The following is a 55,572-nucleotide window of genomic DNA, read 5'->3' as shown; positions in this document are numbered from 1 at the left end:
CGGCCAGGCCCAGTGCCACGAGCAGCAGCGCTTCCAAGCCGATCCGGCGAATCAGCACCGGAACGGCGAACCCGGCGGCGGCGAAGGCTGCCGTGGGCAGCATGCCCAGCACACCGGTGGAGGCCGTGCCGAACGGCACATCCGCGGCAATATCCGCCAGCACCGGCGACACACCGGAGACGGCCAGCCGCAGGCTGAACGCGAGCAGCAGGACGCCGGCGAATACAGTCAGCCGGCCGGCAAACGGGGCGGGGCGCCGCTGGGCGGGGCGTGGCCCGGAGCGGGTCTCGGGACGCGGCGGGGAATCGGGGCTCGGTCGGGTATCGGCAGTCAGTCGTGCGGGCGAGGGCAAGGGTGGTCCATGGGTCGAAAGGCCGGGCGGGCGGCCGGGATCAAAACCGGCCGGGAATCACTTTATCCCGTCGCGGCCCGGCTGCCCGGCAGGCGGGCCAGGAACCTCCTGAGCCAGCCCTTCGGCGAGGATCCAGAATGTTTGCCGCAGCCGCTCCACTGCGGCCTCGGGCTGACCCCGCTGGAGATACTGCACGGTCTCGCACCAGCCGTCGGTCCAGAGAGGATAGGCGACGGCGTGTTGGACGAGGTGCAACCGGCCGAGCGAGCGGTCGAGCACATGCGTGTTCACGGCCCTCAGTTCCTGATGATCCGCCGCCCCCAGGATGACGGCCACCAGCCTGCCGATGGCGCGGTAGGAGGCCAGCATGTCCTCCCGGTTGATCGCCGCCCGCAGGTCCTCCGCCAGCGTGGCCATGGTGTCAATCTCGGCGGGCGACAACCGCGGGGCAGCCCGCTCGAACAGCGCGACCAGCACCACGCCCATCACATCCAGGAGCTGGATGGCCTGCTGTGGACCGGGATTGGCAATCCGGTGTTCGTGCCCGGTGGCCTCAACCAGGCCTTCTTCCGTGAGGACGCCGACGGCGTCCCGCACCAGGGCTTCCTCCGCATCGATGCGCCCGGCGAGCCCGGCAACGGTCACCCTGGAGCCTGGCTTCAGGCCGCCGGCCAGGATGTCCTCCCGCAGTTTCCGGACCGCCTCGTCGCGGCCCGCGCGCCCGGGCCCGCTGCCCCTCATCATGACCTCCTGCCGGATTATGACTGGCGTCACATACGAGTAATGTACGCGAAAAGGTAGATCGGGGTCACGGGGCTGGCTACTCTGATGGGACCTGCGGCACAGCGTCGTGCGGCAGGTTCTAAACGTGCAGTCAGGACGTGCGCAGCATGAACGCCACCTATACCGCCACCGCAACCGCGAACAGCAAGAACCACCAGGACTGGGGCCGGGCGATGGCCGCCGCCTTGGCCGATCTGGTGCAGCAGAGCGAAAGCGGCCCCGCAGGTCCCCGGGAACTCTATGGCGATGAGCTGCGCCTGGTCATCGAAGAGACGACGGACGGGGTCCTGATCCACCTGTCCTGGACACCCGGCGGTGGGGACGCCTCCGGCACCGTCGGCTGAATTCGTCCGGCCAATGGCCGGCCAGCCGGAGATTGTTCCGGGACTGCCGATGCTGCCAAGATTGAATCCATGGTCTACCGCGAGCCGTATCTGCACGATCTCACGGGGGTCTTTGCGGCACCCGTCCAAGCCTGGAGCGAGCCCCACGGGCAGATCAGGGGTACCGGAGCCCAGGGGGTCTACTGCGGGGACGACCGCGTGTTGGCCCGCTGCCTGCTGGCGGTGAACGGCCAGGAACCGGAGTGGATCTCCACCCAGTCGCGCTCGGCCGGACGCGCCGACTTCTTCGCCTTCATCCGGACCGCGGCGGACGGGACGGATCCGCTGGTGACGCTGAACCGCTCGCGTGCGGTGGAAGCCGGCCGGCTGGCCGAGGCGCTCACGTTTACGTCGGCCCTCGAGGAGGAGTTGGAGCTCCAGGTCCGCGTCGACCTGGTGGCCGACGCCATTCCGCTGGAACAGGTGCGCGCCGGGGCCGCGGGCGAGGCCGGCTCGGTGGCCCCCGGCGCAGCCGCCTGGAACTGGCGGGACAATACACGCGCCGCGCTGACGGCCGAAGGTGCCCGGATCAGTTTTGACGGCAGCCTGGTCCGGCTGGAGTGGACGGAGCTGCTCAAGCCGGGCGCCGTCGTCGTCCTCTCCTGGAGTCTTGAGCTTGACGACGACGATGCTCCCCTGACTGCCGCGGCCGCGCCCCCGCTGCGCACGCCGTCGCTGGCGGGGGATCCCCGGCTGCAGCGGCTGATGAGCCGATCCATGACCGACCTCAACAGCTTGCGGATGGCCGGGCGCCAGACCCCTGGCGATGTCTTCCTGGCGGCGGGTGCCCCGTGGTTCCTGACGCTGTACGGCCGGGAGGCGCTGGTTGCCGCCCGGCTGCTGCTGCCGGTCGACGCGGCGGTTGCGGAAGGGACGCTGCGGGCGGTGGCAGCGTGGCAGGGCACGGCCGAGTCGGCCGAATCGGGCGAACGGCCCGGCCTGATGGTCCAGGAGGTGCGGCAGCGCCGCCTGGCGATGCCCGCCGATGCCGTGGTCCGGCAGCTTCCCCCGGTCCTGTACGGGTCGCCCGACGCCACGCTGCTGTGGATCGTGCTGCTGCACGACGCCTGGCACTCGGGGATGCCCGAGGACGCCGTCCGGGACCTGCTGCCCCATCTGGAGGCTGCGCTGGACTGGCTGCGCTTTGACGGCGACCCCGACGGCGACGGCTTCCTGGAGACGCCGGTTCCCGCCCTTCAGGGGCCGGGGCACCAGGGGTCCGGCGACACGCGCGCCGCCTATCGCTATCTGGACGGCAGGCCGGCGACAGGTACGGTCGCGTCGGCCGAACTGCAGGCCTACGCCTACGAGGCGGCGCGTGCCGGAGCCGTGCTGCTGGACTACTTCGGCGAATCGAACGCCGGCGCCGAGTGGCGGGACTACGCGTCCCGGCTGGCGGAAAACTTCCGCAGCCGGTTCTGGTGCACCGACGACGCCGGCCCGTACCCGGCGATGGCCCTCGACGACCGGAAGCAGCGGGTGGACGGTGTCGGGTCCGGCATGGGACACCTGCTGGGCACGGGGCTGCTTAACCCCGAGGAAACCCGGACGGTGGTTGCGCGGCTGATGGACCGGACCTTGTTCTCCGGCTACGGCGTCCGGACCCTGTCCACCGCGAACCCCGGGTTCTGGCCCACCCGCCGCCGCTCAGGGGCGGTCTGGACGCAGGAGACCGCGTGGGTTGTGATGGGGCTGCTGCGCACCGGCTTCCAGGAACAGGCCGCACAGTTGGCGGCAGGGCTGCTCGACGCGGCCGAGGGATTCGACTACCGGTTGCCGGAGCTCTTCAGCGGGCAGGCCGCGGTGGAGGTCCGCCCGGCGCTGCCGTATCCGTCCGCCTGCCGGCCGCATGCCGGGGCGGCCGCGGCAGCGGTGCCCGTGGCGCTGGCACTGGGCGGTTTCAGCGCCACGGCCGTTTAGCCACCCGCCGCCGGGCAGGCGGTCCGTCCCGCCGGGCGTCAGGCGTTTGATCGCCGCGCGACGCCCGGGCGCTCCGGCACCCTCGGCACCCGGATTACCTTAGCCCCGCGGCACGTCGGGGCCCGTGGGCCAGCGGAGCAGCGCCGCTATGCTCTTCCCTCCCGGCAGGGCCCCTTCGGGGACCATGGTCACCCGGGCGTCGGTCAGCGCCGCGGCGCGGACCAGCGCCGCCGGGGCGGGAACCTTGGCCAGCAGGTCGCCGTTGACGGCTTGCTCGCCGGCCGTGGCGATCCACGGTTCGGCCGTCAGGGCATGCACCTGATGATCGGCGAGGGCGTCGTCGTTCATGAGCAGCGTGCCAACCTGCGCCTGCTGCAGCGCCCGGACGCACTCGCCCAGGCCCGCCGTCCACTCCGGATGGGCCTGCCCTGTTTGGTTGGCCAGGCGGTCCAGGATGGCCTTGCGCTGCTCGGTCCACACATGGGCCACCCGGGCGGCTATTTCCGCGCGGAGCGCGTCCTTGTCCGCTCCGCCGGTGCGGGTGTGCGAGTCGATGGTGGATTCGATCGCACGGCTGGCTTCGGAAAGCTGGTCGACCACCAGCTCCCGGGCCCGGATATCCCCCGCCACAATCAGCAGCCGCGCCTTGCTGGCCTGCACCACGCGATCGATCTCGGCGGCTATTTCATCGGCGTTCTTGCGCCAAATCTCCTCGGTGCGGTGCTGGTAGCGGCCCTGGGACCAACCGCCGCCGGGGACCTTCGTGAGGTTCTCCCGCTCGCCCTCCACCGTCCTCGTTTCCACCACGCCGTTCCGGCGCGCGTACTGCAGGTGGACCTCGCCGCCGTCCCGGCCCACTTCGGCCACCACGTACGGGAAGTCGTCGCCGCGGGCCTTCAACAGGGGCACCAGGTCCGGAATCGGGCCGGCCTGAACCACCTCCGGACCGGACAGCTCGCCCGGGAGCACCTCGTTGATCTCGGCCTCACCGCCGCGCACCAGTACGAAGCGGCCGACCGGAGACGGAACGCCGGTGGCCGGGGAAACGGCGTCGATCACGGCCTCTATGTCCGCCTTCGCGGCGCCCTGTTTCTCGAGCGATTCCCGCAGCCTGTCCGGCAGCACGTCGCCGGCCCGCAGGGAATTTACGGTGCCCGTACTGGCGTCCACGTAGACCGTGATCCAAGGTCCCGGCTTCTTGTACAGTTCGGCGTACTTCTTGTTGGCTGCGTGGGTCGTGTTGACCTGCTCGGTCATCGTGATCACCTTCCCTGCGATTGGAACTGCGGGTTTTCTTGATCAGTAGCCCTCACCGTAGCACCGGACGTTTTGCCCTTGAAGAGGCGTCCGGTCCTGTCCTGACCGGCCCGGAGAAGCAGTCCGCCAGGCCGGTTTGCCGCCGTCGCCCGCGGTCCGCTTGGGCGCGGGAACGGCGGTCCGGGCCTGCCGGCGCCCCCGGTGGGACGTCCTTTTGGGGTCCCGATTTCTGGGGCCCGGCCGGGCCGGGCCGCCTCTAGCTCTTCTGGTATTCCGCGTGCTGGCGGTGGGCCTCGGCCACCTGTTCGCGGATGATGTCCACGTCCTTGGCCTTGTTGCGGTACTTCGGTTCCATTTGCAGGATCTGGCGTTCTTCTTCCACGAGCAGCCGGTAAATCCGTTCGCGTTCTGCCGGGTCAGCGGTGTAGGAGAGATCCATGTAGTTGACCGCGTGCCGGCGTGCGTTGTTGATGGCGTTCTGTGCCTTGCCGGCCTTGCTCAGCAGCGAGCCGACGACGGTGACCACCAGGATGCCGATGATGACGGTAAGCGAGAGTCCGGTGGTGATCTCGACCACGGGAACCGGGTTGCCGTCGTTGACGAAGGGCAGGTTGTTCTCGTGCAGTGCGTGCAGGATCAGCTTCACGCCGATGAAGGCCAGGATCGCTGCCAGGCCGTAGGACAGGTAGATCAAGCGGTCCAGCAGCCCGTCGATCAGGAAGTACAGCTGGCGCAGGCCCATCAGCGAGAAGGCCGTGGCGGTGAAGACGATGAAGACGTTTTGCGTCAGGCCGAAGATCGCGGGAATGGAGTCGAGCGCGAACAGGATGTCCGTGCCGCCGATGGCCACCATGACCAGCAGCATCGGCGTCATCGCCTTCTTGCCGTCCTTGAGGGTGAACAGTTTGTCGCCGTCGTAGTAATCGGTGGTGTGGAAGAAGCGCTTGGCCAACCGGATGACGAAGTTGTCCGCCTCGCCGCCGTCGTGTCCGGGCTTGAGCAGGTTGCCTGCCGTGATAATCAGGATCAGTCCGAAGGCGTAGAACACCCAGGCGAAGGTGTTGATCAGCGCCGCGCCCAGGAAGATGAAACCTGTGCGGGCGATCAGCGAGAACACGATACCGAACAGCAGCACTTTCTGCTGGTCTTCGCGCGGCACCTTAAAACTGGCGATGATGATGAGGAAGACAAACAGGTTGTCCACCGAGAGCGCCTTCTCGGTGATGTAGCCGGCGAAGTACTCGGAGCCCATGTCCACGCCGCCGTAGATCAGCACCAGGATCCCGAAGACGATGGCGATGCCCACGTACAAGGCGGACCAGATGGCGGCTTCCTTCAGCGACGGCACGTGCGCCTTGCGGATGTGGAAGAAATAGTCGAAGGCGAGCAACGCGAGGATGACGGCGATCGTGATGCCCCAAATCAGGGGAGAAACGCTCATGTGTTTCCTTTCGTAAGCGGGTAGCGGTGAGCCCGCAAGTCTCTCCTCCGGCACGGCCGGCCACTGCAACCGGCCGGGCGTCGGTGCCCTACGTGTTGACGGCTGCAGCGCATCTGGATACTCCCTTACGCACCTGCCAGTCTAACGACGACGACGGTGCACGGCTAACGGGCCGCGGGCGGATCGGGGGCGGCCGGGGCCGGAACGCCCCAACGGAGGGGGCTGAACTCCTGCGGCCTATGCACCGCATTTCGGCTGTGACAGGCTGGGGGCCCGGGCCGCCGCCCTCGATCGACCGGCGGCCGACCAGCGCCGAAAGGAGCACCGCCATGTCCTATTACCTGGAGTACACCATCCCGGCCGGGCCGGACGAGGGAAGCTTCGAGTTCCCGATCAGCGAAGAACACCGCGGCTATACGGTCCCGCTGAGCGAAACGGATGCGGAAATCGTCCGCACGGACCAGTTGCCCGCCCGCAGCGAGGTGTTCGGGGCGTCGCTGGCGGAGGCCAAGGAAGCGGCGGAGTCCATCCTGTCCAACAGCAAGGCGGACACGGCGCAGCTCTACGACGACCCCGACGACTCGATGCAGCCCGGCGCGGGCACGCTGGTCGCCAGCTATACGGTCGGCGGCGGGTGGGAGGACGCCGGGCAGGTGGCTGGCGGGTGATTAATCCCGCAGCACGACGTCCGCGGCTTCGATGGAGCGATCGGTGACGGTGGTCGGCGATTCCAAGTGCACGGCACCGGAGGGCAGGATGCCGGCACCGCCGTAGCGTTCCATGACCCTTAGCTGCGCCACCACATCTTCGCCGGCGTGGGCTGGTGGCAGCTCCTCCCAGAACCCGAAGCCGCCGCAGTCCAGCAGCGCGCTCCTCCGGTACAGCACGCAGCCGCCGGCCCACGCGATCTTGTACAGCCGCCAGCCGCCGTCCGGAATTCCCAGCTCGGCGGCGATATGCGTCAGATTTGCCGCGTTGTGCAGCTGCCAGCGGCCGAACCGGTCGTCCGCACGGCGGATGCGCTCGGGGCGCACCGGACCGTCCCACAGTTCGAAGGGTTCCTGCTCCCCCGGCCTTACGTCGTCCAGGTAGGACATGCCCTGCACCGCGGCACCGATGAACCCGCAGCACGCCTCCCGAATGGCCGCTGTCATCCGGGCCAGCATGCCCGGTTCCAGCCACACGTCGTTGTCCAGAAACAGCACCAGTTCAGCCGTGGCAAGCCCGAGCAGGAAGTCGCGCTGCTCGGCCAGCCCGCGCCGGGGCAGATTCCGTTCCAGCCGGACCGGGCGCCCTTGCGCTTCCAACACCCTGATCATGGCGCCAACGGCCGGGTGCTCCCAGGCGGCGGCGCCGTCGGTCTGGTCGCTGATGATGACCGAGAACGCCGGACCGTCCTGTGCCGCCAGCCCGGCGAGCGTTACCGCCAGCTCCGCTTCCCGGCCGTAGCTGGGCACCAACACGTCCAGCTCAGGCCCTGATTCCGCTGAAGCCAGGGCCCAGCTGGCTGAACTCCTGCGGCTCACGCAGAATCGGCTCCCGAGGCGGGCGCCGGATCCGCTCCCGCCTCCGGCGCGGTACCTGTCTCGGCCGCGGGCGCGGAGCCGCGGATCCGGCGGACCACCGCCGTGGTGGAGTGGTCGGAGACATAGTCCAGGATGCAGACCTCGCCTCCGCAGGCCTCCACCACCGCCGCTTCCTCGAGCATCTCCGGGGAGTAGTCCCCGCCCTTGGCGTAGATGTCGGGGCGGATCGCTTCGATCAGCGGGATGGGCGTGTCCGTGTCGAAGACGGTCACGTAGTCCACGCAGCTGAGGGCTGCAATGATGCCGGCCCGGTCGGCGGCCGGGTTGATCGGCCGGTCCGGTCCCTTCAGCCGCCGGGCGGATGCGTCGCTGTTCAGCGCCACGACCAGCACGTCGCCCAGTTGCTTGGCCTGGTTCAGGTAGCGGGTGTGCCCGCGGTGCAGCACGTCGAAACACCCGTTCGTCAGCACGATGCGCTTGCCCGAGGCCCGCTCGGCGGCGACCGCTTGCCCGAGCGCCTCCGCATCCAGCGCGGCGTCGGAGAAGCTGCCCAGGTGCGCGGCGAGGTCCGTGGTGCCGCAGACCGACGTGCCGCGCCGGCGCACCACTACATCCGCGGCGGCCTGGGCCAGGTCCAGGCTCGTGCTGAGCTGCAGTCCCGCGGCCCGCGCCAGGGTCAGACAGGCCACGTACGTGTCGCCGGCGCCCGAAGCCTGCTTCTCGGTGACGGGGCTGGCCCAGGTGCGGTGGGTTCCGCCGTCGGGCGTCAGCAGGAAAGAACCGTCCTTGTCCAGCGTGACGACGGCGGCGCCCGCCCCGGTCGCCTGCAGCAGCTCCCCGGCATGGTCGGCTATGGCGGCGGCCCGGTCCGTGTCGGGATCCAGCGTCACGCCCAGCAGCGCGGCAGCTTCCGCGGCATTCGGAGTGACCAGGTCCGGCGCGATCGCCGACCAGGGCCGCGGGTCGTGGGCGTCGACCACCAGCAGCCGGCCGTCGCGGTGACGCGCCAGCACGCTGCGCAAGGCGTCGCCCAACGCGCCGGATCCGTAGTCGCAGACCACCACGGCGTCGCTGCCGGCGAGCGCGTCCGGCACTGCTGCGGCCAGCCGCTCCTGCGCCGCTTCCGGTACCCGCTCCGTGCGCTCGTCCAGCCGCAGCATGATCTGGTCGCCGCCGATAATGCGGTACTTCGTGGTGGTCAGGACGTCCTCGTGTTCCACCAGCCCCGAGATGTCCACCCCCGCACCCTGAAGGAGGGCACCCAGCCGGCGGCCGGCGTCGTCCCCGCCGATCAGGCCGACAATGCGCACCCGCGCCCCGAGGGCGGCGAGGTTCATGGCCGTGTTGGCGGCGCCGCCCGGGGCGTACTCCCGCTTGGTCATGTCCACTACCGGGGCGGGGGCTTCCCGGCAGAACCGTTCGATCCGGCCGCTGAACCAGCCGTCCAGCATCACGTCGCCCACCACGGTGACCTGCGGTGCGGCCTCAGCCAGCCGGGCCGGCAACCAGCCGGCCAGCCCCGAAACGTCCGACAGGGGCGTGCTCATGGCCGCACCCCACCGGGCAGGCCGACGTGGACCACCTTCACCGCGCTGAACTCGTCCAGCAGTTCGGGGCCGTAGCCGAACCCGTCGCCGCTGTCCCGGCGGGGCTGGGCGGAACCGCCCGGCGCGCCGCCGAAGACGGCGTTGATCTTAACCGTGCCGACCTGGAGCGCCGCTACGGCCCGGTGCGCATGCTCCAGGTCCGCGGTCAGCACCGTGGCGGCCAAACCGTACCGGCCCTCCGCCGCCAGCTGCAGCCCGTCGTCAAAGCTGTCCACCACCCGGACCGGGGCCACCGGGCCAAAGGTCTCCTCCTGCATCACGGTCATTCGGTCCGTGCAGTCCAGCAGCACGGTGGCCGGATAATGGGCACCCGGCCCCCCGGGCACCGAGCCGCCCTCGGCAGCCGTCGCACCGAGCGAAAGCGCCTCTGCCACCTGGGCGTTGACGCTATCCCGCAGCCTGCGGTCCACCAGCGGTGCCATCAGTCCGGCGTCGTTGCGGGTGCGGGCCTCGGCGACGAGCGCTTCACAGAACGGGCCGGCGACGTCGCGGTGCACGTAGATCCGCTCCACCGACGTGCAGATCTGCCCGCTGTTGGCGAACGCCCCGATGGCTGCCTGCTCCGCCGCCCACGCCGGATCGACGCCGGCGTCGACGATCAGCGGATCGTTTCCGCCGTTCTCGCGGATCACATGGGCGCCGGTGAGCGCCGCCGCCCGGGCAATCCGGGCGCCGGTGAGGCTCGATCCGACGTGCGCGATCACATCGACATCAGGATGGCCGGCCAGCGCCGCTCCGACGGCGGGCCCGCCGGTCAGCGTCGTGAAGACCTGCGGCGGCAGCACGTCCGCGAGAATCCGGCCGAGCAGCTCGCCCAGATGCGGGCAGCGTTCGCTTGGTTTGTGCAGGACGGTGTTTCCCGTGGCCAGGGCGGCACCCAGCAGCCCGGCTGCCACGGCCACCGGATCGTTCCAGGGCGTGAGCACAGCCGCCACGCCCCGCGGTTCGTTCACCGTGTAGTCGGCGGCGAGCGAACCGCCGCGCAGGCTGCGGCCGCGGTGCACGGGGCCCAGCTGGGCGTACTGCCGCAGGGTCCCGGCGCCGGCCAGCACGCCCTCCAGGGCTTCATGTTCCGGCCGGCCGGTTTCCCGCGCGTTCATCTCGGCCAGTTCCTGCGAGTGCTCCTGCAAGGCCGCCGCGGCCGCCTCCAGCAGTTCGCCGCGGGCGGCAGCGTCGGTGGCCGCCCAGCCGGGCTGGGCAGCCTTGGCGGCGGCGACGGCGTCCCGCACCTCGTCGGGGCTCGTTTCCTCAAGCCTGCCCACCAGGCTGCCGTCCCTCGGGTCGTGCACCTGAAACAAGGCAAAATCCCGGGCAGTATCGGAATCGGTGGTCATATTGCTCCTCCCCTCCACGGCGGCCTGGGCCCGCCCGTTGGTGTCTGGCCAAAGTCCACGGTCACGCAGCCGCAGTGCAGTGCCCGCCACGGGCACGCAACACCGGCAACAATGCGTGGTACTGGTTCCCTACCCCGCATCGCGCGGTTTCAGACACACCGCGCGGTTTCAGGCATCGGTGTGGAGCCGGTTCCTGCTGGCCGGTTTGTGCCTCCGGGCCCGATTCGGGCTCTGGCCAGCGGGTCGAAAGCACCCTAGGGTGAAGTTCACGAGGGGCTCGCGGGGGCGGGTTCGCAGGGTTGCGGCAGGCCTGAAACCCGCGCGCCGGGTGGATGCGCGGCGGCGCGGGACGTTGATTCAGGAGGTGGAGATGGCTGATTCCCCCACAGGCGGCGCCGCTTTCGGTGACCAAAGGCTCAGTACCGAGGCCAGGCATGGCCGGGGCATCGGACCAGTGTTGGAGCCCTTCGAGGGTGTGCGGAAGATTGCGGTGCTCCGGGGCGGAGGACTGGGCGACGTGCTTTTTTCGGTTCCGGCACTGGAGTCGCTGGCTGCCGCCTATCCGGAGGCCAGCCTGACCCTGCTGGGCACCGAGGCCCACGCCGCACTGTTTCGCGGCAGGCCCGGCCCGGTGCACCGGGTGGAACCGCTGCCGTTCGCCCACGGGGTTCGCCCGGGACCGGAGGAGCCGCAGGCCACCGCCCGGTTCCAGCAGCGGATGCGCGCCGAGCAGTTCGACCTGGCCGTGCAGTTGCACGGCGGCGGCCGGAACTCGAACCCGTTCCTGCTGGAACTGGCCGCGCGGCACACTGTGGGCACCCGGACCGACGACGCGGCCGCGCTCGAGCGGTCCATCCCGTATCTGTACTACCAGCACGAGGTGTTGCGCGCGTTGGAGGTGGTGGGCCTGGCCGGCGCTGCTCCGGCCGCGCTGCAGCCGGAACTGCAGCCCCTGGCCGACGAAGAGGCGTTGCTGGCCGGGCTGCTCGAAGAAGGCAGGCCATCGCTGGTGACCATCCACCCGGGCGCCACCGACCCGCGGCGTCGGTGGCCGGCGTCGGAGTTTGCCCAGGTGGCTGCATGGGCGGCCGACGACGGGTGCCAGGTCCTGGTCGTAGGCGACCAATCCGACGTGGCGCTGGCCGAGGAAGTGGTTCGCCTGGGCCGCGCGGCGGCCGGAACCGGCAGCGGCGGCAGCATCGACGCCGTGGCCGGCCGGCTGGAGCTGGATGAGTTGTCCGCCGTGCTGCGCGCCAGCGACGTGATGGTCGGCAATGACAGCGGGCCGCGGCACCTGGCGCAGGCGGTGGGAACGCCCACGGTGGGCATCTACTGGGCCGGCAACATGATCATGGCCGGGGCACTGGGCCGGACCATGCACCGGATCCACATGTCCTGGATGACGCAGTGCCCGGCCTGCGGCTCCGACCTGAGGCAAGTGGGCTGGACTGCCGAACGCTGCAGCCACGAATTCTCCCTGACGGATCAGGTCCGCGCAGAGGATGTCTACGCGGACCTGCGCCAGCTTAAGGCCACGAGTCTTCTTCTTCGTGGCAAATGACCATCTCGCGCACCTCGCAGCCCTTCGGCTGTGACAGGGCGAAGATGATGGCATCGGCCACCCGTTCCGGATCGTTAAGCCGGGAGTCGTCCTGCGGCTTGTACTGCTCGGTGCGGTCGTCGAAGAACCTGGTCTTCATGCCGGCCGGAATCATGGTGGTCACTCCGACCTGGCCGCGGGTTTCGGCCGCCAGCGCCCGGCTGAAACCGACCACACCGAACTTGGAGGCGCAGTAGGCGGTGGCGTCGGAGACGGCCTTGATCCCCAGCGACGAGGCGACCGTGATCACGCGCCCGTGGGAGGACATCAGGTGCGGCAGGGCCGCGCGCACCACGGAGACGGTGCCCATCAGGTTGACGCCGATGACCTTCTCCCATTCTTCGGCCGGTACATCTTCCAGGCGTCCGCAGCGGTCAATCCCGGCCGCCGTCACGACGGCGTCCAGCCCGCCGAGGGTATCGGCGGCCTGCTGCACTGCCGCTTCGACGGCGGCGCGGTCGGCGACGTCCACCTCGATGCTCTTCGCCTGGCCCACCCGGCTGACGTCACGGTCCAGCACGACCGGCGTGCCGCCGGCGGCAAGGACCGCCTCCACGACGGCGGCTCCCAGTCCGGACCCTCCGCCGGTGACCAGGACGCGCCCGGGGTTCGTTGGTGCAATGCTCATGTTTTTCCTCCTCAGGTTCGGGGATGGTTCTTTGGTCCGGCCCGCCCGCCGGGTGCGCGGAGCAGGGTCGCGTTTCAGCCGACTTTCGCCAGGGCGGCGGCCAGGCCGGTAGTGGAACGCGCCGGGTAGTAGGGCACGGTGACGGTTTGCCCGCCCCAGGACTGCAGCAGCCGCGCTTCGGGCAGTTGGTCCGCGGTGTAGTCGCCGCCCTTGACCCAGATGTCCGGGCGCAGCCGTTCCAGCGCCGCTTCGGGGGTGGCCTCGTCGAAGACCAGCACCGCATCCACGCACTCCAGCGCCAGCAGCAGCTCGGTCCGGTCCTCCTGGTTCATGATCGGACGCTCTTCGCCTTTGAGGCGGCGGACCGAATCGTCCGAGTTAAGGCAGACGATCAGGCAGTCGCCCAGCTTCCGGGCGGCGGCCAGGGTCCTGGCGTGGCCGGCGTGCAGCAAGTCGAAGCAGCCTCCGGTGGCTACCACCGTGCCACCGGCTTCGCGGGTCTGCGCGGCAACGCGCATGGCGCCTACCCCCGGCCCGCGCAGCGGGACCGGGGCGGTTTCCCGCCGAAGCGATGCCACCCCGCCCGCGGCGAGGAAAGCCGCCGCCTGTCCGACGGCCTCTTCCACCGCGGCGGTCAGCGGCTGCCCGGAGGCCAGCGCCACCGCCAGGGAGGCGGCGAACCGGTCCCCCGCGCCGCAGGTGTCGGCCGGCTCCAGCGTCGGGGCGGGAACGGCCTGCGGCAGGTCGCCGTCCGACTGGATCAGGGCTCCTTCCGCGCCGAGCGTGACGACGACGGCGCTGCTGTTCCACCGTGAACGCAGTTCCGCCGCGGCCAGTGCCGCTTCCCGGGTGCCGTTGTCCCGCTGGCCGGCGATGCGCAGGGCTTCGGGCAGGTTCGGCGTTGCGGCGGCCACGCCCTCGACCGGGGCCGGGCCTGCCGGGTGCGGATCCCACACCACGGGGATCCGGTGCACCAGCGAGGCCAGGGCGTCGCGCAGCGCGGGTGCGGCCGCCAAGCCGCGGCCGTAGTCCGCCACGATGATGGCGTCGGCCGTCCCGAGCGCGTCGAGCATGTCCGGTGTCGGTACCGGCACAGGTGCCGGGGCGCAGCCTTCGTCCACCCTGACCACCGACTGCCCGCCGGCCCGGATCCGGGTTTTCACCGGCGTTGGGGCGCCGGATGGTCCGGCGACCACGCGGACGCCGTCCAGGGCGTCGTGCAGCCGGGAGGAAGCGCCGTCGTCGGAGATCGCCGTGACCAGGAGGACGTCCCGGCCGTCGCGGGCCAACATCCGGGCCACGAGCCCGGCTCCCCCGGCGCGGTAGGTCGTTTCGGCGGCATCAACCACCGGCACCGGTCCGTCCGGACTCAGCCGGGTTGCCGCACCCTCCACATCGGCATCGAGCAGTACGTCGCCCACCACTACGATCCTCATGGCCGGCCTCCCTGCCCGCGCCCGCCGGCGGTGCCTGCCTCAAGGCGTGCCACCTCGGCGTCGAAGGCCCGGCAGAGGGCGTGGAGCGCCATGAGGTGGCCTTCCTGCACATTGGCCGGCGCAGCCTCCACGGCTACGTAGTCGTCGCACAGCAGGGTCAGCGGGTTCGGTGCCTGGCCGGTCAGCGCCCAACAGGTCACGCCGATGCTGCGGGCAGCTTCGGCCGCACGCAGCAGGTTCCCGCTCTTGCCGCTGGTAGTCAGCAGGAGCAGCACGTCGCCGGCCCGGCCGTGGCCCAGGACCTGCCGGGCAAACAGCTGGTCGAAGCCGTAGTCGTTGGAGATGGCCGTGACCGCCGATGTCTCCGCATGCAGCGAGATGGCGGAGAAGGCCCGGCGTTCGCCGTCGAACCGGCCCACCAGTTCGGCGGTGAGGTGCTGGGCTTCCGCCGCGGAGCCGCCGTTGCCGGCCGCCAGCAGGCGTGCGCCGTCCATCAGGCGCCGGGCCAGCTCGGTTCCCCAACCGGCCAGCTGGCCGGCCTGGGCGCGCAGCGACTCCACCGCCGGCGCCACCGCCTGCAGGTGCGCCAGGACCGCGTCCACCGCTTCGGTCCCGGCCTGCTTCGGGCCGGTCGCCGGCACCGGAACCAGGGCGGGTCCCGCGGGCCCCGGCCCGGGCGGCCGCACGTAAGCCTCCGTGCGGGCAGGGGCGGCGGGGGCGGCCGCGGCCAGCGCCGTGGTCCGTGCTGCCGTCTTGGCGATGCCGGTCGGGCGCTTCACAGTGCCTCCCCTTCCAGCTGCCGGACGCCGGCGGCGACCGCGCCCGAGCCCCTGCTGACCGCCAGGTGATAGGCCTTCTCGGTGTCGGCGGCCACCCGGTCCCAGGAGTAGCGGTTCCGCACGCGCTGCTGGCCGGCGCGGCCGAGCTCGCGGCGCAGCTGGGGATTCGCCAGCAGCTCGGCCACCGCTTCGGCCACCGCCGCCGGATCGCGCGGCGGTACGTGCAGGCCGGTCTTGCGGTCCACCACGGTATCGATCAGCCCGCCGACCGAGGCCGCGACCACCGGGACGCCGCAGGCCATCGCTTCCAGCGGGACAATCCCGAACGGTTCGTACCACGGCGCGCAGACGACGACGTCGGCGCTGCGCAGCACCGCCGGGATTTCTTCCCGCGGCAGCTGGCCGCGCAGCACCAGCTGGTCTTCCACGCCGAGCCCGCGGGCGAGGCCGCGCAGCCGTTGCGCTTCCGGATCGGACGCCAGCCCGGTGGCACCGGAGGCGCCGCCGACCACGATCAGTTCGACGTCGTCCAGTCCCTGGTCCTTGAGCAACCGCAGGGCCTGCACGGCCAGGTCGATGCCCTTGCGCGGAACCAACCGGCCCAGCGCGACGATGCGGTGGGCGCGGCCGCGCGGCTCGGCCTCGCCGTCGGCCTTGAAGAGTCCCAGGTCCACGCCGCAGGGGGCAATGGAGATATTGCCGCGCGGGATGTCCATGGCCGCCAACTCGAACACTTCGTCCGAACACGTCGCGATGACGCGGTCCACGCTGCGGCCGACGGACGGTTCCAGCCAGGCCCGCTCGGCCGGGCTGGTGTCCTGCGCGCCCTGGTGCCGCCGTTTCACGGTGCCGAGCGCGTGGAAGGTCTGCAGCACCGGCACCGGCGGGCTCCCCGGGCGGCGGGCGGCGTCGAGGGCCGCCACCCCTGACATCCAGAAGTGCGCGTGCACCAGATCCGGCGGTGTGTCCGCCCAGTCCGCGCTGATCCCGTCGGCCAACTGGCCCATGAAGGGCAGCAGTTCATCCTTGGCGACCGGCTCGGGCGGTCCGGCGTTGAGGTGGACCACTTCCACTCCCGGCCGCATGGTCACGCGGGCGGGAAGCATCGGGTCATCGCGGCGGGTGTAGACGCGCACGCTGTGCCCGCGCCGGGCCAGTGCGGCGGAGAGGGCCGCCACGTGCACGTTCTGGCCGCCGGCGTCCACACCACCCAGCGCGGCCAGCGGGCTGGCGTGTTCGGAAACCATCGATATCCTCACGGCTCTCTCCTCTCGTTGGCGGCAATGGCCCGTCCGGTGCGCGTCGTGGTCTCTGCCAGCAGGGCGTCCCAGTTGTCCAGGAAGGCCTGCAGCCCGTAGTTCCGCAGTGCCGCCTCGCGCGCCACGGCGCCGCGGGCTGCGGCCTCCTCCGGGTCCCGCAGCAGCCGGGCCGCCTCGCGGCGCAGCTGGTCCACATCCGTTGAGATGGCGCCGGCTTCCGGCGGCACGGCCCGGGCCGCTTCCGTGCTGGCCAGCACCAGAACCGGCATGCCCAGATGCATGGCTTCCAGCAGCGCCAGGCCCAGCGAGGTCCAGCGCAGCGGGTGCAGATAGAGGCGGCAACGGGCCAGTTCCGCGTGCAGCAGCGGGCCGGGCAGGTCGCCGTGCACCCGCAGCCGGTCCGGGCCCAGCCCGGTGGCGGCGCCCAGCTGGTCGGCGCCCATGCCGAAGACTTCCAGCGGTCCTGCCTCGGCGAAGGCCGGCAGCAGATCCGTTCCGGTCACGCGCCAGCGGCGGACCGGCTCGTTGACCACCACGCCCTGGCGTTCCAGTTCCCCGGTGTAGAGCGGGCCGGGATCCACGATGCCGTGTTCGATCACCGTGGTCCGCGCCGTTCCGCAGTCCCAGAACAACCGGTTGAAGTGGGTGACATGCACGACGGTCATGTCCTGCTGGTCGGCCAGCGGGTGCAGCGAGTTGGGCACGTCCCCCTTGGGAGTGTTGTGCTCCAGGAACACCGCCGGGATGTCCCGTCCCGGCCGGCGGCCGAGCAGCCGCTCGCATTCCTCGATCTCCTCAGGCCGCTGCAGGACCACGACGTCGGGGGCTTCGTCTCGCAGCCGGTCCGGGTGCACGTCCCGGACCGAGGACGGCCAGTCGCGACCGGCGCGGCCCAGGCCCCACGGCCCGCCCTCGGCGGTGGCGGGCAGCAGGTATTCGTGGCGGCCGCGCACAAAAGCGTCGGTCCAGCCGCCGTGGACATGCCAAAGCAGGATCTTCATGCGTTCCTCGTCTTTCTCCGGGCGGACAGGTACGTCACGCCGCGGGTCAGCCGCTGTACAGCCTCGAGCACTTCTTCGGGTGCCACCTGGGCCAGGCAGGGATGTCCGGGAACCGGGCAGGTGCGTGCCCGGCTGAGCCGGCAGGGCGCATTCTGGTCGCCGAGCAGCTCCAGCGGTACCTTGTACGGTGCCCAGCGGACCGCCGGAACCACCGGCGCGAACAGGGACACCACCGGGGTGCCCACGGCCGCCGCCAGGTGGGCCGGCCCGGTATTTCCGGTCACGACGGCGGACGCGCCGGCCAGGACCCCCGCCAGGTTCCGCAGGTCGGTCTTCCCGCCCAGGTCCAGCGCGCCGGGGACGGCGACGGTCGCCGTCAGCTCCTGTTCCTGCGGGCCGCCGGTGACCACCACGCGGTAGCCGGCGCCGATCAGCAGTTCGACGGCGGCGGCGTGGTGCAGCGGCGGCCACGCCCGCGCCGGAACGGAGGCGCCGGGGTGAACGACGATGTAAGGCTCGCCGCCGGTCAGGTCCGAGGTATCCGGAATACCGCGCACCTGCAGCCGGCCGTCGTCGGCGGCTGGAAGCCGGTACCCGGCGGCAGCGGCGATCTGCAGCGCCCGTTCGGCCTCCGGCTGGTCCTCCGGGAAGTCCTCGCCGGGCCGGAGCCGCTGATCCAGCAGCGACCCGGCGTAATCGACGGAAGCGCCGGTGATGCGGCCGACGCCGGCCAACCGCAGCAGCAGTGCCAGCGGCAACGGCGACTGGTGGAAGGACGTGAGGATGACGGCCTCGGAGATCTCCGAGGCCCGCACCCAGTCCGCCAGCGCGGCGACATGTTCCCGGGTTGCCGGCGGCGCGGGGTCGACGATCCACGGGCTGGCCCAGCTGAAAACGCCCGCGACGCCGGGCAGCAATTCCGCGGCGGCTTTGCCCTGCGGGCCGCACAGCATCATGACGTCGCGGGGACTGCCACCGTGGCCTGCCGCGACTGCCCGCACCGCCGGACCCGCCAGCAGTACGTCTCCGACGCTGTCCAGCCGCGCCACCAACACACGGCTCACCGCCGGCCCTCCAGCAGCAGCGACACCGCGGCGGCGAGGTCTTCGGCAACCACGGCGGCGGCCTCGACCTCTTCGCGCCGGGTCACCGGGGTCGGTACCAGGACGCCGGTGGCGCCGGCGGCGGCAGCGGCCTCGACATCGGCCCCAATGTCCCCGACGTAGGCCACCTCCGCGGGATCGAGCCCGAGCCGGCGGCAGGCCGCCAGGATCATGCCGGGCTGCGGTTTCCGGCAGGGGCATCCGTCGTCCGGGTTGTGCGGGCAGATCTCCCAGACGTCAAACGGTCCCAGCAGCTCTTCCACCCGCAGGTTGACGGCGTCGACCTGTTCCCGGCTCAGCAGGCCGCGGCCGATGCCTGACTGGTTGGTGAGCACCCCGCACGGCAACCCGGCGGTGCGGACCGCATCGACGGCCGCCCGGGCGCCGGCCACCGGCCGGACTTTCGCGGGGTCCGGGTTGTAGGGCACGTCCGTGACCAGCGTGCCGTCCCGGTCGAACAGGATGGCCCGCGGCGGGCATGCGGCAGTTGTGCTCATACCAGCACTGTTCCCAGCACGGCTGCGACCTAAACACTTCTCCTGCTACTACTTTTGTGTCGCACACTTCCCGCCGCGGCAACCGCTGCCGCTGGAAGCGTGAGGTGCGGGCATCTGGGAGGATGGGCACAGCCGGAAGGAAGGACGGGTGAAGTGGCAGAACCTGAAGGACTTGAACGGGACGGACGCCCGGAATTGCTGGTACTCCGGGCGCTCAAGCTGGGCGATCTTTTGGTCGCGGTTCCGGCGTTGCGGGCACTGCGCGCGGCCTACCCCGAACACCGGATCATCTACGCCGCCCAAGCCTGGCTGCGGCCCATCCTCGGACTTACCGGCTCGGTGGACGACCTGCTGGCCACCCATGGACTCGATGTCCCGCTGGCACTGGCTCCCGGCCGGGTGGAGATCGCCGTGAACCTGCACGGCAACGGGCCGGAGAGCCGCGGCCGGCTGGAAGCCCTGCAGCCCGCGGTGCGCATCGGCCACCAGGCCCACGGATGGGACGGCCCCCAATGGCCGGAAGGCGTGCACGAACGCGAGCGCTGGGCCCGGCTGCTGCAGTGGCACGGTATCGACGCGGATCCGCTCGACTACCGGCTGGACAAACCCGCCGTCCAGAGCCCCTGCCCGGGAGCGGCGGTGCTTCATGTCGGTGCCGCCTACGGCAGCCGGCTGTGGCCCGCCGAGCGCTTTGCCGCGGTCGCTCGGGAACTGGCAGCCCAGGGACACCGCATCCTGTTCACCGGCAGCACGGCGGAACGGCCTCGGGCAGAGGCGGTGGCCGAATTGGCCGGGCTGGGTCCGGACACCGTGGTCGCCGGAACCCTCCCACTGGCGGAGTTTGCCGCGGTGATCGCCGAGGCCGCCGTCGTGATTTCCGCCGATACCGGCGCCGCCCACCTGGCCGCGGCCTATGCCCGGCCGTCGGTGGTCATTTTCGGGCCGGCACCTGTCAGCGTCTGGGGTCCGCCGCCCGGACCCCATACGGTCCTGACCGACGAGAGCCTGCGGGTGGGCGACACGTTCTCCGCGGACCCGGACCCCGCCCTGCTGGCCGTCAGCCGGGACGACGTCCTGGCCGCCGTCGCGCAATTGCCGGTAGCTACGCCGTCCGCATCCGCTGCCGGGCCGGGGCCTGCCGTTCCCCCAGCACCCGGTGCTGGAGCTTGACCAGGATCCTGGCCAGCGCGCGGGAGACCTGCATCTGCGTCATGCCGATACGTTCCCCGATGCGGCGCTGGGACTCCTCCTGGAAGTAGCGGTAGAAGAGCAGCTGCCGTTCCTGCGGCTCCAGCTCGCGGATGGCGCCCCGAAGCATCAACAGTTCCTCGGTCCGTTCGGTCCCGCCGTCGGAGGCAGCCAGCGTCTCGGCCAGGCCCTGTCCCTCGGGGGTCCCCTCCAGTGATTCCGGCCGCAGGCTGCCGTGGCAGTTGAGGGCTTCGGCGACCGTTTCCGGGCTTTCGGCGAGCGCGTCGGCCAGCTCCTGCAGCCCGGGTTCGCGGCCCAGCCGCTGGGCGAGTTCGGACGTCATTTTGATCGCCGCCGTCCGCAGGTCCTGGAGGTGGCGCGGTGGGCGGATCATCCACGAGCTGTCCCGCAGATAGCGCTTCAGTTCGCCGTGGACCGTGGGGGCTGCGTAGGCGCGGAAGTCCGCGCCGTGGTCGGGGTCAAAGCCGCGGACCGCCTTGAGCAGCCCCAGCCGCGCAACCTGGTTTAGGTCATCGAGCTCCCGGCCGGGGCCGGAATAGTTGCGGGCTATCCCCTCGGCAATGCCCAGGTGCCCCAGCACCAGCTCCTCTTCCAGGGCGGCGCGCAGGGACCCCCTGGCGCGTCTCGCCTTGCGGAATAAAACCTGTATGTCTTTCTCGTTGTGTTGCATCAGAAGCCCACCCTCTGTTGGAAGTGCGCGACCAGAACCGCTTCTCCCCCAAGAGAACATAAGCATGCTGATTATGCAACAGGTCGCCGCCGAAAAAATGCGCAAAAGTCTTTTCTTCTCCGCGGAGAAGAAGGTATAAGCAGCAGAAGCAGGCCGGTGGCCGCTCAGGCGTTTCGTCAGCGGATCAGGACCAGGGCGTGTCCGGCTTCTCCTGCGCCTGGCCGTCGACCACCAGGTCCACCTTTTCGTTGTAGAAGCAGAAAAGGTCTCGGATCTTGGGGTTTTCCGGGATCGGCTCCGGATAGCTCCACACCACATCGTGAACGATGTTCTCACCGACGCGAACCGACCAGTACCTGGCCTGGCCTTTGTACGGGCAGCTGGTCACCGCGTCGCTGGCTTCCAAAAGGTCAGTGCGCACGTCGTCGGCGGGCAGGTAGTAGCGGACGGGCAGGTGGGTCTCAAAGAGCATCAGCGGCCGGATGCTGTCAGCTATTTTCTCGCCCTCAAGATAGACCTGGACCCGGCGCGAACTGCGCAGCGTGTCCACCCGCTTGTAGGGATCGCGGGCGTGTACCAGCGCGCGTTCGTCTTCCTCGTACCATTCCAATTGGCGCCACGAGAACGTCACATGCCCGGCCAGGGCGCCGCCCAGTTCGCCCGACGGGTCGGGATGCTCCCACGCCCCGGCTTCGGCCCTCTTGCTGCCGATGGCCACGTCCCACACCTGCTGCCCCGCCCGCCCGGTGTGCGGATTGGACAACGCGCCTTCCGCCACGTCCTCCCGCGGCACGTAGTAGGTGGGCAGGCTGCCGGTGTCGTACTGGACCAGCAGCCTGGCCCGGGTGCTGTCCGCCACCAGGCTCCCGCCCAGCCGCACCCGGATGCGCCGCGCGGTCGGTTCCGTGAAGGGCCTTTCGAATTCCATGTGGCACACGCTACTCCGATCGTGCCGCCGCGGGCAGTGCTGTCAGAATGGAGGTCACCCCCAGCAACAAGGAGGCTTTGAGTGAGCACCGAGGAACGTCCGGCCAGGTTTTACATCGACAAGCAGACACCGACGGCCCACCGCGCCTTGAACGGGGTCGCGCTCAAGGTCGCCGACGCCGCCGAGGCAGCCGGCCTGGACCGGAAACTGGTGGAACTGCTGAACCTGCGCATCTCGCAGATCAACGGCTGTGCCTACTGCCTGAACATGCACACCCGGCTTGCCCTGGGCGAAGGCGAGACCGCGCAACGCCTCTCCGTGCTTCCGTCCTGGCGGGACACCGAGGTCTTCACCGACAAGGAACGCGCCGCGCTGGCCTTGGCCGAGGCGCTGACCGAACTGGCGGACCACCACAGCCAGGAGCGCGCCTACTCCGCAGCCCGCGAGGAACTTACCGACGACGAGTTCTCCGCGGTCAGCTGGATCACCGTCGCAATGAACGCTTTCAACCGCGTCTCCATCGTCAGCAAGCATCCGGTCCGGCCGCAGTAGCCAGCCCCGGCGGCACACGCCGGCACACCGCGCTGCGCGGCTCACGACGGCGGCGCGGCCTGGCGCCGCACGAGGGCAGCGGCTATTCAGGCCGCAGCGGGACCTGGGCGAGCGCGTCGATCTCGACCAGCACGCCTGGCCGGGCAGAGCCCACTTGCAGGACGGTGATCGCCGTCGGCACCCGGCCCCACACCTCCGCGGCCGCGGCGTACCCCTCGTTCGCGTCCTGCCCGGCGGCGAGGTAGATGTTCAGCTTGGCCACGTCCTGCTGCGTTGCACCGGCCTCCTCGAGGACCGCCAGCACGTTGCGCATCGCCTGTTTGGTCTGGCCGGCAAGATCATCGCTGACCAACTCGCCGTCCGCGTTGATCCCGTTCTGGCCACCGACGATCAGCAGCCGGCCGGGGCCGTCCACGAGCACGCCCTGGGAAAAGGCCGGACTGCGGAACATGCCCGCCGGATTTATGTGCGTGAGGGTCATGGCTTTCCTCCATCTTCCGGTTCCGGTGCGCTGGACGGGCACCGCGTGCGGCGCCCGTGCGGGAGCGTAACCACGGTAGGCGGTTGCAGCAGCGGGCACCAGACCCGCGCAGTGGTGAAGCCCACATGAACGCCCGATGCACTGTGTGAAAAAATGGGGCATGCGTCCGATGCAACATTCCAGCAAACTTCAGAACGTCCGATACGAACTTCGCGGCCCTATTTTGCACGCCGCCAAGAAGATGGAGGCGGAGGGCCACCGCATCCTGCGGATGAACCTCGGCGACCCGGCGCCGTTCGGGCTGGAGGCGCCGGAGTCGATTGTGGTGGACATGATCCACCACCTGCGCGACGCCCAGGGCTACAGCGATTCGAAGGGAATCTTCTCCGCCCGCACGGCCATTTCGCAGTACTACCAGACCAAGGGCCTGATGCAGATCGGCGTGGAGGACATCTTCATCGGCAACGGGGTGTCCGAGCTGATCTCCATGACGCTGCAGGCGTTCCTGGAAAACGGCGACGAGGTGCTGATCCCCGCGCCCGACTACCCCCTGTGGACGGCTTCGGTCACGCTCTCCGGCGGCAAGGCCGTGCACTACCTCTGCGATGAGGACAACCACTGGTGGCCGGACATGGCGGACGTCGAAGCCAAAATCACCGACCGGACGCGGGCGATCGTGCTGATCAACCCCAACAATCCCACCGGCGCCGTGTACCCGCGGCACGTGCTGGAACAGTTCGCGGCCCTGGCGCGCAAGCACGATCTGGTGCTGTTCTCCGACGAAATTTACGAGAAGATCACCTACGACGACGCCGTCCACATCCACACCGCCTCCGTGGCCCCCGACCTGCCGGTGCTGACCTTCAGCGGGCTGTCCAAGGCGTACCGGATGCCCGGCTACCGCGCCGGCTGGGTGGCCATCAGCGGGCCGCGCGCGGAGACCGCGGCCTACCGCGAATCACTGGAGCTGCTGGCCTCGCTCCGGCTGTGCTCGAACGTCCCGGCGCAGCACGCCATCCAGACGTCCTTGGGTGGCTACCAGTCCATCGGCGACCTGGTGAAGCCCGGGGGCCGGCTGCACGAACAGCGCGACCTGGCCTGCCGGCTGCTCAACCAGATTCCGGGGGTCAGCTGTGTCCCCGCGGCCGGGGCGATGTACCTGTTCCCCAAGCTCGATCCTGCGGTCTACCCCTTCGAGGACGACGAGAAGTTTGTGCTGGACCTGCTCGAGGAGGAGAAAATCCTGGTCTCGCACGGCACCGCCTTCCACTGGCCCACGCCGGACCACTTCCGGTTCGTGATCCTGCCGTCGGTGGAGGATATCGAAGAGGCGGTGCGCAGAATTTCTTCCTTCCTGGCCATCCACCGGAAGAAGACGGCCGACGCCGCTGCCGCCGTCTAGAGCCGGCCCGGCCCGCCGGGTGAAGCAAACATGCCGGCGCGGCCTAAGCCGCGCGCCCGGTCGGCCGCGTCCAGCGCGTGGACCTGTGAGCAGAGCGTGCCCCGGACCGACCGCACTTGCCTGCTAGGCTGCTGACAATTTCAGCCGCCGGTCGGGCGGCTGTAGTGCCGGGCATCGGGGGAACATGCAGACCAGGCCGACGGCCGCCCTTATTGCGCTATGCGCGCTGCTGCTCACGGGTTGCTCGGAACCGGCGGCGGAGGCAGGAGCCGCAGCGGCAGGGACGGCGAGTCCGACCGCGGCAGCGTCCGACGGCGAGCACACCGCCGGTTCGGCCGGCGGTACATCCCACAGCTCCATCCGGCTGGCCTCTCCCCGGCCGGGCCGCCCGACCGTGACACCCGCGGAAACTGTCGGAGCAGAAGATCCAGAGGGCACGAAGGCCTACATCGACGAGTTCCTGGCGACCCAATGGTCTTCCGGTGTCGGGCCCTCGGCCTTGGGTGAGGCGTCCGTCGGCGACTGCGTGTTTTTCGATTGGGAGTATTCCTCCGGCCCTACGACCACCGCGTTGTTTCAGGTGCCCTGCCAGGAGCCGCATGAAGGCGAGATTTTCGGGACCGTCACACACGCCGGCGAACTGTTTCCGGGTCAGTCAGCGCTGGAACGCCAGGCCGGGCCACTGTGCGGCGACGTGATTTTGCAGTTTCTCGAAGCGCGGTTGATTCCGGACGGTACCCACCGGATCTTGTTCCCCACGCAAGCGGACTGGGATTCCGGTGAGCGCACCTCCGCTTGCCTGTACTACCCCGGCTCCCTGTTGGAGCGCGGCTATTTCGGGAATTAGCCGGCCTCGCCGGCTGCCAGGTGCGTGAATTCATCGTGAACATGCGGCTGGATCCCTTGTGGCCGCCCTCGCCCGCCCGGATGGTGGAGGAGAGATGCGCGGCCGATAACCCGATCCGAGGAGCACCACCATGCCTGAGACCCCGCTCGAAAACTGGGACCTCGTTCCCGGCACGCTGGTGGAGGTGTACAGGGACGGAACGCTGCTGCGCACCGGAAGAGTCGATGCGGTGACACTTGATGCGGACATCGTCTGGCTGGCCAACAGTGGCTTACAACCACGCCGTCTGTTCGAAAAGTCCGAGGGGTACCGGCTCCATCTGGTTGCGGACAGGGCCTGACCGCAGTCCCACGCCGATCCCTACCGCCGAGTGCCCTGCCGGCGCTAGCGTGTCCGTCATGGAAATGAAACTCGAGCTAGTGGCCGTGCCGGTCACCGACGTCGACCGGGCCAAGAAGTTTTACGTGGAGCAGGTCGGCTTCAACGCCGACCACGACCACCAGGTAAGCCAAGGCCTGCGCTTCGTGCAGCTCACGCCGCCCGGCTCGGCCTGTTCCATCGTGATCGGCGAGGGCATCACGGAGATGGCGCCCGGCTCGCAGCAGGGGCTGCAGATGGTCGTTGCCGATGCCGAAGCGGCCCGGGAAGAACTGCTCAGCCGCGACGTCGCGGCGAGCGCCGTGGACGTACAGCCGTGGGGGAATTTCGTCTACTTCAGCGACCCGGACGGCAACACCTGGGCGCTGCAGCAGATGCCGCCCACGAACTGAACGTGCCGTTCGCACACTCACCCCGCGACCAGGCTTCCAGGCGGGCCGTACCGCCCCGCCGCGGTGTGAGGTCGTCCTTCATCTGCCGTGGCCGGAGCCTGGTTGCGCCCGCGCCGTCGACGGAAGGCCGGAGAAACTTTTCTTCCTCCCGGAATAAACCGGCCCGCGGGGCGTGTTCCATAAACTGAGACTGCCAACGGACAGCTGAGGGACCACCGAGTTTGCAGCAGGAGCTCAGCGGAGACGCTCTTTCCCGCGCCCTGCCGGGTCGATGCCCGCCCTTACTGTTAGCGCTCACCGGCACCCGGCATGAGCCGACGCCTTTTCGCCTGCCAAGCAGTCCCCGAACTTTGCCACGGCAGGGTCAGCCGCACGGCTGGTCCGCCGGGTACAGCACGCCCTTACCGTCACGACACAGGAGGTCACGCATGACACCATCCGCACCCGGTCAGTCCCCGCTGGTCAATTCCACCCCCACCCGGATCCGCAATCTCGGGCATCTGCGCCGCGGCGATTCGGTCGAGGCCCGGATGGACAACGCCGTCCAGTACCGGGGCCGCGTGGACCGCACCGCCCCCGGCGTCGGCCTGGTGTGGATCCGCGATGACGCGGACGGCTCACGCCGCGCCATCAGCACGCAGGACTGCACCGTCTGGCGGCTGCCACAGAAGAGCTGACACCACCACGGGGCGGCACAGCTCCGCCCACGGAGCGGACGGCTTCGGCACTCACCACAGCGCCGGCGTCGTCCGTTGCTTCGTTAACCTGACCCTTCCGGGTTCACGCGCTTGTCCCGGCGGCCCGGGCGGAGTTGAATGGGTGCCAGCATTCCGGCCGGCCACCGCCCCGGCCACCGCCTTCGGAGCAGCCATGGCCGTCTCGTTCAACCACACCATCGTCTACGGCGCTGACAAGAAAGCGTCGGCGGAATTCTTCGCGGAGATCTTCGGCCTCGATCCGCCGCAGCCGATGTTCGGGCACTTCATGACGGTCCTGCTGGAGGGCGGTGTGGCACTCGACTACGCGGACGCAGGCGGGAAGGTTCAGCCCCAGCATTACGCCTTCCTGGTCACCGAGGACGACTTCGACGGGATCCTCACCCGCATAGGGTCGGCCGGAATCGACTACTGGGCGGACCCTGGCCGCAGCCGGCCCCAACAAATCAACCGCAACGACGGCGGCCGCGGCGTCTACTTCACTGACCCGAACGGCCACTTCCTGGAAGCCATAACACGCCCCTACGGTTCCGGCACCGCATGAGGCGAGGCAGCGCCGTCGTACGCCGGACGGGGGTCCCGAACAGGAGCAAAGCATGCACCAACAACAGGAACCCACCGGGAACGTCCGCCTGATCGCGACGGTGAGCGGCCGTGTCCAGGGAGTGGGCTTCCGGTACTGGGCACGGGAACGCGCCGAACGCCTGGGACTGGTGGGCTCGGCCGTGAACCAGGCAGACGGCACCGTAGGTGTGGTGGCAGAGGGCCCCCTGGATGCAGTGAGGCAGTTCGCGGCTGCGTTTGAGTCCGGCGCGGCGCCGGGGCGGGTGGACGCGGTCGAAGCGACGTACGCCCCGCCGACGGGCGGCTTCACCGGCTTTGAAGTGGGCTGATTTCCCACCGGCCCGGAGGCGTGCCGGGGATCTTCCGCCGCTGGTCGTGGTGTGACGTTTAAGTCGAGCCGGCCCCGCGGCATGTTCACGCGGGACCGGCTCTTGGGGGTTCGCCGGCCCGGCAAAAAAGTGGGGGTCCGAACCGGCTAATGCTGGAATTATGCCACTGGCCGCCCGTTGAATATCAGCGATGTAATTTATGTTACGAGATCACGTAACACTTCCTCATCACGGTCTTTGATCACGGGCGGAGCGCGTTTCCGGTTACCGAAGGATCAAGAAATGCATGCCGGGGCCGCGGGCCGTAACGGTTTTGGCGTTATCGCGAAGGTGCCGGGTCCCTTCGCGGAAAACGCCCCTATTCTGAGTGCATCTGTCACCCCCCTGAAAGGCGGTGTGCCATGCGCAAGCTCCCCACATGGCTGTCCGTAATCCTGCTGGTTCTCGGTCTGGGACTGGTGGCGCCCGGCCCCGCCACGGCAGCGCCCTACTGCGGCATTACCTGGGGCTCAACGCCGGAGTCGGCGCCGGGGACCACCACCGCCCCCATAACGAACGTCCGCACCGGCCGGCACGCCTGCTTCGACCGCATGGTCGTTGACCTTCGCGGCGATGTGGCCGGCTACTCGGTGAGGTACGGGACGGTGCGGGCCCAAGGCTCCGGCCATGCGATCCCCTTGCGCGGCGGCGCCGATCTGGCGGTGGTCGTGAAAGCTCCGGCGTACGACTCCAACGGGCACGCCACCTACCGGCCAGCCAACCCGAGGGAACTGGTTAACGTCACCGGCTACACCACGTTCCGCCAGCTCTCCTGGGGCGGCAGTTTCGAGGGGTACACCACCATCGGCCTCGGCGTCCGCGCCCGCTTGCCGTTCCGGGTCTTCACCCTGGATGGCCCGGGCAGCATGTCCCGGTTGGTGATTGACGTGGCCCACCGCTGGTAGCCCTGAAGCGCTACAGGCAGGCCGGTGTCCGGCCCCGGCCCTCCGCTGACGACGGCGGTGCCCGCGTTCGGTGCATTCACGCACCTCGGGCGGGCACCGCCGTCGTTGTGTATTGCCTAGCCGGCAGCGGCTTCCAGGAACGCCTCGGCCAGCGGGCCGGCGGTTTCGGAGCCGAGCTCGCCGTCCTCCACGAACACCGCAATGGCCAGGTCCCCGTGGCCGGCGATGACCCAGGAGTGGGTCTGCGGCGGGTCCTGCGAGCCGTACTCTGCGGTGCCGGTCTTGCCAATGGCGGGTTTTCCGGGCAGGTCGGCCAAGTTCGTCAGGTAGCCGTCCACCACTGCCGAGCGCATCATGGTGCGCAACTGCTTGGCCTCCTCGGCGGTCAGCTCCGGTGCCTCCGGGAGCTCGGCCTTGGGGTCGTGCCCGTCCACCAGCGTGGGCACGACCGATCCGCCTTCCACCACGGCGGCCATTAACGTGGCCAGCGCCAGCGGGGACGTCTGCACCCGTGACTGGCCGATCAGCGAGGCCGCGTGCGCGGTCCCCTTGGTATCCTCGCGCGGCACGTGGCCCATGAAGGCCTCGATGCCGGGGTTTGCCTTCATGCCTATGCCCAGGGCGCCGGCGGCGTCCGCCAGCTGGTCCTGGGAGAGTTCTTGGTGCTCGGCGATGAACGCCGTGTTGCAGGAGTGGGCGATGGCCTCGGTCAAGGTGATCTCGCCGGTGAACGCCGCGGGATAGCTGTCCGCGTTCTCGAAGCTGCGGCCGTCCACCACGAGTTCCGGATCACAGGTGACGGCGGAGTCGGGTGTCATGCCGTTGCGCAGCAGGCCCAGTGCGGTGGCGATCTTAAAGGCGGAACCCGGGGCATACTGGCCCAGGAACGCCGTGTTGTAGCCTTCGCTGTCCGGTCCGTTCGCGGCCGCCAGGACGGCACCGGTCGACGGCCGCAGCGCGACGATCGAACTCGGCGAGTCGATGTCGGCCAGGATGTCTTCGGCCGCCGACTGCAGGTCCGGCACCAGCGTGGTTTTCACGTCCTCGCCGCCAACCGGATCTTGGCGGAACAGCTGGCGGGACGGAGCTTCGCCGCCTTCTTCGGCAGGCTGCCCGACCGCGGAGACCGTGACCCCCGGCGTGCCGGAGAGCTCGGTGTTGAAGGCTGCCTGCAAGCCGGACGAGCCGACGGTCTCGCCCGCCACCACCGTGCCTTTGGACTTCTCGATGTCCTCAGCCGTGGCCTCCCGCACCGATCCCAACACCGGCGCGGCGAACGTGCGGCTGGGCGCCAACGGGATCTGGTCATCCACCGACAGGAAACCGTCGATGTCCTTCAGCTTCTTCTGGTCCAGGTCGTCGAAGGCGTCCTCGCGCAGCGTGATGGCATCCACGAAAGCCTTCGGCCCGTAGGCGGCAACCTTTTCCACGTAACCGGCGGCGTCGATGTCCACCAGCTTGGCCAGCTCCCGCGCGGAGTCCTCGACGGCCGATTTGTCCAGGCCTGTCTTGTCGATGCCGACGATTTTGACCGGACGGTTCTTGACGATCGCCTTCCCCTCGGCGTCGAGGATCTGGCCGCGCTGCGGCTCCTCGGTAGACAGCACCAGCCGCTCGCCCTCGGCAAGCGAGGGCTCCAGGATTTGGGGCGTCCACCGGACCTGCCAGGCGTCCTCGGCGTAGTGCAGGTCCGCCCTCGTGGTGTAGCTCCAGCCCTGCTCCGCATCCGGCACCGGCCAGTCATAGGAAAGGGTGGCCCGGAAGAGGTTGGATTCGACCTCTTCGACGCCGGTCACGGTGACGTCGGGCTCCCACGGGCCCATGCCCTCGGTCAGCCCGGCCAGTTGTTCCTGCACCTGGGCGCCGGTGGCATCGGCGAAGGGTACCTTCGACACGTCGTTGGCCGCCAGCGCTTCCGCCAGCGCCTGGGCGGTCGGATCCGGCGACTCCCGCTCCGGAGCGCAGGCAGCCACCGCTACCGTCAGCAGCAGGGCCATGATGAGTGCAAGTGCGCGCCGAAGCAATTCTTCTCCCGGATCCGAGGGTGTCCTGTTAGAACCTATAAGCGGCCAGCAGCGATGTCGAGCCGGGCGGCGCGGGCCGGATGGTGCTTGAATGGGTTCGTCGGGACGTCGGCCCTGGAGCCGGCAAACAGGACAGTAAGGACACCATGACCGCATCCGCTCCCCCAGGTTCCCGCCGTGCCGCGGTGATCTGGAACCCGTCCAAAAAGTTCAACTTTGACCTGGTGGCGCTGGTCGAGGGCCTGTGCGCCGAAACCGGCTGGCAGCCGCCGCTCTGGCTCGAGACCACGCTCGAGGATCCGGGCGCCGGCCAGGCACACCAGGCGATGGAAGCAGGGGTCGACCTGGTGATCGCCGCCGGTGGCGACGGGACGGTGCGCCGGGTGGCCGGCCGCCTGGCGGCAACGGACATGCCGCTGGGCGTGATCCCTTTGGGCACCGGCAACCTGCTGGCCCGCAACCTGGACCTGCCTGTTGACGACCCGGAGACCGCTGCCGGCATCGCCCTGGCCGGCCGGGACCGGCGGATCGACGTCGTCCGGGCCACCGTGGACAAATCGGGCGGCGATTCCGTGTTCCTGGTCATGGCCGGTCTCGGCTTTGACGCTGCCGTCATCGGCGGCACCGACGACGGCCTCAAGGACCGTATTGGGTGGCTGGCGTACGTGGAAGCCGGCCTGCGCAACCTTCCGGGCAAGCCGGTCCGTGCCACGCTCACCATAGACGGCGGGAAGCCCATGACCTTGCGAATGCGCAGCGTGATGGGCGGCAACTGCGGCAAGATCCAGGGCGGATTCGAGATGTTCCCCGGCGCGCAGCTCGACGACGGCCTGCTGGACATCATGACCATCTCCCCGCGCGGCCGGCTGGGCTGGCTCGGCGTGCTGGCCGGGCTCGCCAAACGCGGCCGGAGCGTGGATCCCTCGGTTGACTACTATCAGTGCAAGCACGTGGAGATCCACGCCGGCAGGCCCCAGGAGATGCAGCTGGACGGCGACCATATCGGCATGGGTTCCCGTTTGATGATGCGCGTCGATCCCGGCGCACTCGTGGTGCGGGTGGCTGCGGAATAGAAGCATAACGACGCCGGTGCACGCTTCGGGGGTGCGGCTGCTCACATTGCCGACACAGTTCGGAACATATCTTGAGGTGCCCGTTGTTGTACGTGCTAGCGTTCAGCGTTTGCCGGTCACCCGCCGGTTGGCTTTTCGTCCCACACCACAAGGGGTTTTCCACCATGATTCGTCGTCGTTTGTCCGTCCTCGGTGCCGCCGCAGCAGCCGCTTTGGTGCTGGCCGGCTGCAGCACGTCCTCGCCGTCGGAGTCGGAGCCGGCGACCTCTGCCGCCGCGACCACGCTGCAGGAGATCCAGGACGCAGGCGTGATCACCGTGGGGACCGAGGGGACCTACCGTCCGTTCAGCTTCCACGAGAACGGCACCGGCGACCTGACCGGTTACGACGTCGAGATCGTCACCGCGGTGGCGGAAAAGCTCGGCGTCGACGTCCAGTTTGAAGAGACCCAGTGGGACGCCATCTTCGCAGGGCTGGAGGCGGGGCGTTTCGACGTGATCGCCAACCAGGTTTCGATCAACGAAGACCGCCTGGCCACCTACGACTTCTCGGATCCGTACACGGTCAGCACCGGCGTCGTCGTCGTGAAGTCGGACAACAACGACATTTCCTCGCTGGCGGATCTGGAGGGCAAAACCTCCGCCCAGTCGCTGACCAGCAACTTCTACAAACTGGCCAAGTCCGCCGGCGCCAAAGTTGAGGCCGTGGAGGGCTGGGCGCAGGCGGTTTCGCTGCTGGAGCAGGGCCGCGTGGACGCCACCGTCAACGACAAGCTGACCTACCTGGATTACCAGGCCACCAACAACAACCAGAACATCAAGGTAGCCGCCGAAACGGACGAGGAGACGCAGAGCGCCTTCGCCTTCCAGAAGGGCAGCGACGACCTGGTGGAGGCCTTTAACACGGCGCTGGAGGAGCTGCGCGCCGACGGCACGCTGGCGGAGATCTCCGAGAAGTACTTCGGCGCGGACGTCACCAAGTAGAGGGGTCTGGGTCTAAAGGGAGACGCTAACGTAACCGTATGGACATCGACTGGGAGCTCGTCGGCAATTCGCTCTGGCCTATCGTCCAGGGCGGGCTGACCGGCACCATCCCCCTCACTCTGGCCAGTTTCGCCATCGGCCTGGCGCTGGCGCTTGTCGTTGCCCTCATGCGGTTGAGCCGCAACCGGCTCCTGTCCGGCATTGCCCGCGCCTACGTGTCGGTGATCCGCGGCACCCCGCTGCTGGTCCAGCTGTTTGTGATCTTCTACGGCCTCCCGTCGATCGGCGTGGTGCTCGACCCGTGGCCGAGCGCGATCATCGCGTTCTCCCTGAACGTGGGCGGTTATGCGGCCGAAATCATCCGCGCCGCGATCCTGTCCGTTCCCAAGGGTCAGTGGGAAGCCGGCCACACCATCGGCATGGCCGGCACCACCACCCTGCGCAGGATCATCCTGCCGCAGGCTGCGCGCGTGTCGGTACCGCCGCTGTCCAATACCTTCATCTCGCTGGTCAAGGACACGTCCCTCGCCTCGCTGATCCTGGTGACCGAGGCGTTCCGTGCGGCGCAGGAGATTGCGGCGTTCAGCCAGGAGTTCATGCTGCTCTACATAGAGGCCGCGGTTGTCTACTGGGTGTTCTGCCTGGTCCTGTCAGCCGGGCAGTCCCGACTGGAGAAGAGGTTGGAACGCTATGTCGCCCACTGACGTCCCTGCCGCCCCCGCGCCGCAGCCCGGCGCCGCAGCCGGGCCCGTGCTCTCCGTGGAGGGGCTGCGCAAGTCCTTCGGCAGCAACCAGGTGCTCAAGTCCATCGACCTGTCCGTCCAGACGGGCGGGGTGCTGGCCCTGATCGGACCCTCCGGATCGGGCAAAACCACCGTGCTGCGGTGCCTGAACGGCTTGGAAACCCCCGACGGCGGCAGGGTCGCCTTTTCCGGCGGCCCAGCCGTGGACTTCGGTTCGCCGGTGAACCGGAAACAGATTGCCGCCCTGCGTGACCGCAGCGCCATGGTGTTCCAGCACTACAACCTGTTTCCGCACATGACCGTGCTGCAGAACATCATCGAGGGCCCGGTCCAGGTCCAGAAGCGGCCCAAGGCCGAAGCCGTGCGCGAGGCCAGGTCGTTGCTGGACCGCGTCGGGCTGTCCGGCAAGGAAGACCAGTACCCGCATCAGCTCTCCGGCGGGCAGCAGCAGCGGGTCGGCATTGTCCGGGCCCTGGCGCTCAAACCCTCGCTGCTGTTGTTCGACGAACCCACGTCGGCGCTGGATCCCGAGCTGGTGGGCGATGTGCTGCACGTCATCAAGGAACTGGCCGACGAAGGCTGGACCATGGCCCTGGTGACCCACGAGCTGGCCTTCGCCCGTGAGGTGGCCAGCGAAGTGGTGTTCATGGACGGCGGCGTGGTGGTGGAACGCGGGCACCCCGAACAGGTGCTGCGCGAACCGAAGGAAGAGCGCACCCGGCAGTTCGTCCACCGGCTGCTGAACCCGTTCTAACGCCACGCCCCATCCAAAATTCATCTGATGTCCATTGGGATGGCAGAATGTAAACTTCCATGCACCGTTCCGCATGGCAGGCTCGTTCCGGCCGGAAGCTTCCAACCCGCGTTTTCTCCTCTGCGGAAACCTCCGGCCACGAAAGGCAGAACCATGGCCACTTCCTTGGCTACCAAGTCCTTGACGGCACAGACGGCTTCCGAGGCGCACGATCTTCTCAATGCCGCGGTCGAAGAGTTGCAAGAGATCGCGGCCCTCGACGGCGACTGCGGCATCTTGGTCACGCGCACCGGCCCCGGACAGTTCACCGTGGAGTTGAGCGACGACGTGCCCTACGGCATCACCCAGGAATCCCATCTGTACTAAGCCGCTGGCGGGCCGGCCTTGTTTTGTGACGCCGGCAGGACCTCCGAAATGAAGCAACGGCCGGCCCCGGTGGGATAATTTCGCCCATGGCTCCAGCAATTGCGTACCAAGGTGAACCCGGCTCGAACTCCCATATGGCCTGCCTGGAAGTGCGCCCCGGTTGGGAAGCGGTGCCCTGTGCCAGCTTCGAGGACGCCTTCGCCGCCGTCACGGGCGGCGAGGCGGAACTGGCCATGATTCCCATCGACAATTCGATCGCCGGCCGGGTGGCGGACATCCACGCGCTGTTGCCCAAGACCACCCTGCAGATCGTCGAAGAGTTTTTCCTGCCCATCCGCTTCAGCCTGCTGGGCATACGCGGGGCCACGGTGGAGCAGGCCCGCGAAGTGCACAGCCACATCCACGCGCTGGGCCAGTGCCGTAAACTCATCCGCCGGCTCGGCCTGATTCCGGTGATCGCCGGCGACACCGCCGGCTCCGCACGCGAGGTCGCGGAGTGGAACGACCCGACCAAGGTCTCGCTGGCGCCGCCGATGGCCGCCGAGCTCTACGGCCTGGAAGTGTTCGCGGAAAAGGTCGAAGACGATCCGACGAACACCACCCGGTTCGTGGTGCTGGCCGACCGCCGGCCGGTCCCGTCCCGCGAGGAGCTGCCCGGTCCGGCCGTGACCAGCTTCGTCTTCCGGGTGCGGAACGTGCCGTCGGCGCTGTACAAGGCGCTGGGCGGATTCGCCACCAACGGCATCAACATGACCCGGCTGGAGAGCTACATGGTGGGCGGCGAGTTTGCCGCCACCATGTTCATGGTGGACGTCGAAGGCCACCCGGACGACCAGGCCATGGTCCACGCCTTCGAGGAACTGGACTTCTTCACCACGGAGATCCGCCTTCTGGGCGTCTATCCGGCGCATCCGTTCCGCCAACAGACCGTGCGCCCGGACGGCGTCGCCCGGTAGCAGTGGGGCAACAGCCGTCGGGCAGCCTCGAGTAAACCGCGGCATTTGACGAACTGTTACCGGCGTTTGACCCAGGCCCTTCCCCGCTCTTAGCGTGGAGACGAATCAAGAGCGCCAACTACACAGCCCTGGCTGGTTGGCCGGCAACCCTCTACCGTAGCGGGGTGCTCCAGGTGATGATTCGGCCCGCCGGGTATGTCGGCAGGCAAGTACGCGTATCCTCCCGCAGCAGCTCGGCAGCAGCGGATGCGCCCAAGCCCCAAGGACGCCATGTCGCTACACAATGACCTGACACCAAACACGTTGCGCTCCGCCTTCGGCCGCTTCCCCTCAGGAATCGCGGCGCTATGCGCGATCGTCGACGGCGAGCCCCAGGGCATCGTCGCCTCCTCGTTCACCGTCGGCGTCTCCCTCGAGCCGCCGCTGGTGATGTTCGCCGTGCAAAACACCTCCCGGACCTGGCCGGTGGTCCGCCGGGCCGACCGGATCGGCGTCTCGGTGCTCGGCACCGGGCACGACGGCGTCTGCCGCCAGATCGCGTCCAAGAACGGTGACCGCTTTGCCGGCCTCGGCCTGCACGGCACAGACGACGGCGCGCTGTTCCTGCACGACGCGGCGCTGTGGCTGGACTGCTCGGTGCACCAGGAGGTCCCGGCCGGGGACCACCACGTCGTGCTGCTGCAGGTGCACGGCCTGTCCACGCACGACGGCACCCACGAGCCCCTGGTCTTCCACGATTCCGGGTTCCGCCGGCTGGAACAGCCGGCCTTCGTCTAGGACGAACGTTACCGCGACGGCGGCAGCGGCCAGCTAGGGCAGAGGCCTGCCTCGGGCAGCCACCCACAGGGAGTACCACTCCTGGCGGGTCATCGCCGTTCCGACCGCCTCCGCCTGGGCACAGGCCCGGATCCGGTCCGGGCTGCTGGTACCGACGACCGGCCGGATGCCTGAGGGATGCCGCAGCAGCCAGCCCAGCACCACGGCTTCCGGCGGGCAGCCCTTGTCCCGGGCAAGTTCCGTGACCAGGGCAGTGGCCGAATGATCCGCCGGGAGTGAGGCGTCCGCCCGTGAGGAAGCATCCGTTGTCGCAGCCCCCTCTGCCGCCCGGACGTGATTCTGCGCGATCCCGTCGGCGGGCGTTCCCGCGCCGGCCGCCGCCCCGGCCAGGCCTGCCGCACGCCCGCTGTAGCGGCCCTGGGCCAGCGCGCCCCAGGCCTGCAGTTCCACCCCGTTGGCGGCGCAGTATTCCAAGGTGCCGTGCGGGAAGTTGGTGCCCGTCCCGTCCGGGTGGTTCACCAGCACGCCGGACTCCAGCCAGTCGCGTCGGTACAGGCTCATTTCCAGCTGGTTTACCGCCAGCGGCTCATCCAGCGCCGACTGCAGCCAGCGCATCTGGTCGCCGGACATGTTCGAGACACCAAGACGGCGGACCTTCCCGGCCATCCGGAGCTCGTTGAACGCCGCGGCGATCTCTTCGGCCGGCGCCAGCGGATCCGGCCGGTGGATCAGCAGCGTGTCCAGGTGATCGGTGTGCAGCCGGCGCAGGCTTTCGTCGGTGCGGGCCAGGATGGCTTCGCGCGAGGAGTCGTATTGCCCGACCAGGCCGGGTATCGGCAGCCGGATACCGTATTTGCCCTGCAACCTGATCGAATCGCGCAGCTCGGGACGTTCCGCCAGCACCCGCCCGAACGCAGCCTCGGCCTTGCCGTGGGCGTAGATGTCGGCGTGGTCGAACGTCGTGATCCCTGCCTCCAGTGCCGCAGCGACGGCCGCGTGCGCGGCCGCAACGTCAGCCGCTTCCAGCGGCCCGCTCCCCCAGCCGCCGCCCAAACCCATGCACCCGAAAATGAGCCGGGATCCGGCGTCGTCCATTGGTAGTTCCCCCTTCGCTGGGCAGGTTCCCAGCGTACGACGGCGGTGCCCCGGAAGCAGCGGGAGGGTGCCGCCACACGTTGCCCGTGCCCCAGGAGCATTCCGATCTGGACGAAGCAACGGCGCCTACCAATGCGCCGTACCCACCCCGAACCGCCTTGCGAGGCTGTCTCCTACGAGGGATGCGCGGTGCCGATGACCTGATCGTTTCGTTCCAAATTGTTTAATGTGCTCCTTCGGGTTAGGTTAGCCTCACCTTTTTACACGCGGCCTCGCCGCTTCCTCCAGGAGTACCTTTTATGCACCGACCCAAGCTTCTTGCTGGCTGCGTCGCCTTCGCCGTGCCCATGTTGGCCATCTCCGGCTGCGGCGTATTGGGAATAGGTAAAGCGCCCGCCGATCTGCAGATCTATTCCGCGCGGCACTATGACCTGGAGGGGGCTTTCGCCCAGTTCACCGATGAAACCGGAATCTCCGTTGAGTTCATCACCGGTGACGACGCGGAGCTGCTTGAGCGGGTTAAGGCTGAGGGAAGCGATACCCCGGCTGACGTGTTCATGACCGTGGACGCCGGAAACCTCTGGAATGCAGCGCGTCAGGACGTGCTGGCGCCGATCCGCTCGGAAAAGCTGGAGGAGGCGGTCCCGAAGGACCTGCGCGACCCCGAGGGGCAGTGGTTCGGACTGGCCATGAGAGCCAGAACCATCACCTACAACCCGGAAAATGTCGATCCCTCGGAATTTGACGCGCAGGACAGCTACGCGGGCTTGGCCGATCCACAGTGGAAGGGCCGGCTCTGCATGCGCGATGCGACCTCGTCCTACACCCAGTCCCTGGTCGCCAGCCTCATCGATCTTCACGGGCGGGCCAAGGCCCTGGAAATCGTCCAGGGTTGGGTGGCCAACGACGTGGAGATCATGAGCAACGACGTCCTCCTGCTCGAAGCCATCGACGCCGGGGCCTGCGACGTGGGAATCAACAACCACTACTACCTGGCCCGCACCCTGGAGAAGGACCCCGATCTGTCCGTCGACCTGTTCTGGGCCAGCCAGGAGGGGGCGGGCGCGCACGTAAACATTTCCGGTGCCGGGGTCGTGGCTGATTCAGATAATGCGGCGGAGGCCCAGCGGCTCATTGAGTGGCTGGCCACCACGGGACAGAACGCGTTCGTGGACGCCAACCACGAGTTTCCCGTCAACCCGTCGGTCAAACCTGAGCCGGTGATAGCTGCCTTCGGAGACTTCAACCGCATGCCGTTGAACGCCGAAGCCTACGGTGATCTCAACGCCGAGGCTACCGCGGTACTTGCCGAGGCCGGCTACAAGTGAGTGAATCAGCCGTTCTGGCTGATGCAGGGGTTCCCGGACAGCACCGGCGCCCTTTGACCGGACACGGCCGCCGGCTGTGGTCGGCGGTCGTGTTGGTCACTGCGGCGCTGGTGGCTACGCCCGTCGTCGCCGTGGTCCTGGACGGACTGGGGGGCCTGACCAACGGCACCCTGCCGCGCGACCTGGGCGGGATGGTCCTGACCACCCTTTTGCTGATGGCAGGAGTCGGGGCGGGCACGCTGCTGATCGGCGGGGGGCTGGCGTGGCTGGTCACCGCCTACGATTTTCCGCTCCGAAACGTGCTTCTGTGGGCCCTGGTGCTGCCGCTGGCCATGCCTGCCTACATCCTGGGCTTTGTGTTCCTCTCCACCTTCGACGTCGGCGGCCCGGTGCAAGAGATGCTGCGGGCAGTACTCGGCCCGGGTGCATGGCTGCCCCAGGTGCGGTCCCTGCCCGGGGCCGTCATTGTCATGTCCCTGACTCTCTACCCGTACGTCTACCTCCTGGCGCGGGCCGCGCTCGTTGAACAGAGCGCGGCCACATACGATGCCGCCCGCACCCTGGGTGCCAGCCGCACCCGCACGTTTTGGCGGGTGCTGGCGCCGATGGCCAGGCCATCGCTTGCCGCCGCCCTGGCACTGGTGATGATGGAAACCCTGACGGACTTTGCAACCGTTCAGTACTTCAATGTGCAGACCGTGTCCGTGGGCGTCTACCTTGTCTGGAAGGGCAGCTTCGACTTCCATGCGGCCACCCAACTCTCGGTGTTGGTGCTGCTGTTCGCAGTCGCGGTGCTTGCCGGGGAACGCCTGCTTCGGGGACGCTCGCGTTTCCACCAGAAAGGCGGACGGGGCGAGGGCCTGCAGGCCCGGCGGCTCACCGGCTGGGCCGGATGGCTGGCGGCGCTCGGGGGCTTGGGCGTGCTGGGGGCCGGCTTCATCCTTCCGGTTGCCCAACTGCTCGTATGGGCCGCCGGGGAGACCCTCGGCCGTGCCGGGCCCTTGCTGGACCCCCGGTTCCTGGAGTACCTGTTGAACAGCATGGCCGTCGCCGCGATCGCCGCACTGCTGTGCGCCGCACTGGCCCTTACCATCGGGCACAGTTTGCGCCTCGGCGGAGGTGCCGTGGTGGCCGGGGCCGCGCAGGTGACTACGTTCGGCTACGCGGTCCCCGGTGCGGTGATCGGAATCGGCGTGCTGATCGCGTTCGCACGGTTCGATGAGATGCTCGAGTGGGCCGGTGTTCCAGGTGGCACGGGGCTGCTGGTTACCGGTTCGGTGGCGGGCATCCTCTTCGCTTATGTAGTGCGTTTCCTGGCGCCCGCCCATCAGGCGGTAGACGCGAGCTTCTCCAAAATCCCGCCCGCGTTGACTTCCTCTGCGATGAGTCTTGGAGCCACGCCGACAAGGCTATTGGCCCGCGTGCATCTGCCCCTGGCCCGCCGGGGCGCAGCTGTAGCGATGGTCCTGGTGGCAATCGACGCTGTTAAGGAGCTGCCCATCGTGCTTCTCTTGCGGCCGTTCGGGTTCACCACGGTTTCTGTTTGGGTATACGAGCTGGCCCGGGAGAACTTCTGGGAGAAGGCTGCGCTGCCCGCACTGGGTATTGTTGCGGTGGCCGTTATCCCGGTCTATTTGCTGTTTCGCCGGACAGCCGGCTTCCGGACGGGGGCGGTGGGCCATGACCGGTGATCCAAGGAACAAGCCGCGCACCCCGGCCTTGGAACTCAGCGGCGTAGGCCGGCGCTACGGCTCCGTCGCAGCAGCCGCGGGGCTCGACCTTCGGGTTGGCGCCGGGGAGCTGGTGACCGTTGTCGGCCCATCGGGATGCGGAAAGTCGACCATGCTCAGGCTCATCGCCGGACTGGAGCGTCCCGACACCGGAACGATCAGCATCGCAGGCGAGATCGTCGCGGACCGCCGACGGTTCCAGGAACCGGAACGCCGCCGGGTGGGGCTGGTGTTCCAAGACCATGCTCTGTTCCCGAACCTGACCGTGCAGAAGAACGTCGCCTTCGGACTGGGCCGGTTGCCTGCTGTGGAACGGCAGAAGCGGGTCGCCGAGGTGCTTGAACTGGTGCACCTTGGCCATTTGGCCGCCCGCTATCCGCACGAGTTGTCCGGAGGAGAACAGCAGCGGGTCTCGCTGGCCCGTGCTCTGGCCCCCCGCCCCGCCGTCGTCCTGCTGGACGAACCGTTCTCCAGCCTGGATGAGACTCTTCGAGGGCGGGTACGAACGGATATTGTCGCGGTGCTTCAGGAGACCGGAACCACGGGACTGCTGGTGACCCACGACCAGACAGAAGCACTTTCGGTAGGCAACAGGGTAGTGGTCATGCGGGACGGGGCCATTGAACAGATCGACACACCGGAGAACGTCTTCGAACAGCCGGCCACACGCTTTGTGGCCTCCTTCATGGGCGACGCGGATTTTCTTCCCGCGAATGTCCACGACGGGTTGCTCACCTGCGAAATCGGGGTTGTCTCCACGGTGCCGGGGTGGGCGAACTGCGATGTAGACGTTGACGTGGTGCTGCGGCCGCATGAAGTGGCGCTCTCGCCGGACCCTGGCGCGCAGGCCAAGGTGGTCTCCCTGGAGTACAGGGGAGCTTTTGTGCTCCACCACATCCGCCTGCCCTCCGGCCGCATGCTGCGGTCCTGGCAGCCGCACCAGGTGCGCTATGGGCCAGGCACCCCCGTCAGCGTGACCGTCACAGCCGGGACCTCACCGACCCTGTTGGTTGGCGACGAGGCCGTCACCGCGCCGCCCCCTGGTACTGCCGGTACCGTCCCGATAGCCACCACATCGAGGTAATTCCCTTGCCCAATGCAATGCCAACCATGCCGCTGGAGACGGCACCGTCTGTCGACTTCGCCGCGGAACTCGCGCGCTTCGCCGACAGTCCTGCCGTGGTGTCGGATGACGCTACGCTCAGCTACCGGCAGCTGGCGGACCGCGTGGAGGCGGTCGCTGGCCGGCTTGGTCCGGAACGGCGGCTGGTGCTGCTGGCGGCGTCCAACGACGTCGATTCCCTCGTGGCCTACCTGGCTGCGCTGTCCGGGGGGCATCCGCTGATTCTGGTGCCGGGAGACAAGCCCTCCGCCGTGGGATCTATCAGGGACGCGTTCGATCCAGACGTCGTCATGGAAGCCGGCGCCGGGAACGGGGAACCGAGGATACTGGAGATGCGTCCGGTCACCAGACACCAGCTGCATCCGGACCTTGCCCTCCTGCTGAGCACATCCGGTTCCACCGGTTCCCCAAAGCTCGTGCGGCTCTCGCATTCGAACCTGCAGGCCAACGCGGAAGCCATTGCAGAATACCTGGGCATAGGCCCCATGGACCGGGCCGTCACGACCCTGCCGATGTCGTACTGCTACGGGCTCTCAGTGATCAACAGCCACCTGCTCACCGGCGCTTCAGTAGTGCTCACCGACCTCTCCGTAGTGGACCCCTGCTTTTGGGACCTGTTCAGCAGCAACGAGGCAACGACGTTCGCCGCTGTGCCGTACACCTTCGAGCTCCTGGAACGCGTGGGGTTCTCCGACATGGAGCTGCCGCACCTGCGCTACGTGACGCAGGCGGGGGGACGCTTGGCCCCCGAGCTAGTCCGGCGGTACGCCGAGCTAGGCCGGGAACAGGGCTGGGAACTGTTCGTCATGTACGGCCAGACCGAAGCCACGGCAAGGATGGCCTATCTCCCTCCGCGGCTGGCCGCAGAAAACCCTTCCCGCATCGGGGTACCTGTGCCCGGGGGCAGTTTTCGGATTGACCCGGTGGACGGACTCGATGACGGCGAACTGGTATACACGGGTCCCAACGTCATGCTCGGTTACGCCGAAAACCCGGCTGATCTGGCAGCAGGCCGCACAGTTAGCGAGCTGCGCACCGGCGATCTTGCGCGCAGGCATCCCGACGGACTGTATGAGGTTGTGGGACGGCGGAGCAGATTCATCAAGATCGCCGGGCTGCGCATCGACCTTGGCAGGGTGGAACAGGTCCTGGCAGACCTGGGTGTGCAGGCCACGAGTGCCGGCACCGATGAGCACCTTGTGGTCGCCGTCCAAGGCGACCACGACCCCGGCCTCCTCAGAAAGGTGCTGGCCCGGGACATGGGTATTCCGCGCTCCGCCCTGAAGATATATGCCATGGACCAGCTTCCACGGCTAGGCAACGGAAAGCCGGATTATCGGGCCGTGCTGGCCCTCGCCGAGCCCGCCCCGATCCCGCGGAAACATGCGCCTTCACGTGCGGAAGGACCGCAGGACGTGCGCACGATTCTGGCCGAGCAGCTGGAGGTCCCTGCCGTCGAAGACACAAGCACCTTCGTGTCACTCGGTGGCGACTCGCTGTCCTATGTGGCTACGTCGGTCCGTCTGGAGAACGCGCTCGGCTCGCTGCCGGACGACTGGCATCTACGGCCCGTCGCCGAGCTGGAGCGGGGTGCACTACCGGTTCGACGGCGGAAGCTGCTTGCACCGATCGAGTCCAGCATTGTGCTGCGCGCCATAGCGATCGTCTTCATCGTCAGCACGCACATCGGGCTGTTCCATTGGGAGGGCACTGCCCACGTGCTCCTGGCAGTCGCCGGGTACAACTTCGCGCGCTTCCAGCTGCGGGGCGAACGCACCAAGCGGCTGCGCCGCCAACTGACCAGCCTCGCGCGGATAGTTGTCCCGAGCGTCGCCTTCATTGCCATGGCCTACGCCATCACCGACGATTACAGCGTTGCCAACATTTTCCTGCTGAACGCACTCGTCGGCCCCCAGGAGGTAACGACCGAATGGCACTTCTGGTTTGTGGAGGTTCTGACCTACCTCCTTGTCTGCATGATCGTGTTGCTCGCTATTCCTTCGCTGACGCGGCTGGAACGGCGGTTTCCCCTTGGTTTCCCGCTCGGGCTCACCGCCGTCGGCTTGGTCGGCCGCTTCGAAATCGTTGATCTTGGAGTGCCCAACACAGGTCCCGCCCTGTGGTTGTTCGCCCTCGGGTGGGCCGTGGCCCAAGCCCGTACCGGTGCCCATCGCTGGCTGGTTACCGCCCTCGCACTGATCAGCGTTCCGGGCTTTTTCAATGACCCGCCCCGGGAGGCAACGCTGTTGGCCGGGATTGTGGTGCTCGTCTGGCTGCCGTCCCTGCCAGTACCCCGCGGTCTGCAGCGCATAACAGTCCTGCTGGCCAGCGCGTCGCTGTACATCTACCTCACCCATTGGCTCGTCTTTCCGCCCCTCCTCTCCATTCATCCGGCGGTGGCTGTAGCCGCCTCACTCGTCTCGGGAGTGGTCTACTGGGCCCTCGTCATGCGTCTGGCAGGCCTGAAGCGTCGCTGGGCGAAGCAGCACCGGCACAGAAAACATGCAGAACCCTAGATGACGGTGCCCCGCCCGGGGCCGGTGGTCTGGGAGTTTCCCCGTGGCAGCGTAGTCGGCGCCGGCGGGTTCACCAGTGGCGGCTCAGCGTATCCGGAGCTTCACCCGGTGTGGCGGCGGAGGAACGCCACGCTGCGCTCCAGCACCTGCCACGCCGCTTCCAGCTCCAGGTTGAACTGGAACTCGTGCCCCAGCCCGGCGTCCGTTTGGGGGAAGAATTCCTCCACCACCGCGCCCTTGGCCCGCAGCGCTTCGACCAGCCCGAGCGAGTGCGGCAGCAACGGGTCGGTGTTGCCTGCAGAAACGAAAGCCGGCGGGTAGTTGGCGCCCACATGCCGGGCCACGGAGGCCAGGGCGATGTACGGCCGCTCCAGGTAGTCCTTGGCCCCGGTGTAGGACCACAGCACCGTCCGCAGGTAGTTCTGGTTCCCGGCTTGGTCCGCCCCGGCGAGCGAGAGGTCGTACGCCCCGCAGTGCAACAGCACGGCGCGCAGCCGGTCCGGCCTGGTGTGCGAGGCAATGCCCAGCCTCTTGGCATAGTCCGGGTCGGCGATGACCAGCGCCAGTTGCGCAGCGATCTGCGCGCCCGCCGAGTCCCCGGCCAGCACGATCCGCTCGGTATCGATGTGCAGCCGGTCGGCATTGTGCTCCAGGTAGCGCAGCGCGGCGGCTGTTTGGCGCACCGGAGCCGGGTAGCGGCGCACATGGGCCAGCGAATAGTCCACCCCCACGGCGGTGAAGCCGTAGGAGGCGAGGATCCGAAGGTAATTGGCGACGTCGTTCTTGGTGCCGGAAATCCAGGCCCCGCCGTGAATCCAGACGATCGTGGGAAGGCGCAGCGAATCCTCGGCCGCCTTGTCCGGGAAGAACACGTCCAGGTGGGTATGCCCGTGGTTGCTGAGGTACTCCTGATCCAGCACTTCGCTGATGCCGTCCGGCACATGCCTTGCCATGGCGCGGGCCGTGCGCCGGCCGTCCCGCTCGGACAGCACCCGCAGCAGCACCGCCAGCGGCCGGGGGCTGAAGCGCAGCCAGAAGACCAGGCCGCCGGCAAGAGCCGCCGGGACGGTGACGAGGACGGCGATGGCTGCCAGTGCGCGGCGGAAACGGACCCGCATTGCTTCCTCCCGATCGGCCGGTAGTGAACCAATCGTGAGGCCGCCCCGCCCGCAGGGCAAGTCCCTCCCCCGCCTCCCGCCAACGGCCGGCAAGCCCCGCCGGCCAAAGGGCCGGAATGCCCGTCAGCCGAGGGCAACCACCAGGCTCAGGCCGGCCAGCGCCAACGCGACCGGCGTCATGGTCCACCGCTCGGGCTTGCTGCGCGAGATGGCGTTCATGAGGACGCCGACGAACAGGTACGCCGTCAGGATCCAGATCAAGACGAGCGACGCGGTCTCCGGCAGCGTGGCGAGAAGCTGCGCCCGGTCCATGATGATGAAAGCGAAGAACGCATACAGGACTACCGAGACCGCGCTTCCAAGGCGCAGCTTCGCCGGCAGGGTGCGGTGGCTTCCTCCCCAGGCGAACCGGCCCAGCGGCAGGCCCGCGGCAAGCAGGATCTGGAAGACGGCCAACAGCGCGAAGACAATGCACGCGGCGATGGCCGCAACGGTGATCATGGGGAGCAGTGTAGCGGTGCTCCCTCCGGCAGCGGTCAGGCCGCGACGCCGTCAGCGGCTGGCGGCCCTGCCCGTCAGCGGCTGGCGGCCCTGCCCGTCAGCGGCTGACGGCCCTGCCCGTCAGCGGCTGGCGGCCCTGCCCGTCAGCGGCTGGTGACCTTGCCCGTGAGCGAGGCGATCGGCCGCAGGAAGATCGGCCGGGCCAGGAACCAGGCCGCCACCGTCACCGCGATGGAGGCCGCGAAGATCCAGAAGCCGGTCCATCCGCCGTCGTCCGTAGCCGCGTACATGTGGTTGAGGTTGCGCAGGGCGCCGGTGGCCAGCACCAGGGTCACGTGCACGATGATGAACAGCACGAAGTACACCATCACCGGGAAGTGGATGGCCCGGGCCGCCTCAATCGGGAAGTACTTGTTGACCGCCGCCCGCTTGGGCCAGGCGGCGGAGGTGCGCAGGCCGGAGACGATGGCCAGCGGGGCGGCGATGAAGACGGTCGCGAAGTAGGTCAGCAGCTGCAGCGCGTTGTAGTTCACCCAGCCGTTCTCCAGTGGCCAGTCCAGCGATGCGTACTGCAGCACGGCGGAGAGCGCGTTCGGGAAAATGTCCCAGCTGGTGGGCACGATCCGCATCCAGTGCCCGGTGGCGAAGATCAGCACCATGAAGACGATGCCGTTCAGCACCCACAACGCATCCAGGGTCAGGTGGAACCACAGATTCAGGGTGATCTTTGTCGGCGGGTTCTTGGTCTTCACCAGGCCCTTGTTGTTGCGGGTCCAGTACGCCGGCGAGCGCGTTTCGGCGCGCACCTGCAGGCCGGTGCGGATGATCAAGACGATCAGGAAGAAGTTGAGGAAGTGCTGCCAGCCCAGCCAGGCGGGCAACCCGACGGGCGCGGACTCGGGCAGTTCGGAGCGGCCCGGGTAGGCGGCCAGGAAGTCCTGGACGCCCGGCATGGTCCGCAGCCATTTGGCCAGCAACACCAACAGCAGAAGCACGACGACGGCGGCGGCCACTGCCGCGGTGATCTTCAGCCACGTCTTCCGGGTGCTTCCGGACGGTTTCGTCGAAGTGGACATCGCCAGCTTTCCTCGTTTCCTGCTTCCCGACAGTCCGGGCTCCGTGATTCAAGGTACCCCGCCTGCGCGGCATCGTGCCACAAGCCCGGCCGTGGCGGCCAAAGCCGCGCCGCCACCCGGCGTTGGCACGCGCTATTGGCCTTTCTGCGGCATCCATTTCAGGCAGTAGCGCAGGTTGGCCGTGACGGTCCGCACCGCGGCTTCTTCGTCTCCGGCCGCGATGGCATCCGCGAGGTCCTCGTGTCCGGCGCGCAGGCATCCGTCGAAGCCGTCCCGCAATCGCTGGGCCATCTTTGCCCCGTGGAACACGTCGCCAAAGCTGCCGTACAGCTCGTGCAGCAACTGGTTGCCGGAGGCCTCGGCCACGGCCAGGTGGAAGTCCCAGTCCGCAGCGATCCAGCCCTCCAGGTCCTGCTCCGCCCAGGCGCGCCGGCGCCGGGCCAGCATTTCCCGCAGCGCCCCCACGGCGCCGCCATCGGCTGACGGCTCCGACCGCGCCGACTGTGCGGCCAGCCGCGCGGCCTGGGTGTCCAGCGCAAAGCGCACCTGCAGCACGTCCTCGTCGTCGTACTCGCGGTAGGCGCGGCGTGCGGTGCCGCTGATTTCGCTGGTGGCCCGCACGTAAGTGCCGTCGCCGCGGCGCACCTCGAGCATCCCGGCGTGGGCCAGCGCCTTGACCGCCTCGCGCAGCGTGCCGCGGGAGACGCCCAGGCTTGCCATCAGTTCCGGCTCCGAAGGGATCCGGGCATCCAGCTGCCACTGCCCCGCCGCGATGGACTCCCGCAGCCTCGACGTGACTTCCTCCGCCAGCGCCGGCCGCTGGAGCGGGCCGGACCTCACGCCCGCGCCTTCCGCACCAGGCCGCTGACCGCGTGGGCCAGCAGCAGTTGCAGCGCCGCGCCGGCCACCAGGAGCACCAGCGGTATGGTCCAGTCGGCGAGTGCATTGTGCAGCAGGCCGAGGCCGAACGGGCCCAAGGCGGCGAAGAGGTAGCCCACCGATTGGGCCAGCGTGGACAGCGCCGTGGTTTCGGCCGCATCGGAACCGCTGCGGCTGATCACCAGCATCAGCAGCGGGAAAACGCCAAACCCCAGGCCGATCAGAACCGCGGGCAGCACGGCGAGTTCGGCGGGCAGCACGAGCAAGGCGAGATAGCCTGCCAGCGACGCCGCGCAGGTGATCATGAAGGCCGGCCGCAGCAGGCCCGGGCGCGCCGCCATCGCCAGCAGCAGGACGACGGCGGGGATGGACACCAGTTGGACCAGCGCGAGCAGCTGCCCCGCCGCCGCGGCATCCACCCCGCGCGAGATCAGGATGTACGGCAGCCAGCCCATCACGGTATAGACGAGCAGTGCCTGGATGGTGAACAGGCCGGTGAGCAGCGCGCCTTTGCGCGTGAGCAGCAGCGGCCACGGCGACGAGTGGCCCCGGGTCCGCGTGCCTGACTCGCGCCTGCCGGCCAAAGCCATGGGCAGGAACACTGCCAGCCCGACGACGGCCAGCAGCGCCCAGGCGGCCAGGGCGAGCGACGGCGAGTCCAACTGCGCGGCCAGTGGGACGCTGACTGCGGCGGCCACGGTGGCGCCGACGGACATGGAGATGGTGTAGGCACCGGTCATCGTCGACGGCCGGTGAGCGAAGTACTTGCGGATGAACGCCGGCAGCGCCACGTTGCAGACCGCGAGTCCGGACATGGACACCACCGTGCCGGCCAGCAGCATCCCGACGGATTCGATCCCCCGCAGGCCCAGTCCGGCAATCAACAGTGTCAGCGCGAGCGCGATGGCCCGTTCCAGTCCCACGCGGTTGCTCAGCCAGGCGGTCGCGGCTCCGGCCACCGCGAAGCACAGTACGGGAACGGTTGGCAGCAGCGCGGCGACCAGCGGCCCGTACCCCAGCAGCTGCTGCAGGTCGTGGAAGAGCGCGGCCGCGCTGGCAATGCCGGCCCGCAGGTTCAGCCCGATGAGTATCACGGCGGCCACGGCCGCGGCGATGAACCACCGGCGGCGCGCGGCCGGGGCCGGGGCGGGCTCCTGCACGTCCAGCTCAGGTACCAGAGCCTCGGCGAACTCCACCGCCGGAACGTCCTCCCCGCCCGGCTCCTGTCCGCTGCTGGCGCCGTTGGATGGAAGTCGGTTCGATCTCACCCCTAAACGTTAGACGTTTGATGTCTGTGCGGCAAAATGATCCGCTCCTTGGCTGGCGTCCGTTTGGGTATCGGGACTGCGGCGGCGGGAGCACCGCCCTCGTAACCCTCGGGCGGCTGCAGAAAACGACGCCGGCCCCTCGGGCGGGGTGGAAGCCTGTCCGAGGTGCCGGCGTCGTCGTACAGACGGTTGCCGGTTAGTTGGCGAAGACGTCCTGCAGCGTGCCCTGCGGGGTCCACAGCGCCATGGAGTCCCCGCCGTTGTTCAGCAGTGACGCGGTGCCATTGTTGTAGTAGGCCTCGGCGCTGTTGGTGCCGGGACCGGTGTAGACCCGCAACTCCGCGCCGGGGGCAAGCACGTAGCCCTCGCCCACAGCCAGGATATTGTTCGCCGCGTCGCGGATGATGTAACCGCTGGCGTCGATGCTGTGGTTGGCGGTGTTGCGCAGCACCACGTGCTCGCCGGTTTCCGGCTGGACGTCGCTGCCGGCCGGGTCATTCACCGCGCCCGAGATTTCCAAGCCGGTGCCCGCAGGGAAGGGCTTCCGCCCGTCCAGGTAGCGCATGGTCTGGATCGGGAAGTCACCGGTGACGGCATCGACGCCGAGGTCAATGGAGTGCTGGACGGCCTCGGGCGAGTTGGCGGTGTAGACGCCGACGACCAGCCCGGCGGCCTTGGCGTCGGCAACATTTTGCGCCGTCAGGGTGCGGTAGTTGGTGCCGATCGAATCGGCAAAGGCCGCCCAGGATTCCAGCGTGGCCGGACCCGGGACGGTGCTCGAGAGCTGCTGCAGCGCGATCTCGGGGGCCACCTCGGCGAAGGTGCGGTTGGACGCCTCGTCGAAGCCGAGGACTTGGACCTTGTCGGCGGCAACAAGCTTCTTCCAGGTGGCATCGGTGCGGAGCTCGTCGGCGACGAGCTGCTCGATGCCCGGGGAGTTCTTCGGCGACTTGATTTCGATGTACACGCCGGTCTTCACCGTGGCAATCTTCGCGGCGTCATCCAGGTGCGGGATCCGCTCCCCTTGGTACTTGGCGCCGAAGTAGGATCCGGCGTCGAGCTGTTGCAGTTCATCCCAGGTGAAGGACGTGATGGGGTCGCCGGCACGCTCGGGGAAGACCTCCTCCACGTTGGTGGTCCGGGCGGGAGTGTCGTCGTGGAACAGGAACGGCACGCCGTCGGCGCTGAGCTGGACATCGATTTCGAAGAAGTCGGCGCCGGAGGCGCGCCCGTCCTTGAAGGCCGCGACCGTATTTTCGGGCGCGGTGCCGGCGGCCCCGCGGTGGCCGATCAGCAGCGGGGCTTCATCCTGCCCGCCGGGGTTGATCTGCGCGCCGGGGTTGATCTGCGCGCCGGCCGCCGGGGCGGCCACGAGGGTAGCGCCGACGGCGACGGCCGCGGCGGATGTGGTCAATGTTCTGAGCAGGCGAGATGCCATGGGATATGACGCCCTTCGTAGTGGTTTTCCGGGTTTCCCCGCCATCGAGCTTCACAGCGCCAGTGAACCTGCCGGCTAACCGGCTGTGAACAAGGGGTGAAAGGAAACACCACTGCGAGTGGGAGGGACGTGACCGTGACGGCGGCGGCGTGATCCGCCCGGCCGGGGCCCCCAACCGCGGCGGCGCTAGACTCGGAGGGGCATGAATACTTCCGCCAATACCCCGAGCTCGGTGCGCGTCGATGCGTGGCTGTGGGCCATCCGCGCCTACAAGACCCGTTCCGCGGCTACCGCCGCCTGCCGCGCGGGACACGTCCGGTTAAACGGCAACCCGGTCAAGGCCTCCCAGCCGGTGGTACCGGGCGACACCCTGCGGGTGCGACAGCCCGGCTACGAGCGGATCCTGGAGGTGCGCCGGCTGATCGCCAAGCGGGTGGGTGCCGAGGCGGCCTCGCATTGCTTCACCGACCACACGCCGCCGCGCCCGGCCATGCCGTCGCTCGGCATTCCGCAGCGCGACCGGGGCACCGGCCGGCCGACCAAGAAGGACCGGCGGGAGATGGACAGGCTGCGCGGCCCGCGCTAGGTACGGGAGCCCGGAAGCGGTTCGCCGGATACTTCAGGGCGTGCGGACGGTGCGGGGCTGGACCGCACCGTGCCCGGGCTGCCGGTCAAATCTGGCGGTGCCGGGCTTCTTCGCCTCATGCCGTGAGCGTAACTCACTTCACATAACCGGCCGGACGGTACAAGATGGGAAGCGGAGACGGCCGCGCCGCCGTCCCGCTGCTATGTCATCATCTGAAGGAGATCAGGGCTGTGACCACCACTTCCCACGCCGCTTCATCCACCCAGCCGGGCTACCGGGTCCAAAACCCGTCCACCGGCGAGGTGGTCGAGGAGTTCCCCACCGCCACCGACGCCGAGGTCAAGGACGCCCTCGCCAGGTCCCAGGCCGCCTACACAGCATGGAAGGCCACGCCGATCACGGACCGCGCCAAGGTGGTGTCCCGCATCGCGGAACTGTTCACCGAACGGGCCGACGAGCTCGCCGCGATCATCACCGAGGAAATGGGCAAGCCGTTGTCCGAGTCCAAGGGCGAGGCCGAGTTCTGCACCGACATCTTCAGCTACTTCGCCACTGAAGGTCCCGAGCTGGTGGCGGACCAGGAAATCAAGGCCATCGGCGGCGGCCGCGCCATGATCCAGAAGCTGCCGGTCGGCCCGTTGCTGGGCATCATGCCGTGGAACTACCCCTACTACCAGGTGGCCCGCTTCGCCGCGCCGAACCTGATGCTGGGCAACACCATCATCCTCAAGCACGCCGAGACCTGCCCCCGCTCGGCCCTGGCCATCCAGAAGATCATGGACGACGCCGGTGTGCCCGACGGCGTGTACATCAACCTCTTCGCCAGCCACGAGCAGATCGCGGACATCATCGCCGACCCGCGCGTGCAGGGTGTCTCGCTGACCGGCTCCGAACGGGCCGGCGCCATCATCGGCGAGCTGGCCGGCAAGAACCTGAAGAAGGCCGTGCTGGAACTGGGCGGTTCCGACCCCTACGTAGTGCTGGACACCGACGACGTGAAGGCGGCTGCCGCCCAAGCGTGGGCCACCCGCATCGAGAACACCGGGCAGGCCTGCAACTCCAACAAGCGCATGATCGTCATGGAGGACATCTTCGACGACTTCGTGGCGGAGCTGACCAACCTGGCGAAGGATCTCAAGCCCGGCAACCCGGCCGAAGAAGCCGAGGGCACCTTCGCTCCGCTCTCCTCCCGGGCCGCCGCCGAAGGGCTGGCCGAGCAGCTCAAGGACGCCGTCAACAAGGGCGCCACCCTGCACGCCGGCGGCACCCTGCACGATGGCCCCGGTGCATACCTGGCCCCGGCCGTCCTGACCGGCGTCACTCCGGAAATGCGCGCTTACCGCGAAGAGCTCTTCGGCCCGGTGGCCGTGGTCTACAAGGTCAGCAGCGACGAGGAAGCCTTGGAACTGGCCAACGACACCGACTACGGCCTGGGCGGCGCCGTCTTCTCCACCGACGAGGAGCGCGCCCGCAAGATCGCCCAGCAGTTGGAGGTTGGCATGGCCAACGTCAACGGAGTCGGTGAAGGCGCCGACATTCCGTTCGGCGGCGTGAAGCGCTCCGGCTTCGGACGCGAGCTCGGCCCGCTGGGCATGGACGAGTTCGTCAACAAGCGCCTGTTCTACATCGCCGACTAAACGGTCCGGCATCGAACGATCAGCGGGCTCCTTCCCACGCGTGGGAAGGGGCCCGCTGATCTGTGATCGCCTAAAGTCCATCTACGCTCGCGACAGCGCCTCGAAAAGCGCAGCAGCGGTCGCTTGCGGCGAAGGAACAAAAAAATGGCCCCGGATGGTGGCCCGGACGGCACTCAGCGGTGACAACCTGGCGCAGCGGCGGTAAGTTCACAAGACTGGTGCTGAAGCTTTACGGCCGGCTGCACCGACTTTATCAACCCGCCGGACGCAAGGCATGTCATGGACTTTCAGCCCAAGCCCCAGACCAATACGGCTCCCCAGCCCAATTTCGCTCGCGAACCAGCTCCGTCCCGCGCACCCAACAGTATTGCTGCCGGGTACTTGGCACTCATGGTCCGCATGAAGTCCGCCGGCTTGCTGACCCGCCGCAGGGGCTACTACATCACCCTTTTCGCAGTGCTCACGATGCTGCTGGCCGCGGCCTGGACGGGATTCTCGTTGCTCGGGAGCAGCTGGTTCCAGCTTCTGATCGCGGCCGGCATGGGCATCCTGTTCACGCAGTTCGCCTTTCTCGCCCATGAAGCTGCCCATTGGCAGGTCTTCAAGACCAAGCGGGTCAACGAGTGGGCTGCCCGCCTGGTTGGCACCTGCCTGGTGGGCATCAGCTACGCCATGTGGATGCGCAAACACACCAAGCACCATGGATTTCCCAACACCGTGGACAAGGACCCGGACATCAGGACGGGTTCTATCGCCTTCCATCCGGATGCTGCGGCCGGCCGCCGCGGCGCCATGGTCCGTGTCACGCGGCTCCAGGGCTACCTGTTGTTCCCGCTGCTGCCGTTCCTGGGCTTCAGCCTCTATGCAGATTCCTTCAAGTACCTGATCCGGCAGGGCAAGGTGGAGCACCGCTGGCTGGAGCTGGGCATCCTCGTGGCCCGCGCCGCGGTGCTGCTAACGGTTGTCTTCTGGTTGCTCCCGTTAGGGCAGGCGTTCGCGTTCATCGGCGTGCAGATGGCGGTTTTCGGCTTCTACATGGGCGCGTCGTTCGCGCCGAACCACAAGGGCATGCCGATCTATTCCAAATCCAGCCGGCCGGACTTCGTCACCCGCCAGGTGACGGCCTCCCGCAACATCCGCGGCGGCTGGATCATGGACCTGCTGATGGGCGGCCTGAACCGTCAGGTCGAACACCACCTATTCCCTGACATGCCCCGTCCCTGCTTGGGCAAGGCGGCGCCGCTGGTTCGCCAATACTGCCGCGAGCACTCGATCCCCTACACGGAGACCAGCCTGCTGGCATCCTACGCGGCCATAGTCCGCTACTTGGGCGCCGTAGGAATAGCCGCTTCCGATCCCTTCCAGTGTCCGGTGGCGGACATCTATCGCCGGGGTTAAGGCCTCCACAGGTAGGTCTCCCGCCGGGTCTGCAGCCTTCAGGACACCCATCGCCGGCCAGCGGCCTGCAGACGGGTAAAGCAGCCAAAGTTCCGCATGCCGACAGGGTTTCCTTCCCGTTCCGGCGTCGTCCGTGTCCGCGAGGTCATGGACACTGGCTGGGACAGCACCGAGAATGGGCCCATGGACCTGCCCGTAATGCCGCCCGTTCCGCCCATGCTGGCCAAAAGCGTGGCCAAGATACCCGACGGCGGAATGACGTACGAGCCGAAGTGGGACGGCTTCCGTTCGATCATCTTCCGCGACGGCGACGAAGTGGAGATCGGCAGCCGGAACGAAAAGCCCATGACGCGTTACTTCCCCGAACTGGTGGACGCAGTCCGCGAGCAGTTGCCCGAGCGTTGCGTGGTGGACGGCGAAATCATCCTGGTGGGCGAAAGCGGCGACCGGCTGGACTTCGAGATGCTGCAGCAGCGCATCCATCCGGCGGCCAGCCGGGTCAAGCTCCTCGCGGCGGAAACACCGGCCCGGTTCGTGGCCTTCGACCTGCTGGCCCTCGGCGACGACGATCTGACCTCCCGTCCCTTCGAGGAAAGGCGGGCCGCGCTGGAGAAGGCGCTCTCCGCCGTCGTCAAGCCCATCCACCTGACCCGGGCCACCACGGACCCGGCGGTGGCCGAACGGTGGTTCGGTGAGTTCGAGGGCGCCGGGCTGGACGGCGTGGTGGCCAAGCCGCTGGACGGAAAATACCAGCCGGACAAGCGGAGCATGTTCAAGATCAAGCACGAGCGCACCGCCGACTGCGTGGTCGCGGGCTACCGGGTGCACAAGAGCGGGCCCGGCCTGGTGGGGTCGCTGCTGCTGGGCCTGTACAACGACGGCGGAACCCTGGTGCACGTGGGAGTGGCTGGGGCGTTCAGCATGAAACGCCGCCAGGAGCTGTTCGAGGAGCTGCAGCCGCTGATTGCCGATTCGGACGGCCACCCCTGGAACCGTGAGCAGCACGAGGCCGGCAAGCGGACTCCCCTGACGACCGAAGGCAGCCGCTGGAGCGGCGGCAAGGACCTGTCCTTCGTGCCGCTGCGGCCGGAGAGGGTGCTCGAGGTCAAGTACGACCACATGGAGGGCGAGCGCTTCCGGCACACCGCGCAGTTCGTCCGCTGGCGGCCGGACCGCGAGCCGGAGTCGTGCACCTACGAGCAACTGGACGAGCCGGTCTCCTACGACCTGAACGACGTGCTGCTGTAGTGCTTCGACCGGGTCCCGGCGCCCGCCGGCCCGGATGACGTCGCCCGGGTCTCAGCGCCAGCCGGCGGCCGGTGCCACGTGCCGCACGATGTTGTCCAACAACTTGGCGTTGTACGCCACGCCCAGGTAGTTCGGCACCGTCAACAGCACCGTATCCGCCGCCCGCACGGCCTGGTCCACGGCCAGGTCGGCGCCGATCTTGTCCGGCTCGCCGATGTAGCTCTTGCCGAACCTTGAGCGGGCGCCGTCCAGCATGCCGACCTGGTCGTGCTGGTCGGCCTGGCCGCGCAGCCCGAAGTAACGGCGGTCCTCGTCGTCGACAATTGGCATCACGCTGCGGCTGACCGACACCCGCGGAGCATGCGCGTGGCCGGCCTTCTGCCACGCCTCGTGGAACAGGTGGATCTGCTCGGCCTGCAGTTGGTCGAAGGGCACGCCGGTGTCCTCGATCAGCAGGGTGGAGCTCATCAGGTTCATGCCCTGCTCCGCGGTCCACACGGCGGTGGCGCGGGAGCCCGCACCCCACCAGATCCGCTCCGGCAAAGCTGACGACGTTGTCGCCCTTTCTTATCCACTCGGCGTCTTGTGCCCTCCCTGTCCGTGCCACGCCCCTCACAGAATGAGTAGGGAAAATCAC

54 protein-coding genes, 1 pseudogene and 1 riboswitch (1 of these 56 only partly in view) are annotated in these 55,572 nt (G+C 68.5%); of the genes and pseudogenes, 29 read left to right on the top strand and 26 right to left on the bottom strand.

Annotated elements, in window-relative coordinates; genetic code table 11:
• Both AC5RUK_RS05150 and AC5RUK_RS05145 read right to left on the bottom strand, forming a co-directional pair.
• Window positions 1-352, bottom strand: partial view of an MFS transporter gene (locus tag AC5RUK_RS05150; protein ID WP_494151574.1) — the 5' portion only. The gene continues 1,148 nt to the left of window position 1, outside the view; 352 of the gene's 1,500 nt are visible here — the first part of the coding sequence; its start codon is at window positions 350-352; the stop codon falls past the left edge of the window.
• Between the two features lie 57 nt (window positions 353-409).
• Window positions 410-1,126, bottom strand: coding sequence for a GntR family transcriptional regulator (locus AC5RUK_RS05145; RefSeq protein WP_494151573.1), 717 nt, complete (start codon window positions 1,124-1,126; stop codon window positions 410-412).
• A 116-nt stretch (window positions 1,127-1,242) separates the two neighbouring features.
• On the opposite strand from AC5RUK_RS05145, the gene AC5RUK_RS05140 reads away from it, so the two are divergent.
• Entirely contained in the window at window positions 1,243-1,479 is a 237-nt protein-coding gene (locus AC5RUK_RS05140) for a hypothetical protein (protein WP_493989676.1), read from the top strand.
• A gap of 69 nt (window positions 1,480-1,548) precedes the next feature.
• Entirely contained in the window at window positions 1,549-3,438 is a 1,890-nt protein-coding gene (locus AC5RUK_RS05135; protein ID WP_494151572.1) for a glycogen debranching N-terminal domain-containing protein, read from the top strand.
• Window positions 3,439-3,537: 99 nt separating this feature from the next.
• Here the strand turns inward: AC5RUK_RS05135 and AC5RUK_RS05130 are convergent, their stop codons facing one another.
• The gene (locus tag AC5RUK_RS05130; RefSeq protein ID WP_494151571.1) at window positions 3,538-4,695 is read right to left on the bottom strand and encodes a baeRF2 domain-containing protein; all 1,158 of its coding nucleotides are present in this window, start codon (window positions 4,693-4,695) and stop codon (window positions 3,538-3,540) included.
• 256 nt (window positions 4,696-4,951) lie between these two features.
• Complete coding sequence (locus AC5RUK_RS05125; RefSeq protein ID WP_494107437.1) at window positions 4,952-6,136, bottom strand: TerC family protein; 1,185 nt, start codon at window positions 6,134-6,136, stop codon at window positions 4,952-4,954.
• 329 nt (window positions 6,137-6,465) lie between these two features.
• Here AC5RUK_RS05125 and AC5RUK_RS05120 point away from each other — a divergent pair, with 329 nt between their 5' ends.
• Window positions 6,466-6,804: a hypothetical protein gene (locus tag AC5RUK_RS05120; protein ID WP_494151570.1), complete on the top strand. Its 339-nt coding sequence runs from the start codon at window positions 6,466-6,468 to the stop codon at window positions 6,802-6,804.
• Here AC5RUK_RS05120 and AC5RUK_RS05115 read toward each other — a convergent pair whose 3' ends face one another.
• Genes AC5RUK_RS05115 through AC5RUK_RS05105 form a run of 3 tightly spaced genes read right to left on the bottom strand, consistent with a single transcriptional unit; the run spans window position 6,805 to window position 10,603 of the window.
• Window positions 6,805-7,662, bottom strand: a complete 858-nt coding sequence (locus AC5RUK_RS05115; RefSeq protein WP_494151569.1) for a glycosyltransferase — start codon at window positions 7,660-7,662, stop codon at window positions 6,805-6,807.
• Window positions 7,659-9,209, bottom strand: coding sequence for a D-glycero-beta-D-manno-heptose 1-phosphate adenylyltransferase (gene rfaE2 / locus AC5RUK_RS05110; RefSeq protein WP_494151568.1), 1,551 nt, complete (start codon window positions 9,207-9,209; stop codon window positions 7,659-7,661). Before rfaE2 ends, AC5RUK_RS05115 begins: the two co-directional genes overlap by 4 nt.
• Entirely contained in the window at window positions 9,206-10,603 is a 1,398-nt protein-coding gene (locus tag AC5RUK_RS05105; RefSeq protein ID WP_494151567.1) for an aldehyde dehydrogenase family protein, read from the bottom strand. Before AC5RUK_RS05105 ends, rfaE2 begins: the two co-directional genes overlap by 4 nt.
• A 370-nt stretch (window positions 10,604-10,973) precedes the next feature.
• Here AC5RUK_RS05105 and AC5RUK_RS05100 point away from each other — a divergent pair, with 370 nt between their 5' ends.
• Entirely contained in the window at window positions 10,974-12,164 is a 1,191-nt protein-coding gene (locus AC5RUK_RS05100) for a glycosyltransferase family 9 protein (RefSeq protein WP_494151566.1), read from the top strand.
• Here AC5RUK_RS05100 and AC5RUK_RS05095 read toward each other — a convergent pair.
• From AC5RUK_RS05095 to AC5RUK_RS05065, 7 genes are all read right to left on the bottom strand, one after another.
• Window positions 12,130-12,831 carry an SDR family oxidoreductase gene (locus AC5RUK_RS05095; RefSeq protein WP_493989685.1) on the bottom strand — a complete coding sequence of 234 codons (702 nt, stop codon included), beginning with the start codon at window positions 12,829-12,831 and terminating at the stop codon, window positions 12,130-12,132. The two genes, AC5RUK_RS05100 and AC5RUK_RS05095, sit on opposite strands and share 35 nt — an antisense overlap.
• A gap of 74 nt (window positions 12,832-12,905) precedes the next feature.
• Window positions 12,906-14,267: a PfkB family carbohydrate kinase gene (locus AC5RUK_RS05090; protein ID WP_494151565.1), complete on the bottom strand. Its 1,362-nt coding sequence runs from the start codon at window positions 14,265-14,267 to the stop codon at window positions 12,906-12,908.
• Entirely contained in the window at window positions 14,264-14,908 is a 645-nt protein-coding gene (locus AC5RUK_RS05085) for a D-sedoheptulose-7-phosphate isomerase (protein WP_494151907.1), read from the bottom strand. Before AC5RUK_RS05085 ends, AC5RUK_RS05090 begins: the two co-directional genes overlap by 4 nt.
• 134 nt (window positions 14,909-15,042) lie before the next feature.
• Window positions 15,043-16,305, bottom strand: coding sequence for a glycosyltransferase (locus tag AC5RUK_RS05080; RefSeq protein ID WP_493989687.1), 1,263 nt, complete (start codon window positions 16,303-16,305; stop codon window positions 15,043-15,045).
• Window positions 16,302-17,306, bottom strand: a complete 1,005-nt coding sequence (locus AC5RUK_RS05075) for a glycosyltransferase family 4 protein (RefSeq protein WP_494151564.1) — start codon at window positions 17,304-17,306, stop codon at window positions 16,302-16,304. The genes AC5RUK_RS05080 and AC5RUK_RS05075 overlap by 4 nt, the downstream gene beginning before the upstream one ends.
• Window positions 17,303-18,370 carry a glycosyltransferase family 9 protein gene (locus AC5RUK_RS05070; protein WP_493989689.1) on the bottom strand — a complete coding sequence of 356 codons (1,068 nt, stop codon included), beginning with the start codon at window positions 18,368-18,370 and terminating at the stop codon, window positions 17,303-17,305. Before AC5RUK_RS05070 ends, AC5RUK_RS05075 begins: the two co-directional genes overlap by 4 nt.
• The gene (locus AC5RUK_RS05065; protein ID WP_493989690.1) at window positions 18,367-18,906 is read right to left on the bottom strand and encodes a D-glycero-alpha-D-manno-heptose-1,7-bisphosphate 7-phosphatase; all 540 of its coding nucleotides are present in this window, start codon (window positions 18,904-18,906) and stop codon (window positions 18,367-18,369) included. Before AC5RUK_RS05065 ends, AC5RUK_RS05070 begins: the two co-directional genes overlap by 4 nt.
• Window positions 18,907-19,059: 153 nt before the next feature.
• Here AC5RUK_RS05065 and AC5RUK_RS05060 point away from each other — a divergent pair, with 153 nt between their 5' ends.
• Window positions 19,060-20,076, top strand: coding sequence for a glycosyltransferase family 9 protein (locus AC5RUK_RS05060; protein ID WP_494151563.1), 1,017 nt, complete (start codon window positions 19,060-19,062; stop codon window positions 20,074-20,076).
• Here AC5RUK_RS05060 and AC5RUK_RS05055 read toward each other — a convergent pair.
• Both AC5RUK_RS05055 and AC5RUK_RS05050 read right to left on the bottom strand, forming a co-directional pair.
• A complete protein-coding gene (locus AC5RUK_RS05055) occupies window positions 20,009-20,785 on the bottom strand; it encodes a sigma-70 family RNA polymerase sigma factor (protein WP_493989692.1) in 777 nt (258 codons plus the stop codon). The genes AC5RUK_RS05060 and AC5RUK_RS05055 overlap by 68 nt on opposite strands.
• A 184-nt stretch (window positions 20,786-20,969) precedes the next feature.
• Window positions 20,970-21,713, bottom strand: a complete 744-nt coding sequence (locus AC5RUK_RS05050; protein WP_494151562.1) for a DUF427 domain-containing protein — start codon at window positions 21,711-21,713, stop codon at window positions 20,970-20,972.
• Between the two features lie 81 nt (window positions 21,714-21,794).
• Here AC5RUK_RS05050 and AC5RUK_RS05045 point away from each other — a divergent pair, with 81 nt between their 5' ends.
• Complete coding sequence (locus tag AC5RUK_RS05045; protein ID WP_494151561.1) at window positions 21,795-22,265, top strand: carboxymuconolactone decarboxylase family protein; 471 nt, start codon at window positions 21,795-21,797, stop codon at window positions 22,263-22,265.
• Window positions 22,266-22,347: 82 nt separating this feature from the next.
• Here the strand turns inward: AC5RUK_RS05045 and AC5RUK_RS05040 are convergent, their stop codons facing one another.
• Window positions 22,348-22,746, bottom strand: coding sequence for a RidA family protein (locus AC5RUK_RS05040; RefSeq protein ID WP_494151560.1), 399 nt, complete (start codon window positions 22,744-22,746; stop codon window positions 22,348-22,350).
• A gap of 160 nt (window positions 22,747-22,906) precedes the next feature.
• Here AC5RUK_RS05040 and AC5RUK_RS05035 point away from each other — a divergent pair, with 160 nt between their 5' ends.
• The 8 genes from AC5RUK_RS05035 (at window position 22,907) to AC5RUK_RS05000 (ending at window position 28,318) form a co-directional block, all read left to right on the top strand.
• Window positions 22,907-24,148, top strand: coding sequence for a pyridoxal phosphate-dependent aminotransferase (locus AC5RUK_RS05035; RefSeq protein WP_493989696.1), 1,242 nt, complete (start codon window positions 22,907-22,909; stop codon window positions 24,146-24,148).
• A 394-nt stretch (window positions 24,149-24,542) separates the two neighbouring features.
• Window positions 24,543-24,995, top strand: a complete 453-nt coding sequence (locus AC5RUK_RS05030) for a septum formation family protein (protein WP_494151559.1) — start codon at window positions 24,543-24,545, stop codon at window positions 24,993-24,995.
• A gap of 130 nt (window positions 24,996-25,125) precedes the next feature.
• Window positions 25,126-25,335: a hypothetical protein gene (locus AC5RUK_RS05025; protein ID WP_493989967.1), complete on the top strand. Its 210-nt coding sequence runs from the start codon at window positions 25,126-25,128 to the stop codon at window positions 25,333-25,335.
• A 58-nt stretch (window positions 25,336-25,393) separates the two neighbouring features.
• Window positions 25,394-25,765 carry a glyoxalase superfamily protein gene (locus AC5RUK_RS05020; RefSeq protein WP_493989697.1) on the top strand — a complete coding sequence of 124 codons (372 nt, stop codon included), beginning with the start codon at window positions 25,394-25,396 and terminating at the stop codon, window positions 25,763-25,765.
• 428 nt (window positions 25,766-26,193) lie between these two features.
• Complete coding sequence (locus AC5RUK_RS05015) at window positions 26,194-26,442, top strand: hypothetical protein (protein ID WP_493989698.1); 249 nt, start codon at window positions 26,194-26,196, stop codon at window positions 26,440-26,442.
• Window positions 26,443-26,584: 142 nt separating this feature from the next.
• Complete coding sequence (locus tag AC5RUK_RS05010) at window positions 26,585-27,025, top strand: VOC family protein (RefSeq protein ID WP_494151558.1); 441 nt, start codon at window positions 26,585-26,587, stop codon at window positions 27,023-27,025.
• 52 nt (window positions 27,026-27,077) lie between these two features.
• Window positions 27,078-27,374 carry an acylphosphatase gene (locus AC5RUK_RS05005; protein WP_493989700.1) on the top strand — a complete coding sequence of 99 codons (297 nt, stop codon included), beginning with the start codon at window positions 27,078-27,080 and terminating at the stop codon, window positions 27,372-27,374.
• Between the two features lie 401 nt (window positions 27,375-27,775).
• On the top strand, window positions 27,776-28,318 hold the full coding sequence (locus tag AC5RUK_RS05000) for an AMIN-like domain-containing (lipo)protein (RefSeq protein ID WP_494151557.1): 543 nt from the start codon (window positions 27,776-27,778) through the stop codon (window positions 28,316-28,318).
• A gap of 116 nt (window positions 28,319-28,434) precedes the next feature.
• On the opposite strand, the gene AC5RUK_RS04995 is transcribed toward AC5RUK_RS05000, so the two are convergent.
• Window positions 28,435-30,315, bottom strand: a complete 1,881-nt coding sequence (locus AC5RUK_RS04995) for a penicillin-binding transpeptidase domain-containing protein (protein WP_494151556.1) — start codon at window positions 30,313-30,315, stop codon at window positions 28,435-28,437.
• Window positions 30,316-30,488: 173 nt separating this feature from the next.
• Here AC5RUK_RS04995 and AC5RUK_RS04990 point away from each other — a divergent pair, with 173 nt between their 5' ends.
• The 7 genes from AC5RUK_RS04990 to AC5RUK_RS04960 all read left to right on the top strand — a co-directional run bounded on the left by AC5RUK_RS04990 (window position 30,489) and on the right by AC5RUK_RS04960 (window position 35,994).
• Window positions 30,489-31,415: a diacylglycerol/lipid kinase family protein gene (locus tag AC5RUK_RS04990; protein WP_493989703.1), complete on the top strand. Its 927-nt coding sequence runs from the start codon at window positions 30,489-30,491 to the stop codon at window positions 31,413-31,415.
• Window positions 31,416-31,579: 164 nt separating this feature from the next.
• Window positions 31,580-32,398 (top strand): amino acid ABC transporter substrate-binding protein, encoded by an 819-nt coding sequence (locus AC5RUK_RS04985; RefSeq protein WP_493989704.1) that lies wholly within the window; start codon window positions 31,580-31,582, stop codon window positions 32,396-32,398.
• Between the two features lie 44 nt (window positions 32,399-32,442).
• Window positions 32,443-33,102 (top strand): amino acid ABC transporter permease, encoded by a 660-nt coding sequence (locus AC5RUK_RS04980; protein WP_493989953.1) that lies wholly within the window; start codon window positions 32,443-32,445, stop codon window positions 33,100-33,102.
• The gene (locus AC5RUK_RS04975; RefSeq protein ID WP_493989705.1) at window positions 33,089-33,895 is read left to right on the top strand and encodes an amino acid ABC transporter ATP-binding protein; all 807 of its coding nucleotides are present in this window, start codon (window positions 33,089-33,091) and stop codon (window positions 33,893-33,895) included. The genes AC5RUK_RS04980 and AC5RUK_RS04975 overlap by 14 nt, the downstream gene beginning before the upstream one ends.
• A gap of 153 nt (window positions 33,896-34,048) precedes the next feature.
• Window positions 34,049-34,261 (top strand): hypothetical protein, encoded by a 213-nt coding sequence (locus AC5RUK_RS04970; RefSeq protein WP_493989706.1) that lies wholly within the window; start codon window positions 34,049-34,051, stop codon window positions 34,259-34,261.
• An 86-nt stretch (window positions 34,262-34,347) separates the two neighbouring features.
• Window positions 34,348-35,217 (top strand): prephenate dehydratase, encoded by an 870-nt coding sequence (locus AC5RUK_RS04965; RefSeq protein ID WP_494107419.1) that lies wholly within the window; start codon window positions 34,348-34,350, stop codon window positions 35,215-35,217.
• Window positions 35,218-35,320: 103 nt separating this feature from the next.
• A riboswitch (SAM riboswitch) is annotated at window positions 35,321-35,435 on the top strand.
• A 52-nt stretch (window positions 35,436-35,487) separates the two neighbouring features.
• On the top strand, window positions 35,488-35,994 hold the full coding sequence (locus AC5RUK_RS04960) for a flavin reductase family protein (protein WP_494107418.1): 507 nt from the start codon (window positions 35,488-35,490) through the stop codon (window positions 35,992-35,994).
• Between the two features lie 33 nt (window positions 35,995-36,027).
• Here AC5RUK_RS04960 and AC5RUK_RS04955 read toward each other — a convergent pair whose 3' ends face one another.
• Window positions 36,028-37,089, bottom strand: a complete 1,062-nt coding sequence (locus AC5RUK_RS04955) for an aldo/keto reductase (RefSeq protein ID WP_494151555.1) — start codon at window positions 37,087-37,089, stop codon at window positions 36,028-36,030.
• Between the two features lie 299 nt (window positions 37,090-37,388).
• Here AC5RUK_RS04955 and AC5RUK_RS04950 point away from each other — a divergent pair, with 299 nt between their 5' ends.
• The 4 genes from AC5RUK_RS04950 to AC5RUK_RS04935 are packed head-to-tail and all read left to right on the top strand — an operon-like array spanning window position 37,389 to window position 43,786.
• Complete coding sequence (locus AC5RUK_RS04950) at window positions 37,389-38,417, top strand: extracellular solute-binding protein (RefSeq protein WP_494151554.1); 1,029 nt, start codon at window positions 37,389-37,391, stop codon at window positions 38,415-38,417.
• Window positions 38,414-40,108, top strand: coding sequence for an ABC transporter permease (locus AC5RUK_RS04945; protein WP_494151553.1), 1,695 nt, complete (start codon window positions 38,414-38,416; stop codon window positions 40,106-40,108). Before AC5RUK_RS04950 ends, AC5RUK_RS04945 begins: the two co-directional genes overlap by 4 nt.
• Window positions 40,098-41,231 (top strand): ABC transporter ATP-binding protein, encoded by a 1,134-nt coding sequence (locus tag AC5RUK_RS04940; protein ID WP_494151552.1) that lies wholly within the window; start codon window positions 40,098-40,100, stop codon window positions 41,229-41,231. Before AC5RUK_RS04945 ends, AC5RUK_RS04940 begins: the two co-directional genes overlap by 11 nt.
• Window positions 41,232-41,257: 26 nt before the next feature.
• Window positions 41,258-43,786, top strand: a complete 2,529-nt coding sequence (locus AC5RUK_RS04935; RefSeq protein ID WP_494151551.1) for an AMP-binding protein — start codon at window positions 41,258-41,260, stop codon at window positions 43,784-43,786.
• 101 nt (window positions 43,787-43,887) lie between these two features.
• On the opposite strand, the gene AC5RUK_RS04930 is transcribed toward AC5RUK_RS04935, so the two are convergent.
• The 6 genes from AC5RUK_RS04930 to AC5RUK_RS04905 all read right to left on the bottom strand — a co-directional run bounded on the left by AC5RUK_RS04930 (window position 43,888) and on the right by AC5RUK_RS04905 (window position 50,066).
• Window positions 43,888-44,904 carry an alpha/beta hydrolase gene (locus AC5RUK_RS04930; RefSeq protein ID WP_494151550.1) on the bottom strand — a complete coding sequence of 339 codons (1,017 nt, stop codon included), beginning with the start codon at window positions 44,902-44,904 and terminating at the stop codon, window positions 43,888-43,890.
• 123 nt (window positions 44,905-45,027) lie between these two features.
• Entirely contained in the window at window positions 45,028-45,405 is a 378-nt protein-coding gene (locus AC5RUK_RS04925; protein ID WP_494151549.1) for a hypothetical protein, read from the bottom strand.
• 143 nt (window positions 45,406-45,548) lie between these two features.
• Window positions 45,549-46,481 (bottom strand): cytochrome b/b6 domain-containing protein, encoded by a 933-nt coding sequence (locus tag AC5RUK_RS04920; protein WP_494151548.1) that lies wholly within the window; start codon window positions 46,479-46,481, stop codon window positions 45,549-45,551.
• 132 nt (window positions 46,482-46,613) lie between these two features.
• On the bottom strand, window positions 46,614-47,321 hold the full coding sequence (locus tag AC5RUK_RS04915) for a FadR/GntR family transcriptional regulator (protein ID WP_494151547.1): 708 nt from the start codon (window positions 47,319-47,321) through the stop codon (window positions 46,614-46,616).
• Window positions 47,318-48,628, bottom strand: coding sequence for an MFS transporter (locus AC5RUK_RS04910; RefSeq protein WP_493989718.1), 1,311 nt, complete (start codon window positions 48,626-48,628; stop codon window positions 47,318-47,320). Before AC5RUK_RS04910 ends, AC5RUK_RS04915 begins: the two co-directional genes overlap by 4 nt.
• Before the next feature lie 196 nt (window positions 48,629-48,824).
• Window positions 48,825-50,066 (bottom strand): glycerophosphodiester phosphodiesterase family protein, encoded by a 1,242-nt coding sequence (locus AC5RUK_RS04905; protein WP_494151546.1) that lies wholly within the window; start codon window positions 50,064-50,066, stop codon window positions 48,825-48,827.
• 202 nt (window positions 50,067-50,268) lie between these two features.
• Between AC5RUK_RS04905 and AC5RUK_RS04900 the strand changes: the two genes are divergently transcribed.
• The 4 genes from AC5RUK_RS04900 (at window position 50,269) to AC5RUK_RS04885 (ending at window position 54,935) form a co-directional block, all read left to right on the top strand.
• Window positions 50,269-50,652 (top strand): RNA-binding S4 domain-containing protein, encoded by a 384-nt coding sequence (locus tag AC5RUK_RS04900; RefSeq protein ID WP_493989720.1) that lies wholly within the window; start codon window positions 50,269-50,271, stop codon window positions 50,650-50,652.
• Window positions 50,653-50,882: 230 nt separating this feature from the next.
• Entirely contained in the window at window positions 50,883-52,289 is a 1,407-nt protein-coding gene (locus AC5RUK_RS04895; RefSeq protein WP_494107408.1) for an NAD-dependent succinate-semialdehyde dehydrogenase, read from the top strand.
• Between the two features lie 279 nt (window positions 52,290-52,568).
• Entirely contained in the window at window positions 52,569-53,687 is a 1,119-nt protein-coding gene (locus AC5RUK_RS04890; protein WP_494151545.1) for a fatty acid desaturase family protein, read from the top strand.
• 183 nt (window positions 53,688-53,870) lie between these two features.
• Window positions 53,871-54,935 carry an ATP-dependent DNA ligase gene (locus AC5RUK_RS04885; RefSeq protein WP_494151544.1) on the top strand — a complete coding sequence of 355 codons (1,065 nt, stop codon included), beginning with the start codon at window positions 53,871-53,873 and terminating at the stop codon, window positions 54,933-54,935.
• Window positions 54,936-54,986: 51 nt separating this feature from the next.
• On the opposite strand, the pseudogene AC5RUK_RS04880 reads toward AC5RUK_RS04885, so the two are convergent.
• Window positions 54,987-55,487 (bottom strand): annotated as a pseudogene (locus AC5RUK_RS04880) (LLM class flavin-dependent oxidoreductase); the annotation flags it as partial.
• Window positions 55,488-55,572: the final 85 nt, after the last annotated feature.

It is taken from the genome of Arthrobacter sp. Y3223065 (assembly GCF_059090885.1).
Note: the sequence above shows the minus strand (reverse complement) of the source record. Positions and strands in the feature narration are given on the sequence as shown.

Excerpts from the sequence above, each read along its gene's own strand:
- AC5RUK_RS05140 (WP_493989676.1), top strand. The coding sequence starts at position 1,243 with ATGAACGCCACCTATACCGCCACCGCAACCGCGAACAGCAAGAACCAC.
- AC5RUK_RS05135 (WP_494151572.1), top strand. The coding sequence starts at position 1,549 with ATGGTCTACCGCGAGCCGTATCTGCACGATCTCACGGGGGTCTTTGCG.
- AC5RUK_RS05130 (WP_494151571.1), bottom strand. The coding sequence starts at position 4,695 with ATGACCGAGCAGGTCAACACGACCCACGCAGCCAACAAGAAGTACGCC.
- AC5RUK_RS05125 (WP_494107437.1), bottom strand. The coding sequence starts at position 6,136 with ATGAGCGTTTCTCCCCTGATTTGGGGCATCACGATCGCCGTCATCCTC.
- AC5RUK_RS05120 (WP_494151570.1), top strand. The coding sequence starts at position 6,466 with ATGTCCTATTACCTGGAGTACACCATCCCGGCCGGGCCGGACGAGGGA.
- rfaE2 (WP_494151568.1), bottom strand. The coding sequence starts at position 9,209 with ATGAGCACGCCCCTGTCGGACGTTTCGGGGCTGGCCGGCTGGTTGCCG.
- AC5RUK_RS05105 (WP_494151567.1), bottom strand. The coding sequence starts at position 10,603 with ATGACCACCGATTCCGATACTGCCCGGGATTTTGCCTTGTTTCAGGTG.
- AC5RUK_RS05100 (WP_494151566.1), top strand. The coding sequence starts at position 10,974 with ATGGCTGATTCCCCCACAGGCGGCGCCGCTTTCGGTGACCAAAGGCTC.
- AC5RUK_RS05095 (WP_493989685.1), bottom strand. The coding sequence starts at position 12,831 with ATGAGCATTGCACCAACGAACCCCGGGCGCGTCCTGGTCACCGGCGGA.
- AC5RUK_RS05090 (WP_494151565.1), bottom strand. The coding sequence starts at position 14,267 with ATGAGGATCGTAGTGGTGGGCGACGTACTGCTCGATGCCGATGTGGAG.
- AC5RUK_RS05075 (WP_494151564.1), bottom strand. The coding sequence starts at position 17,306 with ATGAAGATCCTGCTTTGGCATGTCCACGGCGGCTGGACCGACGCTTTT.
- AC5RUK_RS05065 (WP_493989690.1), bottom strand. The coding sequence starts at position 18,906 with ATGAGCACAACTGCCGCATGCCCGCCGCGGGCCATCCTGTTCGACCGG.
- AC5RUK_RS05055 (WP_493989692.1), bottom strand. The coding sequence starts at position 20,785 with ATGCAACACAACGAGAAAGACATACAGGTTTTATTCCGCAAGGCGAGA.
- AC5RUK_RS05050 (WP_494151562.1), bottom strand. The coding sequence starts at position 21,713 with ATGGAATTCGAAAGGCCCTTCACGGAACCGACCGCGCGGCGCATCCGG.
- AC5RUK_RS05040 (WP_494151560.1), bottom strand. The coding sequence starts at position 22,746 with ATGACCCTCACGCACATAAATCCGGCGGGCATGTTCCGCAGTCCGGCC.
- AC5RUK_RS05035 (WP_493989696.1), top strand. The coding sequence starts at position 22,907 with ATGCGTCCGATGCAACATTCCAGCAAACTTCAGAACGTCCGATACGAA.
- AC5RUK_RS05025 (WP_493989967.1), top strand. The coding sequence starts at position 25,126 with ATGCCTGAGACCCCGCTCGAAAACTGGGACCTCGTTCCCGGCACGCTG.
- AC5RUK_RS05020 (WP_493989697.1), top strand. The coding sequence starts at position 25,394 with ATGGAAATGAAACTCGAGCTAGTGGCCGTGCCGGTCACCGACGTCGAC.
- AC5RUK_RS05015 (WP_493989698.1), top strand. The coding sequence starts at position 26,194 with ATGACACCATCCGCACCCGGTCAGTCCCCGCTGGTCAATTCCACCCCC.
- AC5RUK_RS05005 (WP_493989700.1), top strand. The coding sequence starts at position 27,078 with ATGCACCAACAACAGGAACCCACCGGGAACGTCCGCCTGATCGCGACG.
- AC5RUK_RS05000 (WP_494151557.1), top strand. The coding sequence starts at position 27,776 with ATGCGCAAGCTCCCCACATGGCTGTCCGTAATCCTGCTGGTTCTCGGT.
- AC5RUK_RS04995 (WP_494151556.1), bottom strand. The coding sequence starts at position 30,315 with ATGGCCCTGCTGCTGACGGTAGCGGTGGCTGCCTGCGCTCCGGAGCGG.
- AC5RUK_RS04990 (WP_493989703.1), top strand. The coding sequence starts at position 30,489 with ATGACCGCATCCGCTCCCCCAGGTTCCCGCCGTGCCGCGGTGATCTGG.
- AC5RUK_RS04985 (WP_493989704.1), top strand. The coding sequence starts at position 31,580 with ATGATTCGTCGTCGTTTGTCCGTCCTCGGTGCCGCCGCAGCAGCCGCT.
- AC5RUK_RS04975 (WP_493989705.1), top strand. The coding sequence starts at position 33,089 with ATGTCGCCCACTGACGTCCCTGCCGCCCCCGCGCCGCAGCCCGGCGCC.
- AC5RUK_RS04970 (WP_493989706.1), top strand. The coding sequence starts at position 34,049 with ATGGCCACTTCCTTGGCTACCAAGTCCTTGACGGCACAGACGGCTTCC.
- AC5RUK_RS04965 (WP_494107419.1), top strand. The coding sequence starts at position 34,348 with ATGGCTCCAGCAATTGCGTACCAAGGTGAACCCGGCTCGAACTCCCAT.
- AC5RUK_RS04960 (WP_494107418.1), top strand. The coding sequence starts at position 35,488 with ATGTCGCTACACAATGACCTGACACCAAACACGTTGCGCTCCGCCTTC.
- AC5RUK_RS04955 (WP_494151555.1), bottom strand. The coding sequence starts at position 37,089 with ATGGACGACGCCGGATCCCGGCTCATTTTCGGGTGCATGGGTTTGGGC.
- AC5RUK_RS04950 (WP_494151554.1), top strand. The coding sequence starts at position 37,389 with ATGCACCGACCCAAGCTTCTTGCTGGCTGCGTCGCCTTCGCCGTGCCC.
- AC5RUK_RS04940 (WP_494151552.1), top strand. The coding sequence starts at position 40,098 with ATGACCGGTGATCCAAGGAACAAGCCGCGCACCCCGGCCTTGGAACTC.
- AC5RUK_RS04935 (WP_494151551.1), top strand. The coding sequence starts at position 41,258 with ATGCCGCTGGAGACGGCACCGTCTGTCGACTTCGCCGCGGAACTCGCG.
- AC5RUK_RS04930 (WP_494151550.1), bottom strand. The coding sequence starts at position 44,904 with ATGCGGGTCCGTTTCCGCCGCGCACTGGCAGCCATCGCCGTCCTCGTC.
- AC5RUK_RS04925 (WP_494151549.1), bottom strand. The coding sequence starts at position 45,405 with ATGATCACCGTTGCGGCCATCGCCGCGTGCATTGTCTTCGCGCTGTTG.
- AC5RUK_RS04920 (WP_494151548.1), bottom strand. The coding sequence starts at position 46,481 with ATGTCCACTTCGACGAAACCGTCCGGAAGCACCCGGAAGACGTGGCTG.
- AC5RUK_RS04905 (WP_494151546.1), bottom strand. The coding sequence starts at position 50,066 with ATGGCATCTCGCCTGCTCAGAACATTGACCACATCCGCCGCGGCCGTC.
- AC5RUK_RS04900 (WP_493989720.1), top strand. The coding sequence starts at position 50,269 with ATGAATACTTCCGCCAATACCCCGAGCTCGGTGCGCGTCGATGCGTGG.
- AC5RUK_RS04890 (WP_494151545.1), top strand. The coding sequence starts at position 52,569 with ATGGACTTTCAGCCCAAGCCCCAGACCAATACGGCTCCCCAGCCCAAT.
- AC5RUK_RS04885 (WP_494151544.1), top strand. The coding sequence starts at position 53,871 with ATGGACCTGCCCGTAATGCCGCCCGTTCCGCCCATGCTGGCCAAAAGC.